The sequence below is a fragment of the Paraburkholderia dipogonis genome (assembly GCF_042680985.1).
GTDB lineage: Bacteria > Pseudomonadota > Gammaproteobacteria > Burkholderiales > Burkholderiaceae > Paraburkholderia > Paraburkholderia phytofirmans.
The window spans coordinates 57,546-115,216 of the sequence record NZ_JBHUFR010000045.1 but is presented as its reverse complement, the minus strand read 5'-3'; the positions used below and the strand labels follow the sequence as shown (position 1 = coordinate 115,216).

48 protein-coding genes and 1 pseudogene (2 of these 49 cut by a window edge) are annotated in these 57,671 nt (G+C 55.9%); 19 read left to right on the top strand and 30 right to left on the bottom strand.

All coding sequences use genetic code 11. The features are described from left to right. The 3 genes in view from ACFSNN_RS39150 to ACFSNN_RS39140 are tightly spaced (at most 19 nt apart) and all read right to left on the bottom strand, a layout consistent with a single transcriptional unit that may run on beyond the window. Positions 1 to 1,611, bottom strand: the 5' portion of a protein-coding gene (locus ACFSNN_RS39150; RefSeq protein WP_134465258.1) for a class I adenylate-forming enzyme family protein. It extends 75 nt beyond the left edge of the window; 1,611 of the gene's 1,686 nt are visible here — the first part of the coding sequence; the start codon lies at positions 1,609 to 1,611; its stop codon lies beyond the left edge, outside the window. A 19-nt stretch (positions 1,612 to 1,630) separates the two neighbouring features. Beyond that, positions 1,631 to 2,410: an enoyl-CoA hydratase-related protein gene (locus ACFSNN_RS39145; RefSeq protein ID WP_134465643.1), complete on the bottom strand. Its 780-nt coding sequence runs from the start codon at positions 2,408 to 2,410 to the stop codon at positions 1,631 to 1,633. An 11-nt stretch (positions 2,411 to 2,421) separates the two neighbouring features. Beyond that, the gene (locus ACFSNN_RS39140; protein ID WP_134465259.1) at positions 2,422 to 3,651 is read right to left on the bottom strand and encodes a CaiB/BaiF CoA transferase family protein; all 1,230 of its coding nucleotides are present in this window, start codon (positions 3,649 to 3,651) and stop codon (positions 2,422 to 2,424) included. A gap of 255 nt (positions 3,652 to 3,906) precedes the next feature. On the opposite strand from ACFSNN_RS39140, the gene ACFSNN_RS39135 reads away from it, so the two are divergent. After that, positions 3,907 to 5,562, top strand: coding sequence for a sigma-54 interaction domain-containing protein (locus tag ACFSNN_RS39135; RefSeq protein ID WP_134465260.1), 1,656 nt, complete (start codon positions 3,907 to 3,909; stop codon positions 5,560 to 5,562). Between the two features lie 130 nt (positions 5,563 to 5,692). Here the strand turns inward: ACFSNN_RS39135 and ACFSNN_RS39130 are convergent, their stop codons facing one another. From ACFSNN_RS39130 to ACFSNN_RS39050, 17 genes are all read right to left on the bottom strand, one after another. Then, positions 5,693 to 6,841, bottom strand: coding sequence for a branched-chain amino acid ABC transporter substrate-binding protein (locus ACFSNN_RS39130; RefSeq protein WP_134465261.1), 1,149 nt, complete (start codon positions 6,839 to 6,841; stop codon positions 5,693 to 5,695). Positions 6,842 to 7,458: 617 nt separating this feature from the next. Beyond that, complete coding sequence (gene pcaF, locus ACFSNN_RS39125; RefSeq protein ID WP_134465262.1) at positions 7,459 to 8,661, bottom strand: 3-oxoadipyl-CoA thiolase; 1,203 nt, start codon at positions 8,659 to 8,661, stop codon at positions 7,459 to 7,461. Between the two features lie 95 nt (positions 8,662 to 8,756). Then, positions 8,757 to 9,869: a CaiB/BaiF CoA transferase family protein gene (locus tag ACFSNN_RS39120; protein ID WP_134465263.1), complete on the bottom strand. Its 1,113-nt coding sequence runs from the start codon at positions 9,867 to 9,869 to the stop codon at positions 8,757 to 8,759. A 378-nt stretch (positions 9,870 to 10,247) separates the two neighbouring features. Continuing rightward, a complete protein-coding gene (locus ACFSNN_RS39115) occupies positions 10,248 to 11,555 on the bottom strand; it encodes an MFS transporter (RefSeq protein WP_134465264.1) in 1,308 nt (435 codons plus the stop codon). 165 nt (positions 11,556 to 11,720) lie between these two features. Beyond that, entirely contained in the window at positions 11,721 to 12,506 is a 786-nt protein-coding gene (locus tag ACFSNN_RS39110) for a class II aldolase/adducin family protein (RefSeq protein ID WP_134465265.1), read from the bottom strand. 571 nt (positions 12,507 to 13,077) lie between these two features. Further along, positions 13,078 to 13,911: a pantoate--beta-alanine ligase gene (panC, locus tag ACFSNN_RS39105; RefSeq protein ID WP_134465266.1), complete on the bottom strand. Its 834-nt coding sequence runs from the start codon at positions 13,909 to 13,911 to the stop codon at positions 13,078 to 13,080. Between the two features lie 147 nt (positions 13,912 to 14,058). Next, positions 14,059 to 14,634 (bottom strand): TetR/AcrR family transcriptional regulator, encoded by a 576-nt coding sequence (locus ACFSNN_RS39100; RefSeq protein ID WP_134465267.1) that lies wholly within the window; start codon positions 14,632 to 14,634, stop codon positions 14,059 to 14,061. Between the two features lie 543 nt (positions 14,635 to 15,177). Then, positions 15,178 to 15,999 carry a 3-methyl-2-oxobutanoate hydroxymethyltransferase gene (gene panB / locus ACFSNN_RS39095; protein WP_134465644.1) on the bottom strand — a complete coding sequence of 274 codons (822 nt, stop codon included), beginning with the start codon at positions 15,997 to 15,999 and terminating at the stop codon, positions 15,178 to 15,180. Positions 16,000 to 16,586: 587 nt separating this feature from the next. Continuing rightward, positions 16,587 to 17,519 (bottom strand): electron transfer flavoprotein subunit alpha/FixB family protein, encoded by a 933-nt coding sequence (locus ACFSNN_RS39090; protein ID WP_134465269.1) that lies wholly within the window; start codon positions 17,517 to 17,519, stop codon positions 16,587 to 16,589. A gap of 28 nt (positions 17,520 to 17,547) precedes the next feature. Continuing rightward, positions 17,548 to 18,297 (bottom strand): electron transfer flavoprotein subunit beta/FixA family protein, encoded by a 750-nt coding sequence (locus ACFSNN_RS39085; RefSeq protein WP_134465270.1) that lies wholly within the window; start codon positions 18,295 to 18,297, stop codon positions 17,548 to 17,550. A gap of 19 nt (positions 18,298 to 18,316) precedes the next feature. After that, positions 18,317 to 20,443 (bottom strand): 3-hydroxyacyl-CoA dehydrogenase NAD-binding domain-containing protein, encoded by a 2,127-nt coding sequence (locus ACFSNN_RS39080; protein WP_134465645.1) that lies wholly within the window; start codon positions 20,441 to 20,443, stop codon positions 18,317 to 18,319. A gap of 210 nt (positions 20,444 to 20,653) precedes the next feature. Continuing rightward, positions 20,654 to 21,994, bottom strand: coding sequence for an MFS transporter (locus ACFSNN_RS39075; protein ID WP_134465271.1), 1,341 nt, complete (start codon positions 21,992 to 21,994; stop codon positions 20,654 to 20,656). A 265-nt stretch (positions 21,995 to 22,259) separates the two neighbouring features. Next, positions 22,260 to 23,492, bottom strand: coding sequence for a CaiB/BaiF CoA transferase family protein (locus ACFSNN_RS39070; RefSeq protein WP_341868451.1), 1,233 nt, complete (start codon positions 23,490 to 23,492; stop codon positions 22,260 to 22,262). 69 nt (positions 23,493 to 23,561) lie between these two features. Continuing rightward, positions 23,562 to 24,776, bottom strand: coding sequence for a LysR family transcriptional regulator (locus ACFSNN_RS39065; RefSeq protein ID WP_166799386.1), 1,215 nt, complete (start codon positions 24,774 to 24,776; stop codon positions 23,562 to 23,564). Between the two features lie 136 nt (positions 24,777 to 24,912). Continuing rightward, complete coding sequence (locus ACFSNN_RS39060; RefSeq protein ID WP_134465273.1) at positions 24,913 to 26,019, bottom strand: alkene reductase; 1,107 nt, start codon at positions 26,017 to 26,019, stop codon at positions 24,913 to 24,915. Positions 26,020 to 26,309: 290 nt separating this feature from the next. Beyond that, a complete protein-coding gene (locus ACFSNN_RS39055; protein WP_134465274.1) occupies positions 26,310 to 27,239 on the bottom strand; it encodes a LysR family transcriptional regulator in 930 nt (309 codons plus the stop codon). A 166-nt stretch (positions 27,240 to 27,405) separates the two neighbouring features. Beyond that, the gene (locus ACFSNN_RS39050) at positions 27,406 to 27,723 is read right to left on the bottom strand and encodes a hypothetical protein (RefSeq protein ID WP_377747558.1); all 318 of its coding nucleotides are present in this window, start codon (positions 27,721 to 27,723) and stop codon (positions 27,406 to 27,408) included. Positions 27,724 to 27,850: 127 nt separating this feature from the next. Between ACFSNN_RS39050 and ACFSNN_RS39045 the strand changes: the two genes are divergently transcribed. After that, positions 27,851 to 28,597: a TetR/AcrR family transcriptional regulator gene (locus ACFSNN_RS39045; protein ID WP_134465275.1), complete on the top strand. Its 747-nt coding sequence runs from the start codon at positions 27,851 to 27,853 to the stop codon at positions 28,595 to 28,597. Positions 28,598 to 28,648: 51 nt separating this feature from the next. Here ACFSNN_RS39045 and ACFSNN_RS39040 read toward each other — a convergent pair whose 3' ends face one another. From ACFSNN_RS39040 to ACFSNN_RS39030, 3 genes are all read right to left on the bottom strand, one after another. Continuing rightward, complete coding sequence (locus tag ACFSNN_RS39040) at positions 28,649 to 29,635, bottom strand: LLM class flavin-dependent oxidoreductase (RefSeq protein WP_134465276.1); 987 nt, start codon at positions 29,633 to 29,635, stop codon at positions 28,649 to 28,651. A gap of 124 nt (positions 29,636 to 29,759) precedes the next feature. Then, positions 29,760 to 30,830, bottom strand: coding sequence for an alkene reductase (locus ACFSNN_RS39035; protein ID WP_134465277.1), 1,071 nt, complete (start codon positions 30,828 to 30,830; stop codon positions 29,760 to 29,762). A 49-nt stretch (positions 30,831 to 30,879) separates the two neighbouring features. Then, a complete protein-coding gene (locus ACFSNN_RS39030) occupies positions 30,880 to 31,923 on the bottom strand; it encodes an LLM class oxidoreductase (protein ID WP_208949627.1) in 1,044 nt (347 codons plus the stop codon). Positions 31,924 to 32,295: 372 nt separating this feature from the next. On the opposite strand from ACFSNN_RS39030, the gene ACFSNN_RS39025 reads away from it, so the two are divergent. Continuing rightward, positions 32,296 to 33,228 carry a nuclear transport factor 2 family protein gene (locus ACFSNN_RS39025; RefSeq protein ID WP_244323012.1) on the top strand — a complete coding sequence of 311 codons (933 nt, stop codon included), beginning with the start codon at positions 32,296 to 32,298 and terminating at the stop codon, positions 33,226 to 33,228. Between the two features lie 129 nt (positions 33,229 to 33,357). On the opposite strand, the gene ACFSNN_RS39020 is transcribed toward ACFSNN_RS39025, so the two are convergent. Together ACFSNN_RS39020 and ACFSNN_RS39015 are read right to left on the bottom strand one after the other, a co-directional pair. Then, on the bottom strand, positions 33,358 to 34,014 hold the full coding sequence (locus ACFSNN_RS39020) for a DsbA family protein (RefSeq protein WP_134465279.1): 657 nt from the start codon (positions 34,012 to 34,014) through the stop codon (positions 33,358 to 33,360). A 36-nt stretch (positions 34,015 to 34,050) separates the two neighbouring features. Continuing rightward, entirely contained in the window at positions 34,051 to 34,764 is a 714-nt protein-coding gene (locus ACFSNN_RS39015) for a DsbA family oxidoreductase (RefSeq protein WP_134465280.1), read from the bottom strand. Positions 34,765 to 35,062: 298 nt separating this feature from the next. Between ACFSNN_RS39015 and ACFSNN_RS39010 the strand changes: the two genes are divergently transcribed. Further along, entirely contained in the window at positions 35,063 to 36,280 is a 1,218-nt protein-coding gene (locus ACFSNN_RS39010; RefSeq protein ID WP_134465281.1) for an FAD binding domain-containing protein, read from the top strand. A gap of 304 nt (positions 36,281 to 36,584) precedes the next feature. Here the strand turns inward: ACFSNN_RS39010 and ACFSNN_RS39005 are convergent, their stop codons facing one another. Beyond that, a complete protein-coding gene (locus ACFSNN_RS39005) occupies positions 36,585 to 36,965 on the bottom strand; it encodes a cupin domain-containing protein (protein ID WP_134465282.1) in 381 nt (126 codons plus the stop codon). 196 nt (positions 36,966 to 37,161) lie between these two features. Here ACFSNN_RS39005 and ACFSNN_RS39000 point away from each other — a divergent pair, with 196 nt between their 5' ends. Beyond that, positions 37,162 to 38,067, top strand: a complete 906-nt coding sequence (locus ACFSNN_RS39000; protein ID WP_134465648.1) for a LysR family transcriptional regulator — start codon at positions 37,162 to 37,164, stop codon at positions 38,065 to 38,067. A 111-nt stretch (positions 38,068 to 38,178) separates the two neighbouring features. On the opposite strand, the gene ACFSNN_RS38995 is transcribed toward ACFSNN_RS39000, so the two are convergent. Beyond that, complete coding sequence (locus ACFSNN_RS38995; RefSeq protein WP_134465283.1) at positions 38,179 to 39,291, bottom strand: alkene reductase; 1,113 nt, start codon at positions 39,289 to 39,291, stop codon at positions 38,179 to 38,181. Between the two features lie 272 nt (positions 39,292 to 39,563). Beyond that, on the bottom strand, positions 39,564 to 40,637 hold the full coding sequence (locus ACFSNN_RS38990) for a zinc-binding dehydrogenase (RefSeq protein WP_134465284.1): 1,074 nt from the start codon (positions 40,635 to 40,637) through the stop codon (positions 39,564 to 39,566). Between the two features lie 958 nt (positions 40,638 to 41,595). Between ACFSNN_RS38990 and ACFSNN_RS38985 the strand changes: the two genes are divergently transcribed. From ACFSNN_RS38985 to ACFSNN_RS38930, 12 genes and pseudogenes are all read left to right on the top strand, one after another. Next, positions 41,596 to 43,131 carry a sugar ABC transporter ATP-binding protein gene (locus ACFSNN_RS38985; RefSeq protein ID WP_244323014.1) on the top strand — a complete coding sequence of 512 codons (1,536 nt, stop codon included), beginning with the start codon at positions 41,596 to 41,598 and terminating at the stop codon, positions 43,129 to 43,131. After that, complete coding sequence (locus ACFSNN_RS38980) at positions 43,128 to 44,114, top strand: ABC transporter permease (RefSeq protein ID WP_134465286.1); 987 nt, start codon at positions 43,128 to 43,130, stop codon at positions 44,112 to 44,114. The genes ACFSNN_RS38985 and ACFSNN_RS38980 overlap by 4 nt, the downstream gene beginning before the upstream one ends. After that, positions 44,107 to 45,159, top strand: a complete 1,053-nt coding sequence (locus ACFSNN_RS38975) for an ABC transporter permease (protein ID WP_134465287.1) — start codon at positions 44,107 to 44,109, stop codon at positions 45,157 to 45,159. The genes ACFSNN_RS38980 and ACFSNN_RS38975 overlap by 8 nt, the downstream gene beginning before the upstream one ends. 157 nt (positions 45,160 to 45,316) lie before the next feature. Then, complete coding sequence (locus ACFSNN_RS38970; RefSeq protein ID WP_134465288.1) at positions 45,317 to 46,558, top strand: sugar ABC transporter substrate-binding protein; 1,242 nt, start codon at positions 45,317 to 45,319, stop codon at positions 46,556 to 46,558. Between the two features lie 109 nt (positions 46,559 to 46,667). Continuing rightward, positions 46,668 to 47,774 carry an alkene reductase gene (locus ACFSNN_RS38965; RefSeq protein ID WP_134465289.1) on the top strand — a complete coding sequence of 369 codons (1,107 nt, stop codon included), beginning with the start codon at positions 46,668 to 46,670 and terminating at the stop codon, positions 47,772 to 47,774. A 124-nt stretch (positions 47,775 to 47,898) separates the two neighbouring features. Continuing rightward, complete coding sequence (locus tag ACFSNN_RS38960) at positions 47,899 to 48,366, top strand: VOC family protein (RefSeq protein WP_134465290.1); 468 nt, start codon at positions 47,899 to 47,901, stop codon at positions 48,364 to 48,366. A 16-nt stretch (positions 48,367 to 48,382) separates the two neighbouring features. Then, the gene (locus tag ACFSNN_RS38955) at positions 48,383 to 49,609 is read left to right on the top strand and encodes an FAD binding domain-containing protein (RefSeq protein WP_134465291.1); all 1,227 of its coding nucleotides are present in this window, start codon (positions 48,383 to 48,385) and stop codon (positions 49,607 to 49,609) included. A gap of 54 nt (positions 49,610 to 49,663) precedes the next feature. Beyond that, positions 49,664 to 49,909 (top strand): DUF485 domain-containing protein, encoded by a 246-nt coding sequence (locus ACFSNN_RS38950; protein WP_377689169.1) that lies wholly within the window; start codon positions 49,664 to 49,666, stop codon positions 49,907 to 49,909. Positions 49,910 to 50,389: 480 nt separating this feature from the next. Continuing rightward, positions 50,390 to 51,490 carry a catalase family peroxidase gene (locus tag ACFSNN_RS38945; protein ID WP_134465292.1) on the top strand — a complete coding sequence of 367 codons (1,101 nt, stop codon included), beginning with the start codon at positions 50,390 to 50,392 and terminating at the stop codon, positions 51,488 to 51,490. Beyond that, positions 51,487 to 52,062 carry a cytochrome b gene (locus ACFSNN_RS38940; RefSeq protein WP_134465293.1) on the top strand — a complete coding sequence of 192 codons (576 nt, stop codon included), beginning with the start codon at positions 51,487 to 51,489 and terminating at the stop codon, positions 52,060 to 52,062. The genes ACFSNN_RS38945 and ACFSNN_RS38940 overlap by 4 nt, the downstream gene beginning before the upstream one ends. Positions 52,063 to 52,112: 50 nt before the next feature. After that, the gene (locus ACFSNN_RS38935; RefSeq protein ID WP_134465294.1) at positions 52,113 to 52,985 is read left to right on the top strand and encodes a hypothetical protein; all 873 of its coding nucleotides are present in this window, start codon (positions 52,113 to 52,115) and stop codon (positions 52,983 to 52,985) included. A 278-nt stretch (positions 52,986 to 53,263) separates the two neighbouring features. Then, positions 53,264 to 53,845, top strand: a pseudogene (locus tag ACFSNN_RS38930) (nitrilase-related carbon-nitrogen hydrolase); the annotation flags it as partial. A 94-nt stretch (positions 53,846 to 53,939) separates the two neighbouring features. Here ACFSNN_RS38930 and ACFSNN_RS38925 read toward each other — a convergent pair. After that, positions 53,940 to 54,347, bottom strand: coding sequence for a YciI family protein (locus ACFSNN_RS38925; RefSeq protein WP_244323018.1), 408 nt, complete (start codon positions 54,345 to 54,347; stop codon positions 53,940 to 53,942). 175 nt (positions 54,348 to 54,522) lie between these two features. After that, the gene (locus tag ACFSNN_RS38920; RefSeq protein WP_134465295.1) at positions 54,523 to 55,329 is read right to left on the bottom strand and encodes an oxidoreductase; all 807 of its coding nucleotides are present in this window, start codon (positions 55,327 to 55,329) and stop codon (positions 54,523 to 54,525) included. 494 nt (positions 55,330 to 55,823) lie between these two features. On the opposite strand from ACFSNN_RS38920, the gene ACFSNN_RS38915 reads away from it, so the two are divergent. Continuing rightward, positions 55,824 to 56,387, top strand: a complete 564-nt coding sequence (locus ACFSNN_RS38915; protein ID WP_134465296.1) for a TetR/AcrR family transcriptional regulator — start codon at positions 55,824 to 55,826, stop codon at positions 56,385 to 56,387. A gap of 392 nt (positions 56,388 to 56,779) precedes the next feature. Further along, on the top strand, positions 56,780 to 57,671 hold the 5' portion of the coding sequence (locus ACFSNN_RS38910) for a hypothetical protein (RefSeq protein WP_134465297.1). The gene runs 323 nt beyond the window's last position; the window shows 892 of its 1,215 coding nt (coding positions 1-892); it begins with the start codon at positions 56,780 to 56,782; its stop codon lies beyond the right edge, outside the window.

The following is a 57,671-nucleotide window of genomic DNA, read 5'->3' as shown; positions in this document are numbered from 1 at the left end:
TTCTGCCAAAGAACGCTTCAGAATCTTGCCGCTTGCCGTCATCGGAAACGCTGCCAAATCCATGAAGTACTCCGGCATGTCATATTTCGAAAGTCCGGCTTCGGCCAACCAGGCTAGTAACGCCTCGGGATCAACACTGCATCCCGGCTTGCATACGACCGCGAGACAAACCTTTTCTCCAAGCCGATCATCGGCGACCGGAAACGCGGCGGCTCGCTCCAGATCGCGGTGTCGCATGGCGAGATCTTCAATCCGGGCCGGATGTATGTTGTGTCCGCCGCGAATAATCAGATCCTTCTTGCGACCTACGATCTTCAGACAGCCGTCATCCGTGAATACCCCCAGATCCCCACTCATGAACCAGCCATGCCGATTGAACGAACGCTCAGTTGCCACCTGATTGCTGAAATAACCAAGCATAAGCAGCCCGCCTCGCCCACCAATCTCGCCGACCTCGCCGGGACGCGCCTCCGTGTCCGGATCCTCCTGTCGCCAGAGCTTCACTTCATAGCCATTACAAGAGCGGCCGCACGTAGAAACGATCGTGTCGGCTGTATCAGCGGGAACCGTGTATTGATGTGATCCGTTCTCCGTCATGCCATAGACGTTCTGTGGCGTGACGCCAAGGTTGACGAATTTTTGAGCGACCTCGCGCGGAATAGGAGCGCCGGCCATGTAGAACGACTTGACCCTACCGAGCTCACGCAGTCCGCGCTGAGAAACCTCTGCCAGCACATCCATCGCGTGCGTTGGTACACCCATCACGTAAGTTGCACCCGTCTCGAGGATCCAGTCGAGGCCCTTGCGTCCCACGATCGGGTCCGTCATTGCCAATTCGAAACCGACTGCCAACATCTGTTCAATTGCAACGGTCGCAATGTGATGGCTCATCGGACTCAGCGACAGCAGCACGGTGTCCGTCGTACGTGCCCAGTCGTACGTGAGCGCCCGTCCGTTGGCTAACAGCGTGTTATCGCTATGCATGACGCCTTTCGGCGAACCTGTCGTTCCTGAAGTGAAAGCGAGATAGACAATCTTGTCGGGATTGAGGTCGGGCGCGCGCGTGATGGACGGGGGCATACGTTCAGGAAACGGGGCAATATCCTTCTCCTCGCACGTTCCCCCGATATGTCGATCGAGCGAAAACACAGCGCGCAAATGTGGCATCGACTTTGACCGCGAGAAAATCGAATGTCGGTCACTGTCCGCTCCATATCCGGGGGCTGCGAACAACGCTCGACAATCAATCTGCTCGAGAAGAAGAGCAATTTCTTCGACCGTGTAGTTCTGATGTAACGAAGGACAGCACACGTATCCGTTGCGGGAGCACGCGAGGAGAATCACGACTGTCTCGACAACGTTGGGCAGCCAGACCCCAACCCGGTCGCCCGCACGAAGCCCTTCACGATGTAGCGCTTCCGCGACGCTGTCAGCCCACTCCACCGTCTCTCGCCAGGTGAGACGCAACTCGGCATCGCGCAATGCACAAGCAGTCGGCGTCTCTCTCGCATGGCGTCGAGCTAAAGTGTAGAGCGTGTCTTGCTGCCACACGCCCGCGAGATGGTACTCACGGGCCTTCTCGGGATTGTGAAGTGTCAGGATGTTTTGCATGATGCCCTACCTCCAGTTCTTAATGACCGAACTTCGCTGCATCTGGCGCGCGGCGCTCGGCAAATGCGGCCGCCAGTTCATCATGCTCTTCAGAATCGAGATAGCCGCGCAGCAACAGATCGTGAGCCATGCGCGAAAGGCCGCTGACACCGCCGTGACGCGCATTGAATGCGCTTTTGATCGAAGCAAGAGCAAAGGCGCCACGCTCAGCGATTTCAAGGGCGTATTCCCGCGTAGCAGTCTTAAGCTGATCGTCCGGTACCACCTTATTGATCAAACCCATTTCAAGTGCCTCATGGGCTGAGATCTTCGGGTTCCGATACCAGATGTCCTTGGCGCGCTTCTTGCCGACCAGATCCTCCAGATACCATGTGCCGTAACCACCGTCGAAACTACCGACCATCGGTCCGACCTGTCGAAAGACTGCGCTCTCTTTTGCTATCGTAAGATCGCAGACGACCTGCAACACGTTGCCGCCACCCACAGCGAAGCCGTTAACAGATGCGATCACTGGCTTTTGCAGGCGGTCGATGCTCTCGTACATCTCCAGCGTAGGCAACACGCCGGCGTACAGTGTCGAATCCTGCATACCCTCCTTGCGACCACCCGTGCAGAAAAATTTGTCGCCCGCGCCGGTAATCACGATCACTCGCGTACGTGTTTCGCGACGAATCTCATTGATACAGTCGCGAATCTCATGACACATACGCTCGGTGAACATGTTCCCGTCTTGCGGGCGATTCAGTGTGATCGTGCCAACCGGGCCGTCTTCTGCGTAAGTGATTTCTTCGAATTGCATCATTGTCTCCTTTAAACAATTCCATCGTTCTTGAGGTCAGCCAGTCTGGCCTCAGACATACCCAGTCTTTCCTGCAATACACGTATCGTGTCTTGTCCAAGCGCGGGCGGTGGACGGCGGTGCACTGTCGCCTGCCCATCGAACTTGATGCCGAGCCCTACCTGCGGAACCAGCCCGTTCTCGCCAAGGACCGTATAGAACAAACCGTCATCGAGAAGATGCGGATCGGTGACAACCTGGTCCACCCGATTGATAGGGCCAGCAGGGATCCGATATTCGGCAAACAACGCGAGCCATTCCGAACGTCGCCGTGTCTTCAGCACCGCGCTGATCGTCTCGACAATCTCCGGCCTCGCGTTTCGCCGCGCGGCGTTGGTCCGGAATTTTTCCGAGGCGCCGTAGTCTGCGGAATCGACCGCCTCCCAGAACCGACGCCAGATTGCGTCGTTACCCAAGCCAAGCGTGACCGGATCGTCAGCTGTATCGAATACCTGGTAGACGGCAATCACCGAATCGCGCCCCCCGGATCGGCTCACCCGCTCGCCCGAGCCCAGGTAAGGTACGATGCGCGGCGACATGAAGCGCACCATGCTCGCGACCATCGAGACATCTACGCGTTTGCCGACATTGGTCCGTTGCCGCTCGATTACAGCAGCAAGTGTGGCGAGCGCGACGTCTTGCCCGGCGAGCAGATCGGCTGCGGGGGTCCCCACCTTCTGAGGTCCCGATTCGGGCTCGCCCGTCAGGTCCATCACACCCGAGTAACCTTCCGCGATGAGGTCATAGCAAGGCAGCGACGACCGAGGCCCTGACACACCGAAACCCGTAAGCGATACGTGAATCAACCTGGGATTAATCGCGTGCAGTCTCTCGAAGTCGAGTCCCAGCTTCTGCTGAACTTGCGGGACCATGTTGAGCACGATGACATCGCTTTGTCGGACCAGGTCATCAAGAATCGCCTGCCCTTCGGTTCGGCTGACATCCAGGGTCACACTGGCCTTGTTCCTGTTGACGCTGAGATACCACAGCGACTCCCCGTCGAGAAAAGGAGGCCCCCAGGCTCGGGTGTCGTCGCCGGCACCAACCTTCTCAATTTTCGTCACATCGGCACCAAGGTCCGCAAGCAACTGAGTCGCGTAAGGCCCGGCAATCGAGGTTGTCATATCCAAAACCCGCAAGCCGTCTAGCAAGCGAAGTCCGTCGTTGTCCTGCATTCGTGGAAGTTTTTCGAGTTGGCTCATCACGTCTCCTGCTCCTGTTCCAAGTCATAGACCGCAAGAGCCATGCCAATATTGACGGAGCGCACCGCAGAGGGCGTCGAAACGCGCGCCGCTGCTGGTAATTACACCGACTGCATACCAAATGTCTTTCTCTCCAATGATGTCTCGAATACAATAAATGCACAATGAACTGTTTTCTTTGCGGTCACTTTGAGGTGTACAGTGTATTCGTCAACCACACTGTCCGGACCGCAAACTTAGGAGAATGAGGGAGATATGTCGAGACACAAGTGCGGAGTCCTGGTGCTGGACGAATCTGGGATTTCGCTGCTGGCAGCAGGCCTATGCGAGGACAAATCGCTTGCAGAAGAGCTGGCGACGCTGTGGCAGGAACGCGCCGATATCAAACTTAAAGAGGTATTCCCCATCAACAGCCGGGAGCAATCGTTGATCGTCTCGACGGTCAACGCTGGCACCGCCGTGTGTTTTCTCGTTTTTGAAAGTGACCCTGACGAAGCCTTGGCCGAGTTCATCTCGAGTGTCGAGTTCTCTGACGATATCCTCAGGCACTTTGTGACGAACCCGTACGAAGCCATCACCGTCGTCGACTCGGCTGGCAAGCTGCTCTATATGAGCCCGGTCCACGAGAAATTCTTCGGGCTCCGTCACGGTGAAGCAGCCGGTCAGCCGGTCACTGAAGTCATCGAGAACACGCGGTTGCAGGAGGTCGCAGTGAGCGGCCGCGCTCAGATTGGGCAGGTCCAGGAGATGAACGGGGTCGTACGCATCGTTTCCCGAACGCCGATATTTGATCGCAGCAAGCGGCGTGTAGGTGCGATAGGGCAAGTGATGTTCAAGGGACCTGAAGCGCTTGAAGAGCTAAGAGGTGAGCTGACACGCGTGCGCCAGGAGCTTGATTTCTATAAACGCGAGTTGTCTGGAATGCGCAATCGGACCTACGGTCTGGACCAGATCGTGGGCACCAGCGACGCTGTTCGCCGCCTCAAAGATGACATCGTGCGGATCGCTCCGCTCGATGTGCCTGTTCTTATCGTCGGGGAGAGCGGCACAGGCAAGGAACTGGTCGCGCACGCGCTCCACATGCTAAGTCCACGCAGCGACAGTCCAATGATTCTGGTAAACGCAGCAGCGATGCCAAGTACATTGGTTGAAGCAGAACTCTTTGGCTACGAAGGAGGCGCCTTCACAGGAGCCGACCGAAAGGGACGCAAAGGAAAGTTCGAACAAGCCGACGGCGGTACGCTATTTCTCGATGAAATCGGCGACATGCCCCTCGATACGCAGGTCAAGCTGTTGCGTACACTTCAGGATGGCAACTTTGAGCGTGTCGGAGGCGACCGACGGGTGCACTCGGATTTTCGTCTTATCTCGGCAAGTAATCGAGATTTCGACGCAATGATTGCGGAAAGCACGTTTCGACTTGATCTGTTCTATCGAATCGCCGCTGTCACGCTCAGGTTGCCACCTCTGCGCGAGCGACTCGAAGATGTCCCCATGCTTGCAGACCGGTTCCTCACCAACTTTTCCGAAAGGCACGGCGTTCCCAAAAAGGCAGTATCGCCTGAAGTGGTTCAGTATCTTCAGTCACAACCTTGGCCGGGTAACATTCGCCAACTTCAGCACGCAATTGAGCGTGCCGCCATCTTCAGCGATGGAGCAACCATCACATTGGCGAATTGCGGATACGCGGTAAGCACTACACAGCCCGCGTCGAGCGGAGGATACGCCCCTCTTCAGGCACAACGTGAAAGAGCCACCCGCGATCTGCGCGGAGTTAAGGAACGCGCCGAATCAGAGCTGATTGTTGAAGCCATGCATCGACTCAAAGGCAATAAGAAGCGCGTCGCCGAAGAACTTGGAGTGTCCCGCTCCTACCTGTACAAGCGCCTGAATGAGCTTTCGATCGAATAGCATACGCAATCATCGTTACTCACGCGCCTGATATACGTCAGAACTTCAGCCCTAACAGTCATTCTGGCACTGGTCTTGAAGACCAGTTCGCGAGCAATGCTCGCAAACCGGTCGTAAGTTGATTTGAAAATCAGAGCTTCATCACTTCAAGCAAGCTCTTCTTGCCATTCTTGTACTGGTACATCGAGATGCCAGTATCTTTAAGATCGCCCTTAGGATCAAACGCAATCTGTCCAATTACACCTTGGTAGTTGGTCGATGGCATGCCGGCCAGAATCTTGGCCGCGTCCGTGGAGTTCGATCGACGCATAGCATCGATGATCACATTGACGGCGTCATACGCAAACGGTGCATAGGGCTGCATCGGCTGCTTGAACGTGCTCTCATATTTCGCTTTGAACTGCGCCCCACCGGGCATCTTCTCAATCGGGAGACTAGCTTCAGAGCACGTCAGGTTCTTCGACGCATCACCAGCCAGTTCACCAAGTTTTTCAGTGCACATTCCGTCACCCGACAAGATCTTCGCACGCAGTCCCAGCTGAGTGGCCTGTCGCACGAGGTTGGCGCCGGCGGCATCTTCACCACCATACATAATAATGTCCGGATTCTCGTTTTTGATCTTGGTCAGAATTCCTTTGAAATCCACTGTCTTATCAGTACAGGCATCGCGAGAGATCACCGTGATTCCCAACGCTTGGGCGTTCTTGGCAAACTGATCGGCCAGCCCCTGACCGTACGCGGTCGCATCGTCAACAATCGCGATCGTCTTTGCACCCATTTGTTTTGCAGCATAGGAAGCCAGCGCGGGGGCTTGTTGCGCATCCGTCGCAATCAGCCGATAGGTAGTTTTAAATCCTTGTTGGGTGTACAGGGGGTTAGTCGAAGAAGGTGTAATCTGCGTAACACCCGCCTCCATGTAGATCTTGGAGGCAGGGATCGTCGTACCCGACGTGACGTGTCCGATCACAGCCACGACTTTATCGTCAACCAGCTTCTGGGCGATCTGCGTCGCGGTCTTGGGGTCGGCGGCATCGTCCTCTTCTTCCAATTGCAAAGTGATTTTCTTCCCGTTGATTACAAGACCCTTTGCGTTCGCCTCATTGACTGCGAGCTTCGCGCCGTTCTCCACATCTCGACCAATATGTGCCAGGCCACCCGTAAGTGGAGCTGCTGCTCCAATCTTGACGACCTCTGTCGTCTGAGCGTTGGCGATCAACGGAATATTTAAAGCAATACTGAACAATGCCAATGCCGACTTACGCGTATCGAAGCTTTTCATGATGATTTCCAAGGTTTGGTTTGTCCATTCCTATGAACGAAAACCGGTCAGCCTGTATGACGTCACGGTCAATGGTTGCAACGGAACGGTGAAAATACTGTAGTCATCCAAATAAGACATGTGCTGCCGAATTGACATGACTCAATCGTCTCGATCTAGAATATTTCGATCGGATATCAGCATCGGACGAAACATTCGTTTCGCTTCACAACATGGTCGGAATCCGTTGAGAATCCTGTCCAATCTGCAGGACGCCGGGAACATGTCAGGTCCTCCAAACAATCAAACCCTCCTTTCTGACTGAATCAACGCTTGGAAACAGAAAAGGAAATCTCGTCACAGGTTCGCTATGGGCGGGTTCAGGAGGTTGAGTGGCATAAGCGCGCCACGTCGTCTCGGGATACCTCAATACCCTCTGACGTGCAGGCGCAATCCGACGACGCGAGATCTCAAGTGAACGTCGGTTATCGTCGTTATATTTGTTCACCGTCCTTGTAACGCGTCGCTCTCAGCTGCGACACATCGCCCATTACTTTGTTATTCGGGCGTGCGCACCCGTCTGTCTGATCGTGGCGCGAAGTCGAACTAGGGTCGCGCCACTGATCGCCGCGAAGCGCTCACACTCGCTCTATTGCAATCGCAATGCCCTGCCCTACACCGATACACATCGTACAAAGAGCGAACCGTCCACCAATACGCTGTAATTGATATGAAGCAGTTGTGACCAGACGTGCACCACTCATACCGAGCGGGTGTCCTAGCGCGATGGCGCCGCCATTCGGATTGACGCGCGGGTCATCGTCGCTCACGCCGAGCATGCGCAACACCGCAAGCCCTTGTGATGCGAATGCCTCGTTGAGCTCGATTACGTCGAACTGATCAATGGTCATATTCAAACGCTCGAGGAGCTTCATCGTCGCAGGTGCTGGGCCAATGCCCATGACCCGGGGTGCAACACCCGCCGTGGCCATACCAAGAATTCGGGCTCGTGGCAGGAGACCAAATCGTTTTGCGTGGTCCTCATCCGCAACGATGAGTGCAGCCGCTCCATCGTTGACACCGGATGCATTGCCCGCCGTCACCGTGCCATCCGGACGCACCACACCCTTCAGCCGTGCGAGCATCTCAAGACTCGTCTCCCGGGGATGCTCATCTCGTGACACCACGATCGCATCCCCCTTCTTTTGTGGCACAGTTACAGGGATGATCTCATCAGAGAATGTGCCGTCGTTCTGGGCGCGTATCGCCTTCTGCTGACTGCGCAACGCGAACGAATCCTGGTCCGCGCGACTGATTTCATATTCTTCGGCGACGTTTTCTGCGGTTTCCGGCATCGAATCGACACCATATTGCGCTTTCATGAGCGGATTAATAAACCGCCAGCCGATTGTTGTATCTTGCAAATCCGATTGACGCGAAAACGCTGAGGTAGCTTTACCGAGCACAAAAGGAGCACGGCTCATGCTCTCTACACCGCCGGCGATCAGAAGACCCGCTTCGCCGGACTTGACTGCTCTAGCGGCGATGCCGACTGCGTCCATTCCGGATCCGCAAAGACGATTTACCGTCGTTCCTGGTGTGCGTTCTGGCAAACCCGAAAGCAACAATGCCATTCGCGCAACATTGCGGTTGTCTTCACCTGCCTGATTCGCGCAACCGAAGAGGACCTCGTCGACGGCGCTCCAGTCTACGTCGCGGTTTCGCTCCATAAGCGCGCGCAACGGTGCGGCGCCGAGGTCATCGGCACGAACAGACGAAAGCGCCCCCGCGTAACGGCCAATGGGAGTGCGCACTGCGTCACAAATAAAAGCTTCCTTCATCGTCACTCTCAGAAGTTAAAAGACAATAGCACCACCGTCTCGATGACCAGATCCACCTCACCACCATTTACCAAGACGGGCCCTGCGTTTCCCGGTCAGGATTCAAGCAGCTCGTTTGACGCTCCCAGCGCGGGGGATGGTCGATGCGATGCGCTCGTGCGAAATACGGAAGCAATCGGGACAGGCAAAGCCGACAATCTGCCATCTGACGAACCGACCGTGTGCTCAAACAGGCCTCGCGCGGCCACATGGGGATCCTTCACAGCCTCCTCCAATGTCGCGACGATCGAACAACACACGTCCTGTCCATCGAAGAGTGCTTTCCACTCAGACGCGGTGCGGGAAACAATTCGTTCGGCTACAGCTGCAATCGCTACGCCGGTATCTGACGTGGGATCCTTGAATTCCGCCGGCAATTCGATAATTCGCGTAAAGTTCTCCCAAAACTTGTCTTCGATTGGCGCTGCGGCAAGGTATCTGCCGTCTCGTGTCCGGTATATGTGGTAGCGCGGCGAACCTCCAGTCACCAGTTCTCCACCCGGCTTCGGCCAACCTGCTCCCGACAGGCCGCTTCCGATTCCCCAGTAGTTGAACGCAAAGAGGTTGTCCGCCATCGAGATGTCAAGATGGACACCCCGCCCCGTTCGATCTCTCTCGCGAAGAGCGAACATGATATTCATAACAGCCGGGAACGCCCCTCCTGCGATATCGGCAGCCAGCATGGGCGGTAGCACGGGAGCACCGTCCGCACCCGTGCTCAAACCGAGCATTCCCGTCTCGGCGACATAGTTGAGATCATGCGCAGCGATATTCGATTTCGGCCCGGTTTGCCCCCAACCTGAGATTGAGCAATAAATTAATTTCGGATTGATATCGCGAACCTCGTCGAAGCCGAAGCCTAGTCGAGACATGACACCCGGCCTGAATTGCTCGATCAGCACGTCGGCGCGTTCGATCAAAGGTTTCAGTTTGTCTCGCGCGTCGGGTCGTTTCAGGTCAATCGAAATGCTCCGTTTGCCGCGATTGAGCATCACAAAGTTGACGCTATCCTCGCCGAGACGAGGTTGGTAGGTCCGCATATCGTCGCCCGTTTGGGGTCGCTCGATCTTGATGACAGTTGCACCCGCTTCGGCGAGCACGAGACTCGCCATCGGACCGGGCAGCAACGTCGAAAAATCAACAACTGTAAGACCATCCAAAGGACCCATATTTCTCGACCTTTTATCGTAAAACCAGATTCATAGGAATTATCCCGGGCGACCGTCAGGTGCGCCGTGTGAAGCCTCATAGCCCACATGATCTCTGCGCCAGTTCGGTGAGGTCTTCGATGCAAAGAGTGTGCCATCGGCACCTCAGGCAATGGGCTTTGCGCTTTCGCCGGAAATTGGTGGAAAGCGGGGCATGGCTGTCGTCCACGACGGCACAACGACATCTTTGTGTCGTCGGACACGACATAGATTGGACGGGTGCAACGAGAGCGTCGTCCGCGCTCAAGGCCGTTGAAGTCATGATTAGCGGGTCGTGGCTACGCACCGTTTCGGCGAGCAAGTCATGAAGTCTTTATCAGCCAACCCGTCAACGCGGTATTACTCGGTCGAGCTCGTCCAGCTTCCGACTCGCGCTTCCGGTCGGGGGATATCCCGCGTAGCACGCAGCAACACGAAGAATCCCATCGCACCGATTGCGGCAATCAAAAGCAAGCCGGCACCGTAACTCCCCGTTCGGTCACGAATGACGCCCATCAGAACCGACTGAACGAAACCGGAGAGGTTACCGAGTGAACTGATCATTGCGATACCCGCTGCACCGACAGTCGATTTCAACAGCAGATTCGGCAGCGTCCAGAACACCGGTAACGCAGACATCAACCCGAAAGCCGAAATTGAGAACGCCGCGATTTTTGCCATTGGCGTTGGGATCAGTACGGAGGCGCCCAAGCCAACGACCGCCAGGCCCAAAGCAATGAGGGCATGCATACGCCGCTCCTGGCGACGATCGGAACTGCGTCCCCACAACACCATGCCAATGGCACCAATCAAAAACGGCGCTGCAGTCGCAAAGCCCGTCTGGATGATGCTCAGGTGCGCGTCCTTCATAATCAGCGGCAGGAAGAACGCCAGTCCGTACGAAATACCGGCGAGACAGAAGTACACGTATGCAAGGATCCATATTTGCGGTGTCTTTAGAACGACACCGACGTTTTCGTGCTCGTGCTCGCCACCCAGAGAATGCTCCGCAGCCAGCGTCGACTTCAGCCATCGCTTCTCTTCGTCACTTAGCCACTCGGCGTCCTCTGGCTTGTCTCGCAACACCTTGAATACGACAAACGCCAGAAATATCGCGGGAACCGATTCGACAACAAACATTGTCTGCCAGCTTGCCAGGCCCCAGAGGCCGGAGCTATTTATAAGAAATGCCGAAATCGGCGCACCTAATACGCTGGCCATCGGAACCGCTACCATGAACGTACCAACGAAAGAGGCGCGCCAGCGACTCGGCACCCAGAGTGTTAGAAAGAAAATGATGCCTGGAAAAAAGCCGGCCTCCGCCGCCCCCAGCAGTAAACGAACAGCATAAAAGCTCTTCTCGCCATCGACGAATGCCATCGCGCCGGATAGCAGTCCCCATGTCAGCATGATCCGGGCAATCCAGCGGCGAGCGCCAAAATGCTTCAAGGCGATATTCGACGGGATCTCAAATGCAAAGTACGTAATGAAGAATAGCCCCGCGCCTAGACCGAACGCAGCATTGGACAAGCCTAGGTCCTGATTCATCGTCAACGCGGCATAGCCGACGTTGACCCGATCAAGATAGGAAACAATGTAGCAAATCAGTAACAACGGGAGGAATCGTATCAGGACTTTGCGCATGCAGCTTTGATCGGTGGCGACCATGTCTCTTCCATCCTTCTCGTGATTTTCCGTCCACACACGACACACGCAGGACGCACGCGACCCCGCAAGTGGTTTCATCACTTTGCGGGGTACGCGCACGTTCCTTATGAGTGGCCGCCATGCAATGCGGCTCGGGTTATTGTGCCTGGAGGTTTAGCCGATGTTTCAGCTGTCGTAGCGTGGCAGATCACGCTCGATAAGTCGTAGTGCAGCATCGAACCCGACTTGTTGGTAGCTCTGCACTCCGCCGGTATCGAAAGCGTCATCTGCGATGTCAAGCCTGGCGAACTGATCCGACGTGTGCTTGCGAACAGCTTCTGGCGGATAGATCAATTTACTGCCGCCCGACAAGGCTGCGACCTGTGCCTGGCATGCGCGCTCAAGGTAGTAGATTACAAGCCACGCGTCCGCAACCGTCACGCCTGCCGCGAGCAAGCCGTGGTTGCGCAAGATCATTGCCTTGTTCTCTCCAAGATCGGCGACCAGTCGTGCGCGCTCTTCTTCGTCCGACGCAATTCCCTCGTAGTTGTGATACGAAAGGCGACCGTAGAATTTGAGCGCGTGCTGGCTAATAGGTAGCAGCCCCTCTTCTTGCGCGGACACCGCAATCCCTGCAGCAGTATGGGTATGTATAACGCAGCCGACATCGTGTTTCGCCATGTGTACGGCGGAGTGAATCATAAAGCCCGCTTTATTCACGCGTTGTCGCTTGTCCGAAGGGGTCTCGACGATATTTCCATTCATGTCGATCTTGACCAGACCGGAAGCCGTGATCTCGTGAAACATCTGGCCATACGGATTGATGAGAAAGTGATGTTTATCCGTACCTGGCACGCGTGCACTGATATGCGTGTAGATGTGATCGGTCATTCGATGATGCGCAATGATTCGATATAGCGCAGCAAGTTCGCAACGAGTCTTCCACTCTGCGTCGCTGTATTCGGAAGGCATCTTATCTCCTGTTGGTTGTGGACAGTATCGAAACATTCACTCTGTATCTCACGCTCGACACCCTCTGGAAGATGACATCAAGATCGTCAGATCGCGATAACGGCGTCAGCTATTTGCTGAACTACTGGATGTCCATCGTCGCATCACTTTTCCATGTACATGCCGTGCAACTACTAATATCGGGCGTAGCTTCGATGCGGATGGCGGTCAGACGAGCCATCGTTCATTTGTCAGGACTCCAGCTTCCCATGTGGTCTGCTCTGTAACCGGAAATTGCGGACTCTCGGTTCCACTACATTTCAGATCACGCGCTTCGCGACCTCAACGATGTTTGCAAGTCATATGCCAAGAAGTGGTCTAACACGTCGACGTTGATGGTATTGACTCGCGAAAGGAATCACGACAGCTCCCCGCCGTAGTGTGCAGACCTAAAAAAGGCAAGTGGGTCGTCGAGTTTTGACTTAACATTGACTGCCGCAGCTACATCATGTCTGTCGAAAAAACACAACTTGCGAGAAAGCTCACCTTTAGCGCTTGTCTCAGACTCATCCCCCAGCTCGCGGCGTCATCTTTAGATTTCAAGGTTGTCGATCAGGCGCGTCGCACCAAGTTTTGCGGCCGCGAGAACAACAAGGCGCGCGTCCACCTCGTGCGCAGCGGGTGCGATAAGGTTCGCGCGCTTGCGAATCGCGATGTAGTCGGGCTTCCAGCCGCGCGCGGCGAGCGACGCCATAGCTTCTTGTTCGAGTTTCGCGAAGTCGCGGTTGCCCGACAGCACAGCCTGACGCACGCCTTGCAGCGCGGCCGCAAGCATCGATGCTTCGGCGCGCTCCTTTTCCGTCAGATAGCGGTTGCGCGAGCTGAGCGCGAGTCCATCGATGTCACGCACGGTTTCGGCTGCGATGATGTCGGTAGGCAGCGCGAACTGCTCTGTCATCGCGCGCACGATCATCAGCTGCTGGTAGTCCTTCTTGCCGAATACGGCAACGCGCGGCTGCACGCACGACATCAGCTTCATCACGACCGTGCACACGCCCGTGAAAAAACTAGGGCGAAACTCGCCTTCGAGGATATCGCCGAGGTCGTGCGGCGGATGGAGGCGATACTCCTGTGGTTGCGGGTACATATCCCTTTCAGTCGGCGCAAACAGCACGTAGACTTTCTCCTTCTCAAGCTTCTCCATGTCCGCCTCGAGCGTTCGCGGGTACCTGTCGAAGTCTTCGTTCGGGCCAAACTGCAGGCGGTTCACGAAAATGCTCGCCACCACCGGATCGCCGTACTGGCGCGCGAGGCGCATCAGCGACAGATGGCCCTCATGCAGGTTGCCCATCGTCGGCACATAAGCCGTGCGATTTTGACCGCGCAGATGGTCGCGCAATTCATGGATCGATCTGATAAGTTTCATTGCGGTTGGATTTGTGAATCACGTGATCACTCACTTGACGCGCACCATGCTATCTTTCCTCGGTCGACACGAAGATCAAGTCTTCGTCATCTCGTGATAATGCGACCGACAAGCGTCTATCGGAAGTCGTTCCGTCGTCCAGATCTGTTAGGCCTTTCCCTTCACAATTCCCAGGATAGTCAGCAAAACGGAGTAACTTGCCGCCGATGGTTCACTACGATTCTCGGCACCATCCAATAAGTCGTCAACTTCCAGTGTGACCAGCAACAGGTGCGCAATCGGCCTCATAGACACTTCGGCATGACCTCCGCAAGACGCGAAGTGACCCTCTAAAACTGTCTTTATCCAATTCAGCTGTAGAGCTAGAAAACGGTCGAAACACTGACGTATAGCGTCAGACAAGGACGCAGTTACAGCAATCAACGCAGCTGAAAGCGAAGGCAGCCCCCGAACAAACTCTTCGCTGCGCAGACAGGCGTAAGCTATTAGGCGACTTCCAGCGTCGCCATATTCTGTATAAATCTCGTCGAGTTCTCTTTCGAATCGGGCAATGGTCCGATCCAGCAGTTCTACGCAAACCCCATCCTTGTTGACGAAATATTCCGTCACCCTATTTTCTGGAATCGACAACTCTTTCGAAAGCTCCGCAAGACTGAACGGAACAAATCCCTTCGTCCGAATGAGCCGTTCCGATTCGTCAAGAAGAATACTTCGCATATACATGAAAATCCGGAACGTCGATTAGCCAGCAAGAAAGAGGAGGCCGGATCCGGTCGTTTATCTGCTTTCCAGGTCGTTGCGCACCAGCCGATATTTAATAACGGGCAGTAAGCATCGATAGTCGCCTTCAATTTCGACCGACGCGTTCGAATTTCTTCGAATACATTCAGCACTCTAAACACCCTGCATCCAAGCACTGGTTCACCCGTGCGACGAAATTCATTCTACGCTCCGATTTCGAAACGTTTCTACCAAAACAGAAGGCCGTAACGGCTGAAGAAGGTACGTTTCGACTACATTATTCCGGAATCGCAACTGAATTGAACCTTCCCCGTACACATGGATGTCGGTTAGTCGGCGCTAGCACATAACCCTGTCGAAACCGGTTTCAACTTTTCTGTCGAGCCGAGCGCTAGATCCGTACCACTGTCGAATCACAGAATGGTCATTTTCAACGGATTCTTAAGGCGGAAATCTTGAAGTGGTCTGATTTGTTTGGCGGGCATTGTCGAGGGCTCCGTTGAGGACCGGAGGCTCCGGCTTGTATCAGGCCGCAAACGCGTGTTCCGGACCAGGAAACGTGCCGTCCTTCACTTCTTGCACGTAGGCGCATATAGCCGCATCGATGGAAGGCTGGCCTTCCATGAAATTCTTGACGAATTTAGCCTTGCGCCCCGGGAACACTCCAAGCACATCATGCAACACCAAGACCTGCCCAGAGCACTCTGCCCCAGCTCCGATGCCAATTGTCGGAATCGCCAGGCGTCGTGTCACATCCCCAGCGAGGGTAGCCGGGATTGCCTCCATAACGAGAAGTTGCGCTCCTGCCGCTTCTAATGCTACCGCGTCGTCCAGTAACCGAGCCGCAGCGGATTCGGTCTTGCCTTGTACGCGAAAGCCGCCAAGTGCATGCACAGACTGTGGTGTCAGGCCAATGTGCGCACAGACAGGAATTCCACGGTCAACGAGAAAGCGAACTGTGTCGGACAACCATGCTCCCCCCTCGAGCTTGACCATCTGAGCGCCAGAGCGCATCAGACGCGCAGCATTGTCAAAAGCCTGAACCGGGGTGGCGTAACTGCCGAATGGCAAATCAGTGACAACTAATGCGGTCCGGTTGCCCCTAACCACTGATTCAGTGTGGTAAGCCATATGCTCGAGCGTGACAGGCAGTGTGGTCAACAGTCCCTGCAATACATTGCCGAGCGAATCACCAACCAGGATGACCTCGACCCCACAGCGATCTACCATTTCTGCGAAGCTCGCGTCGTAACATGCCATCATGGCGATTTTTTCACCCGCGTCCCGCATGATCTGAAGCGTGAGTACGGTAACGCTCTTTCGGGCGAGATTTTGTAGATAGGTCATATCGATATCGACAGTTAAAAGGTGCTCTTCCACGCCATATCTCGTCGGATCCGCGCCAATGAACGATGAAAGGCCGTGCGTCCGATTCGGGCCCGAAATCTCTCCAGGATGACCTCAGCAATCCAGCCGAGCAACGATGAGGAAATGCCAGGTTCGAAATGATTTGATCGTTCGACTTAGATTCGTTGTTTGACGATGTGAGACAGAAGGAGTGCGGTAGAAGTCTCACGCGCAACGGCGCAGTACTCACTAGGAGCAAGCCGCTCTCAGAGTTTTAGTTTCCAGATTGGTTCGATCTAGCGCGACGTCCGGAGAAGAAGCGGGCTCGTGCAGTTCTGATTGCCGTGTCGAATTCTGGTTCCGTCGCCAGATGTTTGTGATCGACGCTGACTAGCCATCCATGTGCCGACCTGCACCATCTAATGCGCCCTTCCTCATACAGCACACAAAACCAGCGCCAGAGACACGCGTCGTCTTCGTTAGCAAGATTGGCCGCCCGAGATCTAACATGGTCGTGTTGACTCGTGTACAGATTGAGCCCCAGTTTGTCGCGCATACGTCTTCCTCTTTTGTATCACCCCAATCGATCAAATATCGTCAACCAGGGCCGGCACCACGTCGAACAGATCACCGACCAGACCGTAATCCGCGACGCTGAAAATCGGCGCCTCTTCGTCCTTGTTGATGGCGACGATCACCTTCGAGTCCTTCATGCCCGCCAGATGTTGGATCGCGCCCGAGATGCCGACCGCGATATAAAGCTGCGGCGCGACGATCTTGCCCGTCTGACCGACCTGATAGTCGTTCGGCACATAACCCGCATCGACAGCGGCACGTGATGCGCCCATGGCTGCGCCGAGCTTGTCAGCCAGAGGCTCGAGCACCTTCGTGTAGTTCTCGCCGCTGCCCAGACCACGTCCACCCGACACGATGATGTTCGCCGACGTCAGTTCCGGACGGTCAAGTTTCGTCACTTCGCGGCTCACGAACTGCGACATACCCGAGTCCGCTGCTGCTTCGATCTTCTCGACCGATGCGCTGCCGCCTCCCGCTGCAACGGGATCGAAGCCCGTCGAACGTACCGTGATGACCTTGATGGGATCAGTCGATTGCACGATTGCGATCGCGTTGCCCGCATAGATCGGGCGCTCAAACGTATCGGCCGAATCAACGGCCGTGATGTCGCTGATCTGCGCGACGTCGAGTTTTGCCGCGACACGCGGCGCGATGTTCTTGCCGTATGCCGTTGCGGGCGCGAGGATGTGCGAGTAATCCTTCGCGATGCTCAGCACCGTTGCCTCGACGTTCTCTGCGAGACCTGCTTCGAGTTGCGGCGCGTCGGCGAGTAGTACTTTCGCCACGCCTGCGATCGTCGCAGCTGCATCGGCCGCGCCTTGCGCGTTGTGACCTGCAACCAGCACATGAATATCGCCACCGATCTTCTGTGCGGCAGCGACCGTGTTCAGCATCGCAGCCTTGACCGACGCATTGTCGTGTTCAGCAATTACCAGAATCGTCATTTCTTTCGTCTCCGTGTGCCCGTAAAAATCAAAGCACCTTGGCTTCGGTCTTCAGCTTGTCGACCAGCGTCTTCACGTCCGGCACCTTCACACCAGCCGAGCGCTTCGGCGGCTCGCCGACCTTCAGTGTCTTCAGACGCGGCGTCACATCGACGCCGAGGTCTTCCGGCTTCAACGTTTCGAGCGGCTTTTTCTTGGCCTTCATGATGTTCGGCAGCGTCACATAACGCGGCTCGTTCAGGCGCAGATCTGTCGTGACGACTGCCGGCAGCGTCAGCGACAGCGTTTCCGCGCCGCCATCCACTTCGCGCGACACCGTCGCCTTGCCGTCAGCCACAACAACCTTCGAAGCAAACGTTGCTTGCGGCAAATTAGCCAGCGCGGCCAGCATCTGGCCCGTCTGGTTCGAATCGTCGTCGATGGCCTGCTTGCCGAGAATGACTAAAGACGGTTGCTCTTTGTCAACCAGCGCCTTCAGCAGCTTCGCAACCGCCAGCGGCTGCAGATCCTCATTCGATTCGATCAGGATCGCGCGATCCGCGCCAATCGCCAGCGCCGTGCGCAGCGTTTCCTGACATTGCGTCACACCCGCCGACACAGCGATCACTTCCGTCGCGATGCCCGCTTCCCTCAGACGAACCGCTTCTTCCACAGCGATTTCATCGAACGGATTCATCGACATCTTCACATTCGCAATGTCGACACCCGTGTTATCCGACTTCGCACGAACCTTCACGTTGTAATCAACCACGCGCTTCACAGCCACGACAATTTTCATTAACCCACTCCAAAAAGATTCAGCCTTGCGAAGTCCGGTTAAGGCTTGCGAACGTCGCGCCGCGCTCGACCAGTTCAACCAGCAACGGCGACGGCTTCCAGAACAGCGGATTTTCCTTTTCGAACTCGCGAATATCAGCCAGCAGCGCGGCGAGGCCGACCTTATCGGCGTAATGCATCGGGCCGCCTCGATATGCAGGGAAGCCAAAGCCGTTGATCAGCGTCACGTCGACATCGAGCGGCCGCAACGCGATGCGCTCCTGAACCACGTTCGCGCCTTCGTTGATCATCGCCGCCATGTAGCGGCGCACGATCTGCTCGTCCGTGAACGTGCGCGGCGTGACGGCCGCACGCTGACGTTCGGCGTCGATGATCGCCTCGACTTCGGGATCGGGCACGCCGTCCCGCTTACTTTCTTCGTAGCGATAGAAGCCGCGCCCCGTTTTCTGACCGAACCAACTACGCTCGCAAAGCCGGTCGGGAATCTGCACATAGCGCGCATTCGGATTGCGCGTGGCAGCGCGGCGTTTGCGCGTCGCCCAGCCGATATCGCCTCCGGCGAGGTCGATCACCTGGTATGGCCCCATCGGAAAGCCGAACTCGCGCACCGCTTTGTCTATCTGATACGGCGATGCGCCGTCTTCCATCAGATGATCCGCCGCCGCACGATACACGGCGAGCATCCGGTTGCCGATAAAGCCGTCGCACACACCGGCGCGCACCGGCACTTTGCGCAGCTTTTTAGCGAGATCGAATGCGGTTGCGACGACATCGGCGCTTACGCGCGCAGGCACTACGACTTCGAGAAGCTTCATGATGTTCGCGGGCGAGAAGAAATGCAGGCCGACGACCTCCTGCGGTCGCGAAATGCTTGCCGCAATTTCATCAATGTCAAGATACGACGTATTGGTCGCGAGCACCGCGCCGGGTTTGCACACACGGTCGAGTTCGGCAAACACCGCTTTCTTCACGCCCATATCCTCGAACACGGCTTCGATCACGACATCGACATCGGTAATCGCGTCGTATGAAGTAAAACCGCGATAACGGTCCAGCTTCGCCGCCTTACCGGCATCCGTGAGACGGCCCTTCGCGATCAGCCCGTCGTAGACCCTGTCGACGAATGCGCGACCACGGGCGAGCGATGCTTCGTCGCGTTCGATCATCGTGACGGGCAGGCCTGCGTCGAGGAGCGCTACCGTGATGCCCGCGCCCATCGTGCCACCGCCAATCACGCCGACCGAGCCGATCAAACGCGGCTGCGCGCTGCGCGTTTCCGGTGCATTCAGCACTTCGCGTTCGGCCATGAACACATGCAAGTGCGCGGCGTGCTGCAGGCTGTCGACGCAGTCGAGAAATTGCTTGCGTTCTAGTTTCAAGCCTTCGTCGAATGGCAAATTCAGAGCGGCCTCGACGCAATCGACAATCATCAGCGGCGCGACCAGTCCTCGCGACTTCTTTACCGTCTCGGCACGCGCCGCAGCGATCTCTGATTTGCTCGTTTCCTCATCTGCGAGACACCGTGCATCACGCGTGCGCCGCACGGGCGCATGCGCGACGGCTAACTGTTGCGCGTATGCCAGGCCTTCGTCGATGACGTGTTCGCTTTCGCCGACTCTATCCACCAGGCCGAGCCTGAAGGCTTCCGATGCATCAACGCGTCGTCCACTCAGCATCAAGGACAATGTCGCGCCCGCACCGATCAGTCGGGGTGCCCTCTGCGTACCACCTGCCCCGGGCAATACGCCGAATCGAATTTCGGGGAAACCAAATGTTGCTCCCCGTGCCGCGATTCGATAGTGGGCCGCCAACGCGATCTCAAGCCCACTACCAAGCGCAGCACCATGAATTGCGATAACAACGGGTTTGCATGATGACTCAATACGGCCACATAGGTCTGCAACCGCGAAGCGTTCGAGGATATTCAGTTCGAGCGCGTCATCGCTAACTATGAAGCTCGCCTCGGTGCCGACAATCAGAACCGTCTTTACCAACCGATTACTTTCGGCCGCATCAATTGCAGTGACCAATTCTCGTGCGACATCTACGCTAGCCATGCTAGCGGAAGAGTTATCGACGACCAAGAGAAGAACGCTGCCGCGCAACTCCTGAGTAACGGCTACGTCAGTAAAGATGGTATCCGGCATCATCAAATCTGTTTCCTTTAGCATCAATGGGATGAATGAAGTAGATGTTTTCGATACGGAATATCATGGACAATCGTCATCAACCTCGGTTCCGGCGAAGGAGAAGCTGCCAGTTCGTCAACGACACTGAGATTGCTTCACTTCGCGAGCGGACCAGTATCTCGAGGCGCGGCAACCAGGCGATGCAACGCACCTCGATCGTCACCGGAATCAAAGGTCAACGTCCTTGGTCTCGGGTCCCATCAGAGCCCCGATGCATGCAATCACACCGCCGATGCACAGAAGCGCGACAGGTGCAAATCGCGGCGGCATTACTGAGCCCAACCAGTTCATATAAAACGCATAGAACGACGGCAGAATGACCGACAGGCTGTACCCGACGCCAAAACCCGTAGCGCGCACACCTGTTGCAAAACGCTCGTTGATATATGTGACGATCACAGCCCATGCGGAACTTACTGTAATTGCAAGGCCGCATACCGTCAGCACGATGAACGGCAAGCTCCAGTTGACTGCCTCAATCAGCGTGTAGAGAAGGAAGGCGCCGACCGTTGAACTTAGAAGACCAATCGATGTAAGCATGGTGCGACGACCAATGAGCTGGCCCAGCATGCCCGCCCCGATGTAACTGACACAGAGCACGCTATAGGAAATCATGAGCGTGGTTGTCATCTGGAGCGCTGTGAGATGCAGGGTCTTAAGCAGGATGCCGGTCGGAAGGAACAGACCCACGACGTTCTGGGTGAGCCAGAAGCCCGTCATCATCAGCAGCACTTGAACAAGGTTCCGAAAGGTTTTGCCGCTCGTCAGGCGACCGGCGGACGATGTTTGTGGCTTACCAGTCGATTTTCCAGCCCAGACCTCCGACTCCGTAACCTTGCGGATGTAATAAAGCGCCAGCAGCCCGGCCATCAACGCGCCGATAACGAACGGAATGCGCCAACCCCATTGAGCGTATGCTGACTGGGGGCCTCCGACCGGGAATAGCGAAAACATGATTCTCGCGATCACGTTGATGGCCACATATGCGGCCGGAAAGCCCGCGAGAATCAGGCCACCAACAAGGCCCCGTTGACTCTTTCTCGAGTACTCGATGGCAAGGGGTAGCGCGCCCGTATATCCACCTCCGAGAAAGATCCCGTCGACAAACCGAAGTATCACCAGCAACCAATAAGACGCGATCCCGATCGATTCATATCCCGGAATCAGCGCGATCAGTAAGGTTGCCACGCCAAACCCGCTCACCGACAGAATCGAGGCCGCACGACGCCCCACGCGATCCGCAATGCGTCCGAACAGCAGCGCTCCGATAGGGCGCCCGAGCAGAGTCGTGATAAACACGAGTGATTCCAGAATCGCCTGATGTCCACCGGATACCCCTGCGGGCAAGAAAAACGACTGTACCGGGGCGAGGATAATAACCGGAAGATAAATATCGAACATGTCGATAAACTCGGAAAACACGGCACCCTTGATCGCGTTCTTTCGTTTATCGTCAATCGACTTCTCCGCTTCCAACCCTCCAACATGCGTGACACGCACAGATTCCATTCTCGTCTCCAATATTTTCTAGTGTTCATCTCCGTTCCAGAAGCCGGAAACGGAGTCCGTCATCGACCTTTCTTAAGCTCCATTCCGCGCGCTTGCAACAGAGAGAGCCTTCAAATCGATTGCGGTGAATTCTTGTAGGCTCGCCAAGGAGGAGACGGGATTATCCAACCTCGCTCGACGAAATTCGCTTTCACTATCTTTATTCAATTATTTCGTACTACAAAATTACGTATCCGCTGCCAGAACAAGAGGCTGGCTTGCTTTCTTATATGATTTCGCGCTCCTTCAGTCCGGCTATGCACGCGTCAGACATACCGATCCGTTCACGAAGCACGCGGTCGGTGTCTTCGCCCAACCGAGGCGGTGCGCGACGATGTGCCGCGCTCTTGCCATCGAAGTGGATGCCGAGGCCAACTTGTGGAACCCTGTTTTCGGGATGCCCAACGGCATAAAACATCCCTTCAGAAAGCAGCTGGTGATCCCGTACAACTTCATCGATGCGGTTGATCGGTCCCGAAGGAATCCGATATTCGTTGAAAATAGCAAGCCATTCTGCTCGCGGCCGGGTGATGAGCAATTCCGATATTCTTGTCACGATAGGCTCACGCTGGTTTCGTCGTCCCGCGTTGTTTTCGAAGGTCGAACACGCGCCGTACTCGGGTTGGCCAACTGCGGACCAGAACCGTCGCCATATAGCATCGTTGCCCAATCCGAGCGTTATGGGGGAATCTGCGGTGTCGAATACCTGATAGATTGCAATTACGGAGTCGCGACCACCAGAGCGAGAAATCTGCTCGCCCGAGCCCAGATAAGGAACGATGCGCGGTGACATGAAGCGAACCATGCTTCCCAGCATGGAAATATCAATGGTCTTTCCGATGCCGGTTTTCTGCCGTTGAAATAATGCCGCTACAGTTGCCAGCGCAACGTCCTGACCAGCCAGCAGGTCCGCCGCCGGAGTACCGACCTTCTGGGGACCCGATTCTTTCTCCCCAGTCAGGTCCATTACGCCCGAATATCCTTCTGCAATCAGGTCATAACACGGCAGGTTTGCTCTCGGCCCTTTCAGGCCAAATCCGGTAAGTGAAACATGGATCAACGACGGATAGCGCGGCCTCAGCGTTTCGGCATCGAGGCCTAGTTTGAGCTGCACGTCGTGAACCATATTCAATACCAGAACGTCGGCCGACTTCAGCAAGTCAGCGAGAATGCTCTTACCCTCGGGCTGACCAATGTCAAGCGTCACGCTCTCCTTGTTGCGATTCATGCTGAGATACCACAGCGATTCACCATCCAGAAACGGCGGCCCCCATGCGCGAGTGTCATCGCCTACGCCGACCCGTTCAACTTTTGTCACTTCTGCCCCAAGGTCGGCAAGAAGCTGGGTTCCATAGGGTCCGGCAACCGAGGTACTCAGGTCGAGTACCCGCACTCCCTTTAGGAGTTCGAGTCCGCACGATTTTTCTAGGATGGGGAGCGTATCGACTGGGATCATCATTGTCTCATCTGACGTTTCTACGACTAAAGCGACAAGCGTGCCAGTTGACTCGTATTTGGTGCAAAAGCCTTATGGAATATGGGTTTCGCAGCGCCCACCGGTACCCACCAGAGACATAAAGTCGGAGCGCGCACCACTTGATGTGTCTTCGAAAAAAGCGCACCCAAGGGAATATGCATGCATCGACGACACTTTCGAAACGACACGTGCACGGTTCGAACACCCCAAGAGGTCATTGGCGTGAGAGTGTCCGGTTTCTGAACTGGCGCGCCCGCCGGGTGACGCCGATACCATGAACGTTGGTGTGCTTACGGCACCGATCGAAGTCGGTTTCACGGGCACCCGACTTTTCTGTTTAACGATGGTCGCGTTGGCATGTAGAGCAGACGATGAACGTTCGAACAACGCGGTAGTCCATGAGATGAATGCACGCAACTTTGGCGCCATTTTTTCGCGATGAGGGTACACGAGCGAAACGGCTTTCTCGGGGACGGGGCTCTGAGGTAGGACTTCAATCAGTTCACCTGCTTCCAGTGCGTCGGCGACAGAAAAAATAGCCGGCTGAATCAGACCAAAACCAGCCTTGGCAAGCGCGATGTACGTGTCTGAATCGTTGACCTGTATGCTGCTCATCATGCGCACACTCGTAGGACCTGACTCCGTCAGGAAGTCAAATGTCGGGGGCCGCGAACCAATGCCCGCTGCGTAATGCACGACCCTGTGACTGTTGAGGTCGTGAACCGACTCTGGCTGCCCGAGGCGCTCAAGATATGTGGGCGAAGCGACGGTGATGCGGTGAAAGGCGCCGACTTTTCTCGCGACCATTGCTGAATCACTCAATGGTCCGACACGAAGTGCGCAATCGACACCTTCCTCAACCAGGTCGACGATGCGATCGCCGGTACGGATAGTCAACTCGATTCCCGGATATAGGCCCTGAAATTCATGCAGGTTCGGGACAATGAGGCACTTCGCGATTGAAGTCTGGACATCTATCCGGAGTGTACCCTTTGGATTCGCGACGCCCTGTTTGTGTACTGATTCGCTTTCTTCGACAGCGTTGAGGATTCTGGTCACAGACTCGTAATACTGGCAGCCCTCCTCGGTTAGATGCAGTCTACGTGTCGTCCGGTTGATCAGACGCACGCCAACGTACTCCTCCAGTTCCTGAACAGCGCGCGTAACAGCTGAGCGGGCAAGCTGCAACGTATCGGCGGCCTTCGAAAAGCTGTTCACGTCCGCGACCCTGACGAAGATTTGCATCGCCTGAAGTTTGTCCATCATCCACCACGATCCAAGCAGCGATCTGTCGGCCAGTCGCCACACGGCCGAACGTTGGAGCCGCGTGGCGGGCATGTTAACGATTGTCCCGGGATTTGATCACACCATCCGTCGCCCGGATGATGTTCCCATCTCCAGATTACGCGACCCCGGCCTCATGCTCTGGGAAATCCGTATAGCCCTTTTCCGAGCCACCGTACCAGTCGTTCGGCGTCGGCATAGAGACCGGCAGTCCCTTTTCCAGACGTCGTACGAGGTCTGGATTCGCGATGAAGGCACGGCCGAATGCGACCAGATCTGTCAGCCCGTCCTTGACCAGCTGTGCGGCCTTTTCACCGTCAATCCCCCCGTTGACGATCAGCGTGCCACTGTATGCCGGTCGAACGATCAAGAGCAATTCAGGCAGATCTGGGCGATCGAACCAGCCGTTGGTATCTGCCACGTGCAGATAACCCACTCCCAACTCCTGCAGCATTGCCGCGACATATTTGTACGTTTCGACGGGTTTCGGATCGCGAACGTTGTTGTAGTCCGCGAATGGGGAAATGCGTACCCCAATACGCTCCAGCGGCATTACTTCAGCAACCTGCAGGATGATTTCGCGCAGAAAGCGAGCCCTGTTCTCAATCGACCCGCCGTACTCGTCAGTCCGCTGATTGATCGTCGGCGAGAGAAATTGATGGATCAGATAGCCGTTCGCCGCGTGGATTTCCACCCCATCGAAACCTGCCGCTCGTGCATTCTCCGCGCCTTTCCGATACTCCATCACCGTTTCGCGAACCTCTTCGGCCGTCAACCCCTTTGAGGGCGTCGCGTGAATCTTCGTGTAGACGCCGTTCTGCATTTGCCCCCAAACGTGCAGGGTATGAAGGTCATCATTGACACCGGAAGGAGAAACGGGTGCCTCGCCCTTCAGCAACGCAAACGAACTCGCACGGCCCGTATGCCAGAGTTGCGCAACGATACGGCCACCCGCCTCATGCACATTCGATACAACCTTGCGCCATCCAGCGGTCTGCTCATCGCTGTACAGACCTGGCGAGCGCTCAAACGATTGAGACCGGCGTGTAATGTTAATCGCTTCGGAAATGATGAACCCGGCACTGGCACGCTGAACGTAATAGCGAGACATAAGGTCCGTCGGGACGTCGTTTTCGTCAGCACGAGCGCGGGTCAACGGCGCCATGACGATGCGGTTAGGCAACGTCAGATCGCCAAGATTGAAAGAATCAAATAGCGTTTTCATCTCTAAATCCTCATGAAAATGTGAGCCACCTATTCCTCCGCAACGACAGATCTGATAGACCCAAACGGTCTTTATTGATCGAACGATCATTTAAAAGTCGATTGTGTGCCATCTACTGCCAGCGAAGGGGTGCTATCTATCCAGCCTTATTGCTGAAGTGGCGACAGTTTGGAGGTTTTTCTACCCGTGAAAAAGGGGACTTCGAGCCCGGCACTAGGTCCGCAGCGGACCCAATGACTGGTATCTACGTGTGAGGGTCACGCCGCCGCGAGCCAGCGCCGCGCCGAAACTCACTTGCTCGATTCGGCCAGCGGCTCCCAAGGCACGCCTTGCTCCCAGCGTTCGACCAGCAAGTCGATGAACCCGCGCGTGCGTGGTGACAGATGGCGTTTCGTTGGGTAAGTCACGCGAATCGGATCGGGCTTCTGACGATACGCCTTCATGACCTCCACAAGGGAGCCCTCCTGGACGTCAGCACCAAGAATGTAGGTGGGCAGGTTCACCAGCCCGAAGCCGGCAAGCGCAGACTGCCGCATAGCTTCCGAACTGTCGATGTTCAGCCGGCCCGGTGCTTCATGCAAATATTGCCCCGCCGGAGTCTCGAAGTGCCAAGGACGAGGGCGCCCGGCACTGAGGAAGACGATTGTATCGTGTTCAGCCAGGTCTTGAGGTCCCTCCGGAATCCCTCTTCTCTCCAGATATTCCGGCGACGCACACGTAATGAACTGCTGCGACGCGATGGTTCGTGTCATGATTTGCGAATCGTCTTGAGGCTCCCCAACTCGGATAGCGACATCGAAGCCCTCTTCAATCAAGTCCACGAACCGGTCTGTGAACCAGATATTGGCCCGTAGATCCGGCCATTGCTTTAGATACTCATCAACGATGGGCAATACGTGACGCTGCCCAAACGAAATGGGCGCGGTCAGTTTAAGCGTTCCGCTAGGCGTACCCCGACGTGTTGCAATCGCGGCTTCCATATCGTCGAGATCATCGAGAATCTGACGACATCGTTCAAAGACAATCCTGCCGTCATCGGTCAGGCTGAGCTGTCTCGTAGTGCGGTTGAGAAGGCGCACGCCAAGCTGCGCCTCAAGCCTTCCAATACTCTTTCCTACAGCCGATCGGGTTAATCCGATGGCGTTGGCTCCCGCCGTAAAGCTACCAGTCTTGACAGCAGCGACAAAGGCGGTGATATCACCAAGACGGTTTGACTCCATTGTTGAATTGGTCCTTAAGAGTCTATTCACTCGTTCCCGAACTGGGAACGTCAGTGCGCATTGTTTCGCTATCAAGGGCACCTGTCCAGCGGACCTGCGAACTTGCAAATACATGCTCGGCCTGCGCCAAAAAGCCGCGCGGGCAAATCAAACTGCAAATTTGGTTTCAGGCAAAGTTGACCATTTCGTCATGCTGGTATCCGAATAGCTCGTATGCCGCGACTCCCCGCGTCAATTTCAGGAGCTCCGCAACCACATCAACCTTCTCCGGATTCACTATCACGCCGTCGCCCATCGTCGTCGTCTTCTCAAGGTGCTCTTCCTCCAGGTCCACCGCGATAGTGATTCCAGCACCCAGTCGACCGCCCCACCACAATTCAACGCTGAGCGATCGCCAAACGACTCTCGACCGGTCAAACGACACATATTGTCGTCGACATCGATCAATAATCGTCTGATAAATTGTCGCTTCGAGACGTCCCACACAAGGCGCAGGTCATATCTCAGTGTTTACCCTGCCATCGCCGTCCCGACCAGCCGCTTTGCGTCGCCTGAGGTCCGTCGCTGTTATATTCTGGCTTAATGATCAGTCATTCAATAAGAGACACTACATGCCACGGCAGAAACCCATCGAATTGTCGTCAGCCTCGTCAACCAGCGAGAACCAGGTGGTACCGTCGTTGACTGTCACCACCGGCCGCCGCTTGGCACCTGAAGAGCGGGAACAGCAAATCGTCGACAAGGCAATCGACCATTTTGCAACACACGGCTTCTCCGGAAGTACGCGCGAACTCGCAAAGCAGATTGGTGTGACCCAACCCCTTCTCTACCGCTACTTTCCAAGCAAAGAAGCACTTATCGACCGCGTGTACAACGAGGTCTATCAATGGGATCCGGCATGGGAGAAATTAATCGCTGACCGCAGCATTCCTCTGCAGGAGCGACTGTGCACGCTCTATACAGCATATTCGCACGTCATCCTGCGCCGGGAGTGGATTCGCACGTTCATCTTTGCGGGATTGACACGGGAGGGCATCAATACGCGCTATCTGGACAAGCTGCGCGAGCGTGTCTTCCGCCCTGTGATGAATGAGATCCGCGAAACCTACAAGCTGCCGACACCGACCTCCGCCGCCGCTCAGGAAGCAGAGCTCGAGCTCATTTGGAGCCTGCACGCCAGTATCTTCTACATCGGCATGCGTAAATGGGTGTACGGGTTGCCCGTTCCCAGAGACCTGGATGCTCACGTGGAAAGGCAGATAGATGCTTTCCTCAATGGCACGCCCGCCGCCCTGAAGAAGCTGAACCAGACAGTCGCGCCCCGAAAGACTGCTACGCCCCGGCAGCGTCGCGCCTAGCATCCGTGGGTACTACGCTTCGCATGGCATATGGAGTCGCCTGATGCGACGCTATAGCTCAAGGAGTTCCTCCATGGACTCCGCAGCATACTGGTGCGACCGAAGCCGCGCCTGCGGATCGTAAATACGGCAATCAATCATCAGCTCATCAGCCTCTGTCAGAGCAACGATGTCGCGAATCCAGGCGCCAACCTTCGCCTTGTCGCCGGCGACCGTGCAGGCCATAACCTGATTCAAGACGGCACGCTCTTGGTCCGGCAGTCCCTGAACGTAGCCGTCCACCGGCTTGGGCAATTCGCTCACGCTTCCCACATGAAGGTCCAGCATCCACTTCCGATGCGAGCTTGCCAGGTATTCGGCCTCCTCATTCGTATCGGCCGCGAAAATGTTCACGCCTACCATGACATACGGTTCTGAAAGCTGCTTCGACGGGCGAAAGTTCTTGCGATAGTGAGCGATGGCCTGGTGCAGGAAGCGCGGAGCAAAATGAGAGGCGAACGCGTATGGCAGTCCCAGTGCTGCCGCGAGCTCGGCGCCGTACATGCTTGAACCCAGTATCCATAATGGCACGTTGTGCGGACCAGGAATCGCACGCACGGGCTGCTTGCCGTTGTCGGCCAGATAGTCCATGACTTCCACGACGTCCTGCGCGAAGTCGCGTTCTGGAGCGCCCCGCCTTAATGCCCGAACAGTCGGACCGCCGCTGCCCGGCGCGCGCCCCACCCCGAGATCGATACGCCCCGGATACAGACTATCCAGCGTCCCAAACTGCTCGGCAACAATCAGCGGAGAGTGGTTGGGCAACATGATGCCTCCGGAACCGACGCGCAGAGTCGACGTAACCGAGGCGATCTCGCTGATGATCAAGGAGGTGGCGGCGGAGCCTATGCCAGGCATGTCATGATGTTCAGCCACCCAGTAGCGCCGGAATCCATGCTTCTCGACATGCCGCGCCAATTGTCGCAACTCTTCCACTGCCTCGGCAAAATTTTTGTCCTGCCCGATCATCACCAGATCCAGTACAGACAAGCCAGTCATGAATACTCCGTTGATTGATATGTAGGCTGCGCGAAGCAAATCCACCCGAATGCCTAGCGCGAGCACTCCAAGCACGGCCGTTTGCGCCTGGACTCGAAAAATGAGCTACGCCGCCACACGTTCGTCAGATAGGGGGATAGTCAATGTACCCGTGCGTCCCGACACCGTAGAAGGCCTCGCGCTCTGCTTCAGCCAATGGCCAGCTGTGACGCATGCGTTCGACGAGATCAGGATTTGCGATAAACGGACGGCCGAACACAGCCAGGTCAATCTGGCCGTCCTCGAGGGCCTGTTGGGCAGTTTCCGCAGTGAATCCGCCTGCCATAATCAGCGTGCCTCGATAAGCTTCGCGGAACGCCTGTTGGAACTCAGGTGTCCCCAGATGACTCGCATGGATGTATGCCAGCCCCCGTTTCGAAAGCGCCTCGGCGAGGGCGAGCCACGTATCCTCTTCGCCGCTGAACGCGTGCAAATCGCTCAACCGTGCAAAGGGTGACACACGCACGCCTACACGCTCTTTGCCAATCGCTTCCGCGACCGCATCGACGGTTTCCAGCAGCAGACGCAGGCGGTTGTCTATTGACGCGCCGCCATACCGATCATCGCGTGTGTTAAGGCCACCGTTGATAAACTGCTCGAACAGGTATCCGTTTCCAGCATGGATTTCGACGCCATCGAATCCTGCAGACATCGCGTTACGCGCAGCGCCGAGGAAATCGGCGACGACACGCTGGATACCAGCAATCTCCAACGCCACCGGCTCGCTCGCCCCCACCTGCGCCGGTTTCCCTTCTGCGTCATAAGCCTGAACCATCGTGCCTGCTGCGCGCACAGCGACCGCAGACACAGGGGCTTGCCCAAATTCCTGCAACGACGTGTGCGAGACTCGACCGACATGCCAAAGCTGTACGAAAATTCGGCCCCCAGCACGGTGGACGGCATCGGTAGTCCGCTTCCAGCCCGCGATCTGCTCAGGAGTGTGAATGCCGGGCGTGCACAGATATCCTCGTCCCTGGGACGAGACCTGGGTGCTTTCGGTGATGATCAGACCGGCACCTGCGCGCTGTGCGTAGTAGACGGCCGCGTGTTCCTGCGGGATGGTGTCAATCGCACGCGCACGTGTCATTGGCGCCATGACGACACGATTGGACAGACGCAAGCCGGACAGATCGTAGGAATCAAAGAGGGATGGCATAGATGTTCTCCGACAACAAACGCGGTACCAAAGGTCAGCCCATGCGAATCTAGACGTGCGAGGGGAAATGCGGCAGCACGTATTCGCCAAGCTCGTCCAGGATCTCGGCATACGGCTGACGGCTGACCTTCGGGTTAAGCGCTATGTGCGAGACGCCCGCAGACTGTGCGACCTCAAGGTAGTCGCGCAATCCGTTGCGACCCGCGCGAAATCCACCCGGGATGCGCTGAAATGGCACATCGGGATCTTCCCTCAGGTCAAGATAGCCGCCCAATCCCAACGGTTTGTACGCATTAGCGCCGGCGGCAATGCGCACCTGTTCACGCCACTCCTCCCCGAGGTCAACCAGCTGATCCGGATTAGGTGCTACTGACAAAAATCCGTCCAGGTTGTGCGCAAGCCACTCGATGCTCTGCTGCGCCTGGCCCACGGCAATGGCGGGAACCCTCCCGAACCGAGCCTTGGGCACCAAGTCCAGGGTACCTGCCGATCCGCCGAATCGCGAAGACTGGAAGTTCGGAAAACTCTCCTCCGTCAGGGTGCGGAACACCGAGAAGGCATCACGGAAGCGCTCCCCTCGGGATTCAAAGTCAATGCCGAGCATCGGGTAGTCGCTATAGCGATCACCCGAGGACATGCCAAGCAACAGGCGTCCACCGCTGAGCTGGTCAAGCGAAGTAGCTTGCTTGGCCAGGTACATTGGCTCGCGCGTCGGCAGCACGATACCGGTAGTGCCCAAGGCGATGCTACGGGTCGCTGCGGCAAGGTATGCGATGTAGACCATCGGCTCGAATACCTGAGCGACATCACCATATTTCGGATCATAGAAGGGCACATCACGCATCCACAGCGCGCCGAAACCCAGCGCTTCAGCGCGTTGGGCCATCTGCATGTGACCTTGCATCGTCGGTGCCGGCCGTCCCCGATGTGTTTCCAGAGGCAGGATCAGCCCGATGGTTAGTGCACCGGGTTGAAACAGACGTTTAAAGCCAAGGTGTTTCTGTAGGCTGGCATGGGGTCTCGTCGATTCGGTCGGCGGCTCATGCGGTGGAACCCGTGCGATCGACGGTGCGGCACTCCGAGTCTGCGGCATCAAGGTGGTTGAGGCAGTCATTGCTAGTAGAAGCAGGAATTTTCGATGAGCATAGTTTTATTGATTCCTCGACGAAGATAAATCTGTCTGAGCGCCCTTCACCCGGTCCCCTCTTTCCCCAATCAGTTCGTTCATGGTCGTAGAACGTCGGAACGCGCTCCACACGCTGTTTGCATTGGTGACTGCGCAAGCTGTCGGCGTGCTTGCGTCGTTCGCGCAATGGTGCGTTGTCGTCCCCTCACAGGGGAAGGCTGTTCCACAGTCTTCCCCGTACTATTTGCTCCTGTTCATAGCCGCGACTTACGGGCAGCCACGACCTTCCGAGGAATGGAAGGTATGCGAAGGCCTGACGTCCCAACCAGAATCAACACCATGAGTTCCCGTCATCACCTCCTCGAACTTCTAGCCGCCTTCTGCGATACGTGGGCGGGCCGACCATCTGGACCGGCGGCAGACCTGTTTGCTGATATCGTCCAGTTGTCGAGCAGCCATCGGGGAAACGCGCAGAGGCGAGATGAGGTTCTCGCCTTGCTGCGCAGCGAATTCGCAGACTTCCAGTCCGTGAAAATTTCCTCGTCCAATCGCGTGTCGCGTGCTAACGGGCACGAGCGGATGGTCGGCGCATATGTCTATGGCGAAGCGCACAAGGCCTCCGGCGCCACAGAGAAACAGTCAGTTTCATTCGGCGGTCTGTTGATCCTCTCATTCGAAAAGCTGGCCGACCGGTTTCGCATATGTGAAGTTCGGTTCCAGCTCAACTGGGTTCGGGGCGATGCGGACGTACTCGCGAGTTGGAAGTTGCCAACGATGGATAGGGCCTGGAAACCCGGTGACCCGCCATCCGTCGTCGTCAGCGAACTGGATGCGCCCTGGCATCGTGTTCCTATCTCCGATCTCCCAATCAGCGGCGAAGATGCCATTGCCGAAGCGTGGTATCGCTATGCATGGGCACTGGATCAGGCCGACTTCGCGCTGTTCGGCGAATGCTTTAGTGAAGACGTGGAAACTGAACTCACACCGATGGGACGCATGAAGGGTCGTCGCGAGCTCGTAGCCACGCTCAAGGCATTTCGCATGCCTTGGCCCTGGATGAAACACTATGGTGAACCACTTCAGGTGGACATCCACCCTGACCGGAAGAGCGCGACGCTTGTACTCGGCCGGATCATGCCCGGACAGACACAGACGCCCGACGGAAAGCTGCTTTACGGCGCGCACTATCGCATTCAGGCGTTACAGGATGAGCAAGGTGCCTGGCGAATCTCACAGATGGAATACTTTCCCGGCTGGATCAGCATCGGCTGATGCCGGCTTAATCAAAGCCCGTAGCGCGACGAACGGTAGATATGTCGTAAGAGACCGGCAATGCCGGTCTCTTACGCTGCAGCTACGTCAGACTGCCTCGATGCGATGCAAACCACTGACCGAATCGTTTTATTCGACGTCACCCGAAACAAGCTCTTTTCGTAGCGACTCCTTAAACACTTCCGGTTTGCCGAAAAGACGACCGAGATGAAGCCTGCGAAGAACACCGTCTTTCTCGATCGCCAGCAACGGATAACCTTGACCGCCAAGCTTTTCCAGCAACACCCGTGTGTCGAAGAAGTGCCCGTCAAGCTTTGCGCTTGCGCGATCAAGTGCTTCGCCGAATTCGATCACATCGAGCCCAAGTTCCTCAGCGCTGCGGACAATCTCGTCACGCGTCGCAATCGGACGCCCGTCAACGTAGTATGCGACTTGCAGCTGCTTCAGCATTGACAGGCCAGCACCAGCTACCTCCTCCGCAGCAATCATGGCCGCAGTTGGAGGGCCTGAATCGAGCAACACGCTGTAATCAAACTGAGTCTTGTCCGTATAGTTCTGCCCGAACTTTTGACCACTCAACGCCGCAATCCGCTGTTCATGTGGCCGCACGAACGCTCGCCAGCCGCAAGACATCAATTGAGCCCGTTCTCCGGCGAGCATTCCGCCCGAGTGAGGAACCACCTTGATGCCGTCCATTTCGTTAGCGACCGTCAACAAAGGCGCGAGTCCGTAGCACCATCCGCAAAACGGATCATAGACATAGTGCAACTTCACATCGTTTCCCATCTCAGTTCTCCAGATAACACGTTCTAGGGCGGGCACTTACCCAATAAGCTGGCACGAACCATTCTCACAGCCATTAGCTTCGATACCATTTGCACTATCAGGCTCTGCTTTCCGAGCCTCGCTGCTAATCGCATCTTTCAGAACACTTGGCGGCTGGGCACCTTGTATCCGCGACTGGCCGATGATGAATGAGGGCACGCCTCGAACACCATCCTGTTGGGCATCCATCTCCTTGGCCACAACTTCCGCCTTGCCCTCGTCACTCAGAAGAAATACTCTCACTTCGCCACCATCGAATCCGACTCCGATAGCTACCTCGACCAGAACATCGACAAGCCCGATGTTTTCGCCGCGCGAAAAATAAGCCGCGAAAATCCCTTCGAACAACGCCTCCGCTCCTTTCGCGTCACCCTTGCGCTGCGCAAACACCATGAGTCGGTGAGCAAGCAGTGTGTTCGGTGTAACCGTTACCTTCTCGTAGTTGAACTCGGCCCCGACCGCTTTTCCTGCGGCCGTCACGTCCGCGTCCATGAGCAGCGAGCGATTCCAGCTGCCGAATTTCGTGGTCCGATATTCCTTGCGGTCCACCCCACGCGGCTGAAGCGACGGGTTGAGTTCAAACGGTACGTAGGCAATTTCAGGCTGATGCCCAGCGTCAACCTGCGCTAGCGCAGACTTCAGATTTCTGTGACCAATCCAGCACCATGGACAAATGAAATCGGATGTGACCTTAACGATAGGTCGTCCCATGATTCACTCCTTGTTGGTTTCGATGACCATAGATTAGAGGCGGGGGAACGCTCTTCAAATAGCATCGACGCGCAACTGTCCATTGCGTCGCATGCAAGGCCACAACGCATGTGAAGTGCGACGGAGGGCGGGGCAGATTTCGGTCGACGCTGACACGTTGGCTAGCGCAAGGCTGCGTGGCACGCAATGCTCCGTTGCGAGTGCGGTCCCTTCCCGGACTCACCTATCGCCCTTAACCTTGCCTCATCGCATCTTTATGCCGTGAACAGCACTCACGGACGCTATCGAGGAGCAATCCATGGAAACCAACGAATCCTCAGCCAAGGTGTTCACGAAATCGGAACGCATCACGGGCGCCGGCACACTGTCACAAATCATCCTTCCGGCCTCGCGCCGACCCAAAGCCATCGTAATCGGCGGCTCTCTCGGCGGCCTGTTTGCCGCTAACGCCATGCGAGCCATCGGCTGGGATGCCGAAGTGTATGAACGCTCGCTGTCGGCTTTGGACAGTCGGGGTGGCGGAATCGTTCTGCAGGGTGCCGTTTTGCAGGCGTTCCGCTTTGCGGGTGTGCCACGCACAGGAAATCTCGGCGTTCGATCTCACGACAGGATCTACCTCGATCGCGACGGGACAGTGCTGAGCAATCAGTACATGCCACAAACACAAACGTCATGGAACAAGCTGTATGGCGCGCTACGTCATAATTTTCCCGATGAGCAATACCATCGCGGTGCAAAACTGGTCGCAATCGAACAGGACCGGCATGGCGTCACCGCCATCTTTGCAGATGGAACCAGTGCTCACGGGGACCTGCTGATTGGGGCGGATGGCGGGAACTCTACGGTTCGTGAACTGATGCTGCCGACTATCTCGCCCCGCTACGCTGGCTATACGGTATGGCGAGGCCTGGTTGAAGAAAGCGGCCTGTCCCCGTCAACGGTTCCGAACCTGTACGAAAATTTTGTATTTCAGCAGGACGAGGGAGCGTTGATGTTGCAATACATGGTTCCGGGTGAGGACGGATCGACTGAAGTCGGGTGTCGCCGGTACAACTGGCTTTGGTATCTGAAGTCGGCGGTCGGGGACGACCTCGATGCGGCTCTGACCGACAGGACTGGCAAGCGACGCACGCACTCAGTTCCACCCGGAGAGCTCGCGCCCGCGCAAGAAACATGGTTTAGAAGCATGGCTGCACAGCGCGCAAATCCCGAGTTCCATGCGTTGATCGATAACACGGATGAAATCTTCGTGCAGGTAATCCAGGATCTCCAGGTTCCGCGCATGGTGTTCGGCCGCGTTGTACTGACGGGTGACGCGGCCTTCATACCCCGTCCACACACTGCAGGCAGCACCGCTCAAGCGGCAACGAATGCGATAACTTTGGCAAGTACACTTCATGGACAACGCGATATCACGGCCTCGCTTGCTAACTGGCAAGAAGGTCAAGTCCAAGACGGACTCGCGATTACCGAATGGGGCAAAAGCATGGGAAATAGAATAATGGGTATTGCTTGACAGCCGATGTGCCATTCTCAACCATTCACGTTGCGAGGAGTTCGCGAAGGGGCCGCGCACTCACGCATGGCGTTGAAAGAAACACCGCAGCAGCACTTAAAGCCACGAAACGTAATGTGACGACAGAGTCCCATCTGGCTCGCGGGGAGTTTTCAGTAGGGAACAGTGGGGAAAACCGTCGCGCATGCATCCGGATGAGCATGCTGTGCAAAACCGGGCTCGCACGATTGAGCGTTGCCCTCACATACTTGCGCCCGTGCCTCGGTATGTGTAGAAGCACAGGCGAGGCAGAACTCGTGAAGACCTACTTCTGCGGGGGGCCGCCCTCAAGATGCGTGTAGTGAATGTCGAAAGGCTTGTTCGTGATGAACAGGAACGTCACATCGTTGTCCGCCTGCGCGCCATGGCTCATTGTGGTTCCTTCGGGAAACCAGATAAAACTCCCTGGTCCGAACGCGCCCGCATCTGTCACCAGGATTCCATCCAGCACGTACATGCCGTGCGCACAGTTGTGCCAGTGTGAGACGTTGGTAAAGCCCGACTTGTAGCAGAGTTTCATGACTGCCATACCGGTATCTTCGTCCACAACGCAGGTCTTCTGTGGTATCCGGGCATTCAACTCCGGCACATCGATCATTTCCCACGGAATCCTGTTGGTATCGACTGTTTTCACGCTTTTGCCCATTTCACAACCTCCTGGAAGACTATCGTAAATTTCCCGTGGTCCGTCACTATTAATCGAATGATAACTTGAAAGATCTACGGCTTATGTAGTCGCGCGTGTTTCTCCGTATGTGTCCGCGAGTCAATAGGATATGCTATGGCAGGAAACCGCAGAATGCGTGTTCGACGCAACGCTTCATTGCAACAAGGGCAAAGACATGGACAAACTCTCTGCGATCCGGGCGTTCGTCGAGGTATCCGAGGCCGGTGGATTCTCCAGCGCTGCGAGGCGCCTCGAGTTGGCAGCATCCTCGGTCGTTCGATCCGTAGATGCCCTCGAGGAATCGTTGGGCACGGCACTTCTGAACCGGACAACGCGTCAGGTGACGCTCTCTGATGCGGGTGCGCTGTACTACGTCCGGGCGAAAAAACTGCTTGAAGATCTGGCCGACGCAGATTCATTGGTGTCTGATCGCGGCGACGAGCCCTCCGGACCGCTGCGCGTTTCGGTACCGGTCGTGTATGGATCTCGCCGGATTGCGCCACACATCACGACATTCCTCTCGCAGTATCCCAAGCTGGATCTGGACATGCGACTGAGCGACGAAACGGTCGACCTTGTCTCGGAAAGAATAGATGTCGCAATTCGACTTGGTGAAGCAGCACCGACCTCAGATATCGTTGCCCGACAGCTGGGAATATTCCGTCGATACGTTGTCGCCAGCCATGACTATCTCGATGCTCATGGAACGCCGCATGTTCCCGGTGACTTGACGAATCACAATTGCCTGCGCTTTTCATATAGTAACAACCAACAGGTATGGACATTTTCTTGTCCCGACGGAAAGACGAAAGTAGCCGTCAAGGGTCCATTGAGATGCAACAATTCCGAAGTGCTCCTTGAAGCAGTGAAAGACGGCGCCGGTATCGCACTTCTACCTGACTGGCTCATCGAGGCTGATATCCAGTCAGGAAGACTGTTGAAGCTCTTTGAAAACTACGACGTCACTCCCAACGACGCTCGGTCTGTGATTAGCGCACTTTATCTGCCGAATCAGCGGGGATCCAAACGGGTCAACGCGTTTATTGACCTTATTGCATCCCTCACCTGTCCATCCAGCTGACTGATCGGCAGCCGCCCTCAGCGCCCTCTCTGATTCGGCAGCGATATCGTTTCAGCCTGTCGCCCCTTTGGCCATCGACCGTACCGCTCGACATGAAAGCGACGTCAAACGCTAAGATGCGTCGATCTCGGAATACTCAGGAAAGTCGATGTATCCCTTGTCGGAACCGCCCCACCAGTCTTCCGGCACTGTTACCGGCGTCGATAACGGCAGCCCTTCCTTCAGTCGTCGGACCAGATCGGGATTTGAAATGAACGCACGACCAAACGCAACAAGGTCAGTCTGCCCGTCCTCGACGAGTCGCCGAGCTTTTTCCCCGTCGATTCCGCCATTGACGATGATGGTCCCCTTGTACGCCGGCCGCACAATATCAAGAAGTTCAGGAAGGTCGGGACGATCGAACCATCCATTGGTATCCGCGACGTGTACATACCCTACACCCAGTTCCTGAAGCATCTGCGATACATAGCGGTATGTCTCGAAGGGATTGGGATCGCGAACATTGTTGTAGTCCGCAAACGGAGAAATACGCACACCGATCTGGCCAATTGGAAAGATTTCCCTAACCTGCTCGACGACTTGCCGGAGGAACAGCGACCGCGCTTCGACCGAACCACCATATTCGTCAGTACGCTGGTTCGTTGTCCCCGATAGGAATTGATGAATGAGATATCCGTTAGCCGCATGAATCTCAACACCGTCGAACCCTGCAGCGCGCGCATTCTTAGCGCCTCTCCCGTACTCACGCACCGCTTCACGGACCTCTTCCGTCGTAAATGCTCGCGATGGTGTCGCCAGAATTCGCGTATACGACCCGTTCTGCAAACGAGCCCACACGTGCAGCATGTGAAGGTCGTCGTTGACCGCCGAAGGTGCCACCGGCGCCTCGCCATGCAAGAGCGCAAACGAACTTGCACGTCCAGTGTGCCAGAGTTGGGCCACGATTCGACCACCGGCTTCGTGCACCTTGGCAACAACCTTCCTCCAGCCCTCCGTCTGCTCATCCGTGTGCAGGCCAGGGGACGATTGGAAGGATTGGGACCGCGTCGTAATGTTGATTGCTTCCGAGACGATCAGTCCGGCACTCGCACGCTGCGCGTAGTAGCGCGCCATCGAATCAGTTGGCTCGTCATGTTCACCTGCCCGTGCCCGTGTCAGCGGCGCCATCACTATACGGTTGGATAGTGTCAGACCGCCAAGTTCGAAAGGATTGAACAGCTTCATTGGAATGCGTTCCTTTTCGCGTAGAACAGATTCATCGAGACACACGTTTGTTTCCAGCGCCATGGGTTCCCAGCTATCGATCTGAGAGACGCTTGATTCCGGTAGTTAGTTGTTCAACAATGACCTCGACGCACTCTCTTAATGACATTCAGTGAGGACCGCACCGCTCTGCGCCTTGACGCTCGACAGTCACCGGACCTATGCTCTGGGAGAGCTACCTGAAACGCCCCTAGGCCGCTCGACACATCGTATCGAGCGGTGAACCCAGATACTCAGGGTTTCAGGGCGAGCTTGACCACTCCATCACGCTGGTGTCCGAACAGTTCATATGCTGCAACCACGTCATCGAGCGCGTAGGTATGTGTCACAAGGTGATCAAGCTTGATGCGCTTGCTCGCCGTCACGTTCAGCAGGCGACGCATCCGCTCCTTCCCACCCGGGCAGGTCGACGTCACGATGCGCTTGTTCGCCAGACCTGCACCAAACCCGTCCAGAGGAATCGGGATGCTCTTCGAGTAGATACCAACGCTTGAAATCGTCCCGCCGGGTCGCGTGACATTCACACACGTCCCGATGGTTTCGTCCCGTCCCAGGCACTCAAGGGCAACGTCGGCGCCGACCCCCTGCGTCAGCTTCAGAACCTCTGCAACCACATCGACCTTGGTCGGATTCAGCACCACGTCGGCGCCCATCGTCTTCGCCTTCTCAAGGCGCTCTTCCACGGGGTCCACCGCGATAATGAGCCCCGCACCCAGCAATTTGGCCCCAGCTGTGGCACACAATCCGATCGGACCTTGCGCCACGACCACGACAACATCCCCAATCTTCACCCCGCCCGATTCCGCAGCTGAGAAACCGGTGCTAACGATGTCAGGGATCAACAGCACGTCCTCGTCAGTAAGAGTGTCCGGGATGACCGTCAGGTTCGCCTGTGCGTCGGGCACCACGAAATACTCCGCCTGGCAACCATCAAGGTAGTTACCGATTTTCCAGCCGCCAGCGATTTTCCAGCCCGTCGACGATTTGCTCCCGCATTGCGAGTGAAATCCCATCAGACACGACGAACATACGCCGCACGGGGTGACAGCCGCGCATAAGACACGCTGCCCCTCCTCGTAACCCTTGACCTGCGAACCGAGCTTCTCGATGATCCCGATTGGCTCGTGGCCCAAGGTCAGCCCCTGCTCGACCGGGTACTCGCCCTTGAGAATGTGAATGTCCGTTCCGCAGATCGTCGTCGTCGTGATGCGGATCAGTGCGTCAGTCGGCCCGATATCCGGAATTGGCTTCTCCTCCAGCGCGATCCGACCCGGTTCAATAAAAACTGTTGCCTTCATCTTGGCCATTTGGCTCCTCCTGTGTCCAGCAAGGTTTATGCAATCAGGGCAGCGGTGTGCAGCCCGAGAGAAAGGATATGGTCGAACCTTATTTATCCCACGATCATTGATCGCTCGATCAATTATAGACAAGACCGACGATGATGAGCATCATCGCTGCGTTGGTGTTTACCCTTTCTACTCGGATCGCATGCGATCCTTCAATGTCCGTTTGCCGTTTCGCACATCAACATGTCGACCGGCGAGAATCCGTCCTGTCGCAGTGGTTGTGAGCCAATCTCCACAAGGCGCAGACGCATGGTTGATCGAATACGCGCACGGAGATAGGGGACACTGATCAGTCTGCCGAACGTCATGCGGCGTTGCATCAATCTAACGGATGATTCGAACGCACGTGATGAACCTCATGTCTATGACGGCGACGTGATTACACCGTCGACCTTCCCGCCAGGAAGACCTGATTGACAGTTCAGGGTAACTCCTGAGATTGACAAGCTTGATTCAAGTTGAATCAGGGGCATACACTTAAGTGGTCGATCGATAAATAACATTCGCCGATCGATACCACCCATTCATTCTTGGCAGTCTGGACTATTGCTTTTTCAGGAGCAGCAACATCAAAAAACATCATCGAACATCTTCAGATATGTAGTCCTCTGTATTTTAGTGTCGTCTCAATTTTTCGATCAGATTGAGCGCGCAAATGAGGTAGTGATTGTCCTTAAACTGGTTACAAACATGAAACGCACGCACCGGTTGGTTGGGTATCGCACAGGCCACGACGAATACCGAGCCTCGCCTCACCAGAAACGTTCGAAAACTCGTTACAAACGGTCAATGCTGAATCGCTGGTTCGCCGTCAGTGAGCGCAGATAAGCTGGGATTGACTACGGAACTGCCCCAAAGAGGCTGCGTTGCAGCTTGACGACAATAGAGGCGAACTTGCCTCGCATCGATGGAGATGACAGTGATAGAAGCTGAGGTGATGGTTCCTACGCTGAATGTGACGGACCTGCAGAAATGCTACGGGCCGACCGTCGCACTTGGAAGCGTGAGTTTTGAAATCTTTCCGGGCGAGGTGCACGCACTACTCGGCGAAAATGGAGCAGGCAAATCAACGCTCGTCAAGATTCTGAGTGGAGTCGTGCAGCCTGATGCCGGAGCTGCAGCGCTGGCGGGAAGCCCCTATACACCGCATTCAATTCTGGAAGCCCGCGAACAGGGTGTGGCGACAGCGTTCCAAGAGTTGAGTTTGCTTCCAAACCTAACAGTCACCGAAAATTTATCGCTTCCCGAGCTTAGAAAACGACCGTTGCGTTTGATTTCAAAACGCGACAACGAAGAAAAAACCGCAACCATACTCGCAAAGTATGGGCTCGAACTGAATCCACGGGCACTCGTGTCGCAACTCACACTCGCCGACCGACAGCGGTTAGAAATCGTCCGCGCAATGAGCAAACGCCCGAAGTTGCTGATTCTCGACGAGCCTACGGCGGTTCTATCGTCGACAGACTGGCTATTTTCCCTTATCCGTGCCGAAACTGCGCGCGGTACTTCAGTCCTCTATATTTCGCATCGCCTCAACGAGATCCGGGAGCTATGTGCACGAGGCACCGTGCTAAGAAGCGGACGTAGCATTGCGACCACAGAACTTGGAAAAACGGATGATGCCGCCATCTTCGAGATGATGGTAGGTAACAGTCTAGCCGCGTTTTCGCGCGACTCATCCACTTCGAAGCAGGTAGGTCCGGCGCGCCTTCAGGTGACAGACCTTTATGCTGGCAAGATCAAAGGGGCCTCTTTCCGGGTGCCAGTCGGTGGCATTGTCGGTGTCGCGGGACTGGATGGCCAAGGCCAGAGCGATCTGTTCCATGCGCTTTTCGGCCTTGCGTCGATCAAGTCGGGAGACATCCGCATCGACGGCAGGCCCGTGCGGGTGAGGTCGCCGGCCCAAGTCCTGAAGGCGGGTATCGGCGTGTCGCTGTTGCCGGAAGAACGGAAGACACAAGGCATTTTCCCCACCCTTTCGGTGCAATGCAACGTTACTCTGGGCGCGATGGGTAAGGTTTCCCGTCTCGGCGTGGTACGCCGCTCCCAGGGGCAGAAGCTCATGCGCGACGTGGCGAAACGTGTTGACCTTGCAGACCGGTACTTCAATTTTCAAATCGGCGACCTGTCTGGTGGCAACCAACAAAAGGCGCTACTTGCCCGCGTCCTCAGCACGGGTGCCAGAACACTCCTCCTCTTCGATCCGACCCGTGGCGTCGACGTCGGTACGAAGCAGGCTATCTACGAGGCGATCCAGAGTTACGCCAAGTCCGGAGGCGCCGTGCTGCTTTACTCCTCAGAACTATCGGAAATTGTTCAACTTTGCGACGAGTGCCTCGTCGTTTATGACGGTCGCATTGTCGCCCGACTCGATGGTAATGAAATCGAAGAGCGCCGCATCGTAGCGGCCGCGACTGGCCACATCGGCGACGACAGAGTCAGGAGCGCCGCATGAGCACGATCAACACCCGGAGATTCTCATTTTCACGCGATGTATTGACCAATGGCGTCAGTACGGTCGTAATCCTCTACTTCATCCTATATGCGGTGTATTCGCGCATCGAGACCGGAGCACTCACAGTCTCTGCTTTTAGCGATCTCGTCAATAACACGATTCCGCTTGCGATTGCAGCAGCTGGCGCGACCTTCGTCATTCTTCTTGGTGGATTCGATCTATCCGTTGCAGGCGTCCTGTCGCTTGTAAATGTTGTGCTGGCAACACATCCGCTAGACGGGGCCGGCGGTGCACTTATTAGCATACTCATCGCCATGAGCATCGGAGCTGCGGTAGGCTTGTGCAACGGGATACTGGTTGCCTACGGTGGCTTGCAGTCAATCGCCGTCACGCTGGCAGTGATGATTCTCACCCGTGGTCTTGCGCTCGTTGTTCTGGATGCCCCCGGCGGCGGCGTTTCTGATTGGGTAAGCGACACGCTCACGAACAATCTTTGGGGTGTTGTACCGGCTGCTGGCCTTGTCGCGATTGGTGTCGCCTTGCTTTGGGCGATTTTCCGTCGGACGAATACTGGTGTCGCGCTTTACGCGGTCGGAAAGGATGAGACAGCGGCCGCACTTTCCGGAATCAACGTCAAGCGGACAAAATGCATCGCGTTCGTTTTTGCGGGTGCGCTCTACGGTCTGGCGGGCTTCATGCTCTCGGCACAGACAGCGTCTGGTGATCCGAACGCAGGCGCGACGCTCATGTTGCTCGTCTTCGCGTCAGTTGCTCTCGGCGGCACCGCATTCTCAGGCGGGCAAGGCGGCCTGTACGGAAGCATGATTGGTGCGGCCACGTTAATGCTGCTCCAGAAAGTGCTTTTCTCGTCAGGGGTCCAGTCGTTCTACATCGGACTTTTCCAAGGCTTTGTCATGATCGCAGCGGTGATCTTTGTCAATCTCATTACGTACTTTGCACGTAGGAGCCACGGTCATGATTAACTCGAAAGTGAGCCCCGACGCTCAGCCGACAGGAATCGGTGCAAGCATGGTACGTGGCGAAGACAAGCGCGGTGTCGTCAAAGTCCGGCGCGAAACCGTCAGCGCTATTGGCATATTCGTTGTGTGCGCCGTTTCTCTTTCTCTATCGCGATTGATAAATCCCGAGTTCGGTAGCCTCCGCCAACTCCAGACGATTCTCACCCTTGCCTCATTTCTGATCGTGGTTTCTTATGGACAGGGATTGACTGTACTTATCGGGGGTCTCGATCTTTCGATTCCTTCGGTGATCACACTCGGCGGCGTGCTGACGGCCGCATGGATGAGCACGCTCTCATCGACGGGTGTATGGTGGCAAATTCCGGTTGTCCTGACGGTCTGCGCGGCCATCGGGGGCATCAATGGGCTCGGAATAACGGTGTTTCGCATTCCCGCCTTCATTATGACACTGGCGTCCGGAATCATCGTCTACAGCCTGTGTCTCGGCGCTACCGGGGGGACGCCGAGCGGTGCTGCTCCAGAATCACTCATCACCCTCATGTCGGGACGTGTCGCAGGACTTCCTCTTGTGAACATCTTTGTCATCGTCTTCTGTGGAATCGCTGCCTTCACTCAATCGAGCACTTCGTTAGGGCAACGCCTCTACGCCTTAGGCAGCAACCCAACAGCCGCAAGAATCGCCGGAATCCGTATCAACGCCATAACGGTTCTCACGTATGCGCTGTCCGCCGCACTCGCGGGCTTCGCCGGGATGATGCTCGTTGGCTACTCCAACGGTGCAACGCTGCGCATGGGAGATCCTTATCTGCTGCCCTCTATTGCTGCCGTTGTCATAGGCGGATCCTCAATTCTGGGAGGGAGAGGAACATTCGTGGGAACAATTGGAGGAGCGGTCCTTTTGACGATATTCGACATGGTCATTACCTCGCTGGGACTTGCACAAGGTTGGCGCACGATGATATCTGGTGGACTGATCCTGGTAGCTATCCTGTTGCAGCACGAAGGCGCATTGGACAGGATTCGCTCGGTAGCACGGCGACATGGCTAGCCGATAATGAGATTTCCGACAAAATATCCAAATTTTCTATACATAGTACAACTTATTTACTTATTCGCTGCGTGCTCGATCGGCGGCCGCGAGAAAAAAGGGGTGGCTTGATGGGTCACCGGGAGTGGAGAGGGGAATATTCCCAAGGAGACGTGCGATGAAAAGCTTCAAATCCGTACAACGTTGGATGTTCGCTGGTGCACTGGCTGGAGCAATGGCGATGGTGGCACACTGCGGTATCGGCGTTGCGCATGCGCAGTCCAAGCCAAAGAAAGACAAATATCTGATTTACCTGAGCCTGAGTTATAGCGGCAATGCATGGCAGTCGGAAGCTGCCAACGTCGTAAAGGCGTTGGCAAAGACACCCCCTTATGACAAGCTCGTTGAAATTCGTGAGGTCATCTCTGGTACGGATGTACAAGCGCAAATTTCCGCCTACGAGAGCATGATTGCAGCAAACGCGGATGGCGTAATCAGCTTCCCCGTTTCGCCTACAGCTCTGAACCGTGTCGTGAAGCGCGGATGCGAAAAAGGGACTCTGTTTTTCATGTACGACGCGACTGTCACGGAGCCGTGCGCCTATAATGTGAGTTACATAACGGCAGGCTTCGGCGAAAACACCGCACAGCAGCTTGTCAACATGTTGCACGGGAAGGGCAATATCTTCGTGATTCGCGGCGTACCAGGGAATTCTGTCGATAAGCGGCACGTCGACGGCGCGATGAGCGTTTTCAAGAAATATCCGGATATCCATGTAATCGCCGACTATTCCGGGTATTGGGACGATCGAACCGAGCAACAGGAGACTGCCAAGGCGCTTGCGGCTCATCCTGATGTCGATGGCATCTGGTCAGAGGCAGGCGAAGACGGGGCGATCAAGGCGTTGTTGGCAAGCGGCAGGAAACTCATACCGGTTACAGGCGAAAATTCAAACGGGTTCCGGTTGGCGCTTGCCAATCCCGAAATGCGCGCCAAAGGATTACAGGGCGTTTCTTCTGGCTCTCCGCCAGCGACGGCAGCGTTTGCTTTCAAGCTGATGATGGAAGTGCTGCAGGGAAAGAGGAAACTCGACACTCACAATATCGAATACCCACTTCCTTGGGTTCCGGGTGATCAGGTGAAGGTGTGTACCGGTGACAAGCCAGAGAACGGGTGCAACGCCTTTCCTGCAGGAAAGGTACCCGATTCATTTGTGACGGAGGTTTTCAACCCCCACCTGCTACCCGAGCTTTCACTCCGTTCGGCCTTGAATGGCGAACCAACGCCGGGGCAAACCATCCAGCCGTTACCCATTGACGCGATTGTTGCTGCCCCGGACCAACCAGGCATCAACTGCCAGAAATGCACTCAGCGGGCTGACGCTTACCGACTGACCAAGGTTTCAGTAACTGCCAAGTAATCCTTCTGCGGCAAATATTCGCTCTGGTTGGGCTGCAGTGCGTCCCCCAACCAGAAAAGGAAATAGCTGCCTGAACCGATGGTCTATTGAATGAGATACAGGAGGCGGTATGTCCCAACTTTTCGACACCTTGGACCTCGGGTCACTAAGACTTCCAAATCGGATTGCCCTTGCACCACTGACACGATGCCGCGCGCAGAGTGGTGATGTGCCTCGCCCCATCAGTGTGGAGTACTACTCGCAACGCGCTTCGGCGGGTTTGATTATCACCGAGGCAACAAACGTTTCGCCGCATTCTTGTGCCTTTGAGAAAGCACCCGGCATCTATAGCGAGGACCAAGTCCATGGTTGGAAATCGATTGCTAATGGCGTGCACGCAAACGGCGGCCGGATCTTCCTGCAACTGTGGCATTGCGGCCGTGTCGGCTCCGATGCCGTCCTTGACGGGCAGGCTCCGTTGTCGCCATCGGGTGTAAATGACGACCTCGACGCGCTCCAGGTGTGGGGGCAACTGGCCAACGGTAGATACGCCCGGCTCGCCGCAACACCATCACGCGAAATGACCCGGGCAGAGATCGAAGCAACGATCGAGGAGTATCGGGTCGGTGCGACCAACGCGATTCATGCTGGCATGGATGGTGTTGAGATTCACGCTGCGAATGGCTACTTGCCGCACCAGTTCCTGTCACCGACAATCAACTGCCGGAATGACGAGTACGGCGGCAACCTGCAAAAACGAATGACGTTTCTGCGTCACGTGACCGAGGCTGTGATCGGTGCCGTCGGTGCGCATCGGGTTGGTGTGCGCCTCTCACCGACCGCCGATTACAACAACACGCGCGATCCTCATCCGGATGAGACATACACCGGCGTCGCGAGAATGCTCGACGACTTAGGGGTGGCCTATATTCACATCGCCGACACGAACGCCTGGGCTGGTGCGCCGGACATGCCGCACTTGCTGGAAATGATCAAGCCGAGTTTCCGGGGACCACTAATCGGCAACGGCGGCATCACACCAGCGCTGGCGGTCGAATACGTGCGCAGCGGACGCCTTGACGTCATCGCCTTCGGACGAACGTTTCTGGCAAACCCTGACCTGCCGGCGCGTATTCGACTCGGAGGACCATATAACAACCCTCGTCCCGTTGGCTGGTACGGCGGAACGGATGAAGGCTATACGGACTATCCGAGCTTGTCAGATCCCTCGAACTGAAAGCGCTTCCAGCTTAAAGGGCGGAACGGGTAAACACCGATGCTGTTCCGCTGGCCATCCTCTAATTTATCAAACTATAATTTATCGACCGATCATTAATCGATAGATAAACAAGGAGAAAGCCATGCCGGTCACCAAGCTAGCGCACTACTCAATCCGGACTACGGACCTCGACAAGTCGCGGCGCTTCTATACGCAAGTTCTTGGTTTTCGGGAGGGGTTCCGGCCGCCCTTCAATTTTCCAGGTATCTGGCTGTACAACGGCAGCGACGAATCTGAGTTCGGCGTCGTACACATCATCGGAATCGCCCCCAATGACCCCAACGGTCTCGTCGAGTATCTCGGCGACAAAGCGCTGCCGGAAACGGGAACAGGAACCGTCGATCACATCGCGTTTCTCGCCACGGGCCTCCAGGACCTCTGGGCCACATTGCGACGCGAGGGCTATGAGTGGCGTGACAGGACCGTTCCAAGTCTCGGCCTACATCAGGTGTTCGTAGAGGATCCGTCAGGCGTGACAATCGAAATGAACTTTTCTGCTCACGAAGTTCCAGCGCCCCAGCACACAGCGCCCGCCCACACCGAGGTTTAATCCGGAGATTTTTGACATGCAACGCAACATTTTTGATCGCCGCAAGGCAGTCATCGCGGGTGGATCGCTCGGTGGTCTCTTCGCTGCAAATCTCTTACTACGCAGCGGCTGGGATGTGACGGTACTGGAGCGTGTTCCCGAGGAACTCGCGGGGCGCGGCGCTGGCATCGTGACTCACCCGGAACTTTTCGACGCATTGACGGCGGCCGGCGTGGACGTGAGCGATGACATCGGCGTCACGGTGCAAAGCCGAATTACCTTGAACTCCGACGGCAGCCTGGCTGGTTCTCACCCTCTTACACAGACTTTGACCGCATGGAGCAAGATGTATCACGTGCTTCGTTCGGCTCTGCCCGATACCTGCTATCAATCGGGCGCAATTGTAGAAGGAGTCGAAACCTTTGCCGACCATGCGGAAGTCACGCTCTCGGACAACTCGAAGCTTCGGGCCGACCTCGTCGTAGCTGCCGACGGTTTCCGTTCATGCATTCGCCAGACATATCTGCCTGCAGTGGACTTGCAGTACGCAGGCTACATCGCATGGCGCGGACTCGTTGACGAACGCGACCTTTCCCCTGCGACGTGGGAGGCTCTGTTTGACAAGTTCGCATTCTGTCTGCCGTCCGGTGAACAGATGCTCGGCTATCCGGTGGCGGGGCCGGGCAACAGCACGCAACCAGGCCAGCGCCGTTATAACTTTGTGTGGTACCGACCAACGGACGAAGCGACGACGTTGCGCGATTTGCTGACAGACGCCGCCGGCAATCATTTTCCCACCGGCATTCCTCCGCATCTGATTCGTCCAGACGTCCTGTCTGAAATGCGCGAAGCAGCGCGTACGCTGCTCGCGCCACAGTTTGCGGAAGTGGTAGAGAAAACGCAGAAACCGCTGTTTCAGCCAATCTACGATCTCGAGGCGACACAGTTGACGTTCGGCCGTCTAGTGCTGCTCGGCGATGCGGCATTTGTCGCTCGTCCTCACTGCGGTATGGGCGTCACCAAGGCGGCCGGCGATGCACTTCAGCTGGCGCGCTCGCTCGCAGAGTTTGACGACATTCACGAGGCACTGGTTGACTACCAGCGTCATCGCCTGCAGTTTGGCTGCGCCATCGTCGAGCATGCGCGCCACCTCGGCGCCTATATGCAGGCACAGATGAAAACCCCGTTCGAACGGGAAATGGCTGAGAAGTATCGCACGCCTGACGCAGTGATGCGGGAGACGGCAGTTTCCCCGACCCTATAGCAGTTACCAACTGACACAGGCGAACAAGCCATCAGAGATTGGCGCCTTTGTCTCATGACTTATATCCAGGCAGGAGGAAATACGATGACACATGCTGCAACGTGTCTCGAGGGTCTAAGCCCGGGACAAATGACTGCGTCACCCATGCCGTGCGACGTTCAGTTTCAACAATTCGTCAGCCGTCGCCGCCGATCTTCGTGGACATTGGCTGCAAGCATGCTGATGGTGTACTTCGCTTTCATCCTGCTGATCGCGTTCGCCCTGGTGTACTCGGTACCCCGATCGTCGCGGACCACCTGACGACGTGGGGAATCCCCATCGGGCTCAGGATGCTCGTGTTTACGTACGTTCGGGCTCGTTGCCATCTACGTCTATCGGGCCAACACGGTCTACGACGTAGCTCTCGATCGCATCCGCCGTATTCGTCGTCGCGTTGATTGATAGTCGGCGATAAAAACTGATGCAAGTGTGTCGCTGCGGCCGTCGGAGAAGACGCCGCCGGAAGGTTTGTTCCCGACACTGTAGATTTTGAGTGAACCAAAACGGTAAACAACATTACATATATTGGCGTTTTTTTGGCACATTTTCGGCGCTTAATATTATTTATACGTCGTCATCATGATATATTAATCGACAGTGAGGTGGGCTGCTGCCTGCTTCTGTGATACCCATCGGCCATTTACCGAGCGCGTCGGAAAGACGATACGCGGTGCTTGGCCTGCATTTTCTGCGATACCGTCATCGCGAGGCCGGCCTTGCGTCGGGCTCTAATGGATCAACGTGCCTGAATCAAACACTTCCGCCCCCCAACGTCAGTCCGTTCGGAAAATCGCGTTGCTTCTTGCAGCAATTGGCTCGATCGGTGCGGCCTTGACGGCCTTATGGCTATGGTCCTCTGGCTTGATCGGGCATCGCGTGACAGCCTCGCGCTTTACCGATGTAATGGAGCAAAGCAATGGGCGGATATATGCCGGCTTCCGCCGTGCTCACAGCAAAGGCGTATGCGTCACGGGGCATTTCCGCCCCACCGCTGCGGGGACGTTGCTTTCAACAGCCCGCGTCTTCCGCCAGGCCCAGGTGCCTGTAATCGGACGACTCTCGATTGCTGGCGCCGATCCGCATGCGCCCGACGCAAGCCAACGCGTACGAAGCATGGCACTGGTTTTATACGGTAGCGATGGCCAGCAATGGCGTACGGCCATGAACAGCTTTCCATTCTTCCCGGTTTCAACGCCGCAAGGATTTTTCGATCAGCGTCTCGCCTCGCTGCCTGATCCAGCAACCGGCAAGCCTGATCCGATGAAGATGAGCGCCTTTCTCAAAGCTCACCCAGAGATCCGCAAATACGATGAATGGGCTAGTTCGGCACCGTGGCCGACGAGTTGGGCAAACACGCAATTCAACGGCGTCGATACATTCCGTTTCGTCAATGCTGATGGCAAGCGCCAGTTTGTGCGATGGTCGATGCGACCGCAAGCCCCTTTTGTCGCCATGAACGCACAACAACGTGCGAGTGTCGACGCTGACTACTTAAGCGAAGAATTCCGCCAAAGACTAGCTGAAGGACCTGTTCGCTGGGATCTCGTGGTCACGCTAGCTCAGCCGGGCGATGCCGTCAACGATCCCTCACAACCGTGGCCAACGGAGCGAACGCAGGTGTTGGCCGGTACACTCGAACTGAACCAGATGTCACCGCAGACTACTGGCTCGTGCCGAGACATCAACTTCGACCCACTCGTGTTACCAACGGGCATCGAACCATCTGATGACCCAATACTGGCAGCGCGATCCGCCGTCTACTCTCAGTCGTTCAATCGCCGCGAGCATGAAATCTCGACAGGCAAAGCATCTGACGCAACTGGTCAGGAGGATCATCAATGAAAGCGACAATACACTTCAATTTGCTTGCTCGTGCCTTGCACTGGCTGATGGCGGCGCTGATCGTCGCTATGCTTTTCATTGGTGTAATCATGACGGCCTCTCTGTCTCATCGTGCTAGCCTGTTGAATCTACACCGCCCCCTCGGAATTGCCATCGGTGTGTTGGCGCTTATCCGTCTCGCAAACCGTCTGTCACATCATTCGCCAGCGTTACCGTCTGATCTGTCAAAATGGCAAGTCGCAGCAGCAAGGAGTTCGCACGTCGTACTTTATGTGCTGATGCTCGCCTTGCCGGCTGTCGGCTGGGCCATGCTTTCCGCCGGCGGATTTCCAGTGAAACTCTTCGGAAACGTCTATTTGCCCTCAGTCATTTATGCCTCTCCCATCACCTATGCGCGGCTGCATCTACTCCATGAATGGTTGGCGTTCGTTTTGTTCTCCGTTGTAGTCGCTCACCTATGTGCGGCCTTACACCATGCGTGGATACGTCGTGACGGTGTATTTGCGTCGATGACCGGTGCGACTCGCGCGATGCAAGGCTCTTCAAAAACCAGTACGGCTCATTCGCGCTAACCTCCGCTTCGTGTACCAATCACCTACTTCGACTCCAAATAATATACGTCATGAAACCGGAAGTTTTTTTCGAAAAAGTTAGCGAACGCAAGCTCGATGCATTGCGCCGCATTGCAATTGTGAGCGATGTCGAACTGAAACATCGCCCGTCCCTCTCTCCGGAATACGAGTTCAGCAAATACGAAGGAATGACAGAGAAGGACTATTTCTTCTTTGACGAGGTCGACTTCAGCGAGGATATAACCTACTGTTTCCGGTTCGAACTGGGCGAATACGGATATCGCGTCGAGAATGAGGACGATCTGTATCCCGCCAAGGATGATATGGGAACCGGGGAATTCAAACTTCAGGTCGGGGCGTTCGACCGACGTCGGCGCACCTGCGAAATTCGCGGCTCTCTCCACGGCAGCACATTCGATATCAACGGAGAGTTTGTTGACCCAGAACTAAACTATAAAATCACCGGTGTGTCGGCCGAGCAAAAAATCAAGCTCAGCCTGTTCCAGGAACTGTTGCTCGAAGGATACCTTCTGGAGCTGGAAGGCAATCAAAGGATGAGCTTTTTTAGTTATTTCACAGCGATGGAATCGTTCGTAACGGTGCAGCTCGAAGGCTTCGTACAGTCGCTTACTTCAGAGCTGCAAGAACCGTTTGAAAGACTCCCATTTGACGCCAAGCTTCGGATATACGCGAAGGAACTCTTATCCACGACCGATTTCAGCAAGGTTCCGGTCTGGAGCGAACTTAGTGGCAAACTTAAAAGACTCAAGAGTCTGCGCAACGATATAGCCCACGCGAAAGGTACAACCAGCAACATCGCTGCTCAAGATGTTGATGATGCGTTCGCCTGTGCATGCATCCTCTTCAGTCTTGCGCCAGAAAGAACCAACTGGAAGCCGGTTTATAGCTACCTGCTTGCCTGACGCCCGTTTGCGCCGCTGCGGCCCAATTCAGCCATTGCTTCGTCGATTGACAAGAGCAAAGCACCCAACAACGGCGGCTTGTGCCTTAACGACCGCAGCATCGCGCATCCAGTGGTTACGCCATCCCAGAGCGATCGTGTAGCTCGGCAGCGTAATTGGGCAGGGAAGCAAGGTCAGACCCGTCAGCAACGAAATTTCCTGAGCTGCGTGTCGCGGAATCGTTGCTACGGCGTCGGTACCTTTCAGTAGATACGGCAACGAAGCGAAATGCGTTGTAGATGTTCTTCAACCCGGGGGATGGGTTGATCGCAAAGCATCGCAAGCTGATGCCAACGGGGACCGAGCGGCTCATCTGGGGGCAGGGAGATGGGTCGACGCTGCCGGCGGTCAAGACTGAGGCTGGTGTCGCAGGAGCGGCAATCTGCTGGGAAAACCACATGCCGCTTCTGCGGGTGGCCATGTACGCGAAGGGCGTCCAGGTCTGGTGTGCGCCGACCGTGGACGAGCGCGATACATGGCAATACTTGATGCGTCACATTGCTCACGAAGGCCGGTGCTTCGTCATCAGCGCATGTCAGGTCCAACTATCTCCGGCGCAGCTCGGTGTGGAAGTACCGGGCTGGGGTGAAAACCGACCACTGATTAACGGTGGCAGCCTCATCGTCGGACCTCTGGGAGAAGTCCTTGCCGGGCCTCACGGCGAAACGGGGCTTGTCGTTGCGGAAATCGATACGGATGAACTCACGCGTGCCCGGTATGACTTTGATGTCGTCGGGCACTACTCACGGTCGGACGTGTTCTCGCTGTCTGTCGATAAGCGCAGCAAACGCACTGTCTCATTCACCTGTGACGAGAGCTGAAAATGAAATGGCGCTTCAAATGCGCCATTCCCCGCAGATATCCATCCTTGGTCGGCAGCACTCAAGGATGGGCGTTAACCGGTCGGGGCCACGCTCAAGAAGAATCACGAACCTTCAAGTGCAACATTGGAAAGTGCTCATAGTGGCCGACTCCGTTTCTGACGATAGGATCTTGCGACGTTAGTTCGGCGACGTCTTGTTCATCGGGTAGTTGAAAGAGCGATACCCCATACCCTCCCGCGCTATCAATAACTGGACCATGGGCCACGACGAGCCCCTGATCAAGTAAGGAGTCCAGGAACCTGCCATGTTGCTTCATCCATTCCTTCTCGTCGGCAGACATCGTGCCGAGAAAGTTAGGGCGAGGAGGAATGAACTTGCATAGAAAGTACTTCATGAGAAATCTCCACTGTTCATTCAAACCAAACACCAGCAGCCGCGTCGCGCGCCCGATCGTGTTTGCTAAGCTCATTGCCGCGTTATCGCCTGCAAAATGTGCCAAGAGCAACGCCAACGCCAATGCCCCTTAATGCAGGAATGGGCGCGCAAACTGCAGAACGAGCTGATCCGTAATCCTTAAGGCCATTCGATGGAGCCTACAGCAATGCCAGGCCGTTAGAGGCGAGAGGCGGGGGACCTTCCACTCGCTCCAGATCAAAGATTTTGTGCCCTCTTATTCAACCAAGGCCAAACGCTTTTCGTACGCTCGAATCAAACATCTTTGCTGGCACGAAACGTCGCAGCTTGCTAAGCAGTGACGCTTCCCCTTTCGGGGTCCAACGCATACGCCACGGACCGGTAGCAGCCTCGACGACTGTTGCAGCAACGTAGTCAGGGCCGGGTGCGCCGATCAACTTCTTCGCAAATGCCTCGGTAGAGCTAATTCGCTCCTTGTCGTAGTCGCCGATTGTCGATGTTGGACGAGCAGATTGAGTATCAAGGTTAGTACGTGTATAGGCCGGCTCGACAATAGCCACGCGTATACCGAAACGGCGTACTTCGTGATCCAGCGATTCAGACAAACCTTCCAGGGCATGCTTGGATGACGTGTAGTGCCCTAAGTAAGGGCCCGGAATAAAGCCGAGCACCGAACTGATGTTCACAATGCGCCCGGCGCGCTGGGCTCGCATGTGTGGAAGTACCGCCTGTGTTACACGAAATGCGCCAAACACATTTGTTTCGAAAAGCGTTCTTACTTGGGTGATCGACGCTTCCTCCATCGCTCCGAGCAGGGATGTTCCAGCGTTGTTGATCAGCACATCAACATGGCCTGATCGTTCTATAACCTGCTGAACACCGCGTTGTACGGAATCGTCATCGCTGACATCCATCTCAACAAACTCCACGCCAGGTAACGAAGGGGCCTTGGCCAGACTGCGTGCAGTGCCGAATACGCGGAAGCCGTTTTCGGCGAGCTTTTTTGCGACGGATGTTCCGATTCCAGATGATGCTCCAGTGACAATGGCGACTTGTTGCTTGGACATATGAAATTCCTCTTTCGATCTAACGTTGATTGCTGCGGTGCCTGAGGGAAATCTGCGATGTCACAGCTGCTTCTCTTTACGATGAACAGCATTAGGCTGCGGACACGGTGCGTAGACACCATTGCTCAGGTTCTGCTTTATCTGTTCGGTCACGCTATCAGCAAGGACCTCGGGCGCATTCTGTTCTACACCCTCCAGGATCCTGCGCCCGACATCTCGGGGGCCTTGGATACCCCAACCAGCGCAACACCTCCTTTGACCGGCATTGCTTTCTCCTCGCGAGGAACCAGAAATCAGGTCTCGATGCATGTCTCTCACGCGTACACCCTGACAAGGCCGAGCCGCCCCTTAGGCTCACAACCTGGTCCCCAGCGGGGTCGGCAGCGTCAATCTTCCAGCATCATAGATGATGGTCATCATGTTTTGATGCAAGTATGATTATCATCATCTTTAAAGTCAAGCATGACCGTTCATGACCGAAGAGGCACAGATATATGCGCTATCCAGCACATGAGACCGCACAGCGTCACCAAAGAATCATCGAGGAAGCCTCCCGGCTCTTCAGGGCCAAGGGCGTAGCCGGCGCCAGTATTGGAGATGTGATGAAGGCCTGCGGCCTGACCCACGGTGGCTTTTACGCCCATTTCGACTCCAAGGAAGCTTTGGCATGCGCGAGCCTCGAGCATGCAATGGAGCAAACACTTGAAGAAGTACGTCGTATGGCAAGCTGCGGCGAAAATCGTAAAGCGGAATTTCTCTCTCACTATCTGAGCGCGGCGCACCGCGATCATCCAGAAGCTGGGTGTGCATTGCCAGCGTTCGTGGTCGATGTCGCGCGCGAACCCGCGATGCAACATAGTTTCACCAGCCGGCTGAAGGCTTTGATTTCAGCTTTGGGGGATAGCTTTCCGTGGAAGCGCGGAAGGCCGAAAGAGAGCCAAGTAATTTGCTTCACCGCTGCAATGGTTGGAGCGGTGATACTTGCGCGCGCGGTCGACGACCCGGCGCTCTCCGAATCCATACTGAGTTCCGTACAGTACGAACTGTTGGCTCGCTGACATTTCAAGCGATTCCCCGTGCAAAGATAAGCTGGCACCGCTGTGTTGTGAAGGCAACGCAGCCACTCGGCTTGGTTACCCGTACCACAAAGGTGTAGGTAAACGGGCCAATCGGTTGATTTTGCGAACCTCGAACGAGGCTCGTTTTAGTCGCTGGCACCCGGGTCGAAATCGACAATGATGTCCAAAATCGTGCGACCGGGCAAATATCCCCTAAAGATACGACGAAACTTGTCGATATCGAATCCATGTCGTCCGAAAGTATTCGCAAGACTCGATACTATGCCAGCTGGCGCACCACCTATCGCTTCTCTGAATATGTGACCCGCAGGCGATGATGACGTCGCTCCCGGCCATCCATGGTTGCCTAATCTTCTTCTGAAATGACAGGCTTGAAAAGCTTCTTTGGTGCGATACAGCATTGGTTCGCAGGCGACTTATATGGCCGGCATCTTGGGTTGATCCTTCAGGAAGTTGGCAATCGCCATCCAGAGGCTCTTACCAGTTTCATCACCGAAGTTTTCGGCATTCCTCGGAGCGAACAAAAAAGCGCACGTTTTCAAGCCGAGTACTCGTTTGACGGCAAACGTGGAACTCGCAGGGCCGATTTGGCAATCTTCCTCGACGGCGAAGAAGATCCGCGTGTGCTTGTGGAAATTAAATATCACGACAAGCCCATTCAGGCTACTGAAAGCAAACCAGCACAGCTTGCGGACTACCGTTCGTGGCGCAGTCGCACAAGCAACCGCCATGTTCTACTGATCTCTCGTGAGCTTTACTCGGCCGAAGGGATCGAGATAAGGCGTTGGAACGATTTAGCACATCATCTCCGCTCATACGCCAAGAGATCCGATCTGATTGACATGCTCGTAACGTACCTTGAAGAGGAAGGAAACGTGATGCAGGATATTGCTAGCGTTGCACTCATCAAATATATAAAGCGCTATCTGTGCAATCGCAAGCCGGGTGCCAACAATCTCGAGGGGCCGGTAGAGTTTTCCAATCTACTCAAGAACGTGCAGCTCTTATCGGGGGTGTTCCACGGACATTTCAAAACCGCCTGGAAAAACGCAGGGATAAAGACTGAAGGTGACTCGTACGACCGCCGTTCGAAAGTTGCCAGTATTGACTTTGACGTCTGGCATCGCCTCAAACCGGTACCAGAGGGACGCTCCGTCGTCGATGAGTTCGGAGGTCTGCGTAATGAGTTGAAGGATGGAGGGCAGCTATACGCTTTTGCCCGTCACTCCTTGGGACATAGCAGTAACTGGCTCCGCGTCCGCT

Bases quoted from the DNA above. Each gene is read 5' to 3' on its own strand.
- ACFSNN_RS39145 (WP_134465643.1), bottom strand. From the start codon at position 2,410: ATGCAATTCGAAGAAATCACTTACGCAGAAGACGGCCCGGTTGGCACG.
- ACFSNN_RS39140 (WP_134465259.1), bottom strand. From the start codon at position 3,651: ATGAGCCAACTCGAAAAACTTCCACGAATGCAGGACAACGACGGACTT.
- ACFSNN_RS39135 (WP_134465260.1), top strand. From the start codon at position 3,907: ATGTCGAGACACAAGTGCGGAGTCCTGGTGCTGGACGAATCTGGGATT.
- ACFSNN_RS39130 (WP_134465261.1), bottom strand. From the start codon at position 6,841: ATGAAAAGCTTCGATACGCGTAAGTCGGCATTGGCATTGTTCAGTATT.
- pcaF (WP_134465262.1), bottom strand. From the start codon at position 8,661: ATGAAGGAAGCTTTTATTTGTGACGCAGTGCGCACTCCCATTGGCCGT.
- ACFSNN_RS39120 (WP_134465263.1), bottom strand. From the start codon at position 9,869: ATGGGTCCTTTGGATGGTCTTACAGTTGTTGATTTTTCGACGTTGCTG.
- ACFSNN_RS39115 (WP_134465264.1), bottom strand. From the start codon at position 11,555: ATGGTCGCCACCGATCAAAGCTGCATGCGCAAAGTCCTGATACGATTC.
- ACFSNN_RS39110 (WP_134465265.1), bottom strand. From the start codon at position 12,506: ATGCCTTCCGAATACAGCGACGCAGAGTGGAAGACTCGTTGCGAACTT.
- panC (WP_134465266.1), bottom strand. From the start codon at position 13,911: ATGAAACTTATCAGATCGATCCATGAATTGCGCGACCATCTGCGCGGT.
- ACFSNN_RS39100 (WP_134465267.1), bottom strand. From the start codon at position 14,634: ATGTATATGCGAAGTATTCTTCTTGACGAATCGGAACGGCTCATTCGG.
- panB (WP_134465644.1), bottom strand. From the start codon at position 15,999: ATGACCTATCTACAAAATCTCGCCCGAAAGAGCGTTACCGTACTCACG.
- ACFSNN_RS39090 (WP_134465269.1), bottom strand. From the start codon at position 17,519: ATGACGATTCTGGTAATTGCTGAACACGACAATGCGTCGGTCAAGGCT.
- ACFSNN_RS39085 (WP_134465270.1), bottom strand. From the start codon at position 18,297: ATGAAAATTGTCGTGGCTGTGAAGCGCGTGGTTGATTACAACGTGAAG.
- ACFSNN_RS39080 (WP_134465645.1), bottom strand. From the start codon at position 20,443: ATGCCGGATACCATCTTTACTGACGTAGCCGTTACTCAGGAGTTGCGC.
- ACFSNN_RS39075 (WP_134465271.1), bottom strand. From the start codon at position 21,994: ATGGAATCTGTGCGTGTCACGCATGTTGGAGGGTTGGAAGCGGAGAAG.
- ACFSNN_RS39070 (WP_341868451.1), bottom strand. From the start codon at position 23,492: ATGATGATCCCAGTCGATACGCTCCCCATCCTAGAAAAATCGTGCGGA.
- ACFSNN_RS39065 (WP_166799386.1), bottom strand. From the start codon at position 24,776: ATGATGGACAAACTTCAGGCGATGCAAATCTTCGTCAGGGTCGCGGAC.
- ACFSNN_RS39060 (WP_134465273.1), bottom strand. From the start codon at position 26,019: ATGAAAACGCTATTTGATTCTTTCAATCTTGGCGATCTGACGTTGCCT.
- ACFSNN_RS39055 (WP_134465274.1), bottom strand. From the start codon at position 27,239: ATGGAGTCAAACCGTCTTGGTGATATCACCGCCTTTGTCGCTGCTGTC.
- ACFSNN_RS39045 (WP_134465275.1), top strand. From the start codon at position 27,851: ATGCCACGGCAGAAACCCATCGAATTGTCGTCAGCCTCGTCAACCAGC.
- ACFSNN_RS39040 (WP_134465276.1), bottom strand. From the start codon at position 29,635: ATGACTGGCTTGTCTGTACTGGATCTGGTGATGATCGGGCAGGACAAA.
- ACFSNN_RS39035 (WP_134465277.1), bottom strand. From the start codon at position 30,830: ATGCCATCCCTCTTTGATTCCTACGATCTGTCCGGCTTGCGTCTGTCC.
- ACFSNN_RS39030 (WP_208949627.1), bottom strand. From the start codon at position 31,923: ATGCCGCAGACTCGGAGTGCCGCACCGTCGATCGCACGGGTTCCACCG.
- ACFSNN_RS39025 (WP_244323012.1), top strand. From the start codon at position 32,296: ATGAGTTCCCGTCATCACCTCCTCGAACTTCTAGCCGCCTTCTGCGAT.
- ACFSNN_RS39020 (WP_134465279.1), bottom strand. From the start codon at position 34,014: ATGGGAAACGATGTGAAGTTGCACTATGTCTATGATCCGTTTTGCGGA.
- ACFSNN_RS39015 (WP_134465280.1), bottom strand. From the start codon at position 34,764: ATGGGACGACCTATCGTTAAGGTCACATCCGATTTCATTTGTCCATGG.
- ACFSNN_RS39010 (WP_134465281.1), top strand. From the start codon at position 35,063: ATGGAAACCAACGAATCCTCAGCCAAGGTGTTCACGAAATCGGAACGC.
- ACFSNN_RS39005 (WP_134465282.1), bottom strand. From the start codon at position 36,965: ATGGGCAAAAGCGTGAAAACAGTCGATACCAACAGGATTCCGTGGGAA.
- ACFSNN_RS39000 (WP_134465648.1), top strand. From the start codon at position 37,162: ATGGACAAACTCTCTGCGATCCGGGCGTTCGTCGAGGTATCCGAGGCC.
- ACFSNN_RS38995 (WP_134465283.1), bottom strand. From the start codon at position 39,291: ATGAAGCTGTTCAATCCTTTCGAACTTGGCGGTCTGACACTATCCAAC.
- ACFSNN_RS38990 (WP_134465284.1), bottom strand. From the start codon at position 40,637: ATGGCCAAGATGAAGGCAACAGTTTTTATTGAACCGGGTCGGATCGCG.
- ACFSNN_RS38980 (WP_134465286.1), top strand. From the start codon at position 43,128: ATGAGCACGATCAACACCCGGAGATTCTCATTTTCACGCGATGTATTG.
- ACFSNN_RS38975 (WP_134465287.1), top strand. From the start codon at position 44,107: ATGATTAACTCGAAAGTGAGCCCCGACGCTCAGCCGACAGGAATCGGT.
- ACFSNN_RS38970 (WP_134465288.1), top strand. From the start codon at position 45,317: ATGAAAAGCTTCAAATCCGTACAACGTTGGATGTTCGCTGGTGCACTG.
- ACFSNN_RS38965 (WP_134465289.1), top strand. From the start codon at position 46,668: ATGTCCCAACTTTTCGACACCTTGGACCTCGGGTCACTAAGACTTCCA.
- ACFSNN_RS38960 (WP_134465290.1), top strand. From the start codon at position 47,899: ATGCCGGTCACCAAGCTAGCGCACTACTCAATCCGGACTACGGACCTC.
- ACFSNN_RS38955 (WP_134465291.1), top strand. From the start codon at position 48,383: ATGCAACGCAACATTTTTGATCGCCGCAAGGCAGTCATCGCGGGTGGA.
- ACFSNN_RS38950 (WP_377689169.1), top strand. From the start codon at position 49,664: ATGACTTATATCCAGGCAGGAGGAAATACGATGACACATGCTGCAACG.
- ACFSNN_RS38940 (WP_134465293.1), top strand. From the start codon at position 51,487: ATGAAAGCGACAATACACTTCAATTTGCTTGCTCGTGCCTTGCACTGG.
- ACFSNN_RS38935 (WP_134465294.1), top strand. From the start codon at position 52,113: ATGAAACCGGAAGTTTTTTTCGAAAAAGTTAGCGAACGCAAGCTCGAT.
- ACFSNN_RS38920 (WP_134465295.1), bottom strand. From the start codon at position 55,329: ATGTCCAAGCAACAAGTCGCCATTGTCACTGGAGCATCATCTGGAATC.
- ACFSNN_RS38915 (WP_134465296.1), top strand. From the start codon at position 55,824: ATGCGCTATCCAGCACATGAGACCGCACAGCGTCACCAAAGAATCATC.